This is a genomic window from Limnohabitans radicicola (assembly GCF_014837235.1).
Taxonomy (GTDB): Bacteria; Pseudomonadota; Gammaproteobacteria; order Burkholderiales; family Burkholderiaceae_C; genus Limnohabitans_A; species Limnohabitans_A radicicola.
Genome location: NZ_JACYFT010000003.1, coordinates 132142 through 188261, shown reverse-complemented (window position 1 = coordinate 188261; position 56120 = coordinate 132142). Strand labels below are relative to the sequence as shown.

Sequence of the window (56120 nt, the reverse complement as noted above, 5' to 3'; positions counted from 1 at the left end):
GCGGGCGAGCTGTTGGGCACCAGCATGATGCTGGGCGCATTGCCGACCTGGCCGATGGGCGTGAAGTCGCGCACCGCGTCGTAGGGCATGCGCGGGTTCAGATTCGGGCCAATCGAATGCGTGCTCGACGTGGCCAGCAGCAAGGTGTAGCCGTCGGCCACGCCTTTGGCCACCAGGTCCGAGCCCAGCGTGCCGCCCGCACCGGGCTTGTTGTCCACGACCAGCGAGACGCCGAGCTTTTCGCCGAGTTTTTGCGAGAGGCTGCGCGCAAACAAATCGGTCGCTCCACCTGCAGGGAAAGGCACGACCAAGCGGATGGCTTTGGTGGGGTAGCTCTGCGCCAGGGCAGCAGGGCCGAAAGCGCTCAGGGCCAGCGCGGTCAGCGTCCATTGGAGAAAGTGGCGTTTGGTCATGAATGGATTCTGTCAGACGGGGCAAGCCCCTGCAGCTTGTACGTGACACCAAGAAAAACGGCCTCACAAGGAGGCCGTTTGCATTCAGTGCGGAAGATCAATCTTCCACAAAAGCTTCTTCGCGCTTGGATTTCACCGCAGGCAAGAGCACGATGATCAACAAGACCGCCGCAGCTGCCAGCAGGCTGGCCGACAGTGGGCGCGTGACAAACACGCTCCAGTCACCACGCGAGAGCAGCATGGCGCGGCGCAGGTTCTCTTCCATCATCGGGCCGAGGATGAAGCCCAGCAGCAGCGGCGCAGGCTCCACACCCAGCTTGATGAAGGTGTAACCGATCACACCGAAGGCCGCCACCATCCAGATGTCGAAGGTGTTGTTGTTGGTCGAGTACACACCGATCGCACAGAACAGCACGATGGCAGGGAACAACCAGCGGTAAGGCACCGTCAGCAGTTTGATCCACATGCCGATCAAAGGCAGGTTCAGGATCACCAGCATCAGGTTACCGATCCACATCGAGGCGATCAGGCCCCAGAAGAGTTCGGGGTTGCTGGTCATCACCTGTGGACCAGGCTGGATGTTGTGGATCGTCATCGCGCCCACCATCAAGGCCATCACGGCGTTGGGCGGAATACCCAGGGTCAACAAGGGGATGAAGGAGGTTTGTGAACCGGCGTTGTTGGCCGACTCGGGCGCTGCCACACCACGGATGTTGCCTTGACCGAAAGGCACTTCACCGGGCTTGAGCTTGGTTTTCTTCTCGATCGTGTAGGCCGCAAACGCTGCCAGCAATGCGCCGCCACCGGGCAGGATACCCAACAGGGAGCCGATGGTCGTGCCACGCAACACCGCGGGGATCATGTTTTTGAAATCCGCGGCGGTCGGGAACAAGCCATTGACCTTGCCCGTGAAGACTTCGCGGTCTTCTTCTTTTTGCGACAGGTTGGCGATGATTTCGCCGTAACCGAACACACCCATGGCGATGACGATGAAGCCAATGCCGTCGGTCAGTTCAGGGATGTCGAAGGAGAAACGCGCCACACCCGAGTTCACGTCGGTACCGACCAGGCCCATCAACAGGCCCAGCACGATCATGGCCACGGCCTTGAGCAAGGAACCCGAAGCCAGCACCACGGCACCGATCAAGCCCAGGATCATGAGCGAGAAGTATTCGGCAGGGCCGAACTTGAACGCGACTTCGGTCAGGGGTGCAGCGAATGCAGCCAGGATCAAAGTGCCCACGCAACCGGCGAAGAAGGAGCCCAGGCCAGCCGCAGCCAGCGCGGGGCCTGCACGGCCTTTGCGGGCCATCTGGTAGCCGTCGATCACCGTGACCACAGACGAAGACTCGCCGGGCAGGTTGACCAAAATCGCAGTGGTCGAGCCACCGTATTGGGCGCCGTAATAAATGCCAGCCAGCATGATCAGCGCAGCCACGGGGGGCAGCGCGTAGGTGGCGGGCAACAGCATGGCGATGGTCGCGACCGGGCCGATGCCGGGCAACACACCGATCAGCGTGCCGAGCAGGCAGCCGATGAACGCGTAAATCAGGTTCTGGAAGGTGAACGCCACCCCAAAACCGAGAGCCAGGTTGTCAAACAGTTCCATTTTTTTGTTCTCCTTAGCCTGTGATGAATGTCGGCCACACGGGGAACTGCAGCTTCAGCAGCACCACGAATGCCAGATAACTGCCGATCGACAGCACGACCGACAGGATCAGCACTTCTTTCAGCCGGAAGTCTTCACCGGCCAGGCTGGCCACAAGGGTGATACCGAAGATGGCTGCGATCAGGCCCATGGGGGGCAGACCGATGCTGGGCAAGCCGCCGAGCAAAATGCCAAACAGCACGTTGGCTGAGATGATGAAAAACAAAGGCTTCCAGGCCCATTTGCCAATCTTGTCGCCATTGGGTGTCTCGACCACGAGGGCCTTGAACATGACGACAGCGCCCAGGATGGCCAGGATCACGCCCAGCAGCAAGGGGAAATAGCCAGGCCCCATGCGACCACCCGAGCCAATGCTGTAGCTGGTGGCACCGTAGGCGAATGCTGCACCGACCACGGTGAACATCAGGCCCGAGAAAAAGTCTTTTTGACTCTTGATTAACACGATCACGCTCCTCCAGAGTTTGGAATGGGCTGATTGTGTTGGAGGATTGACTCCGGGGCCATGTGGGTTCCACCTATGTCCCGGGGGCGACGCCACCCTATGGTTAACCCTAGATTGCAAGCGATTTGCGGGGTGTTTTTTGTCACTTCGTGTAGGGCTTGAAAACCCGCAACCACTTGGTGGCGGGCAAGCCCCAAACCGCTTCGATGCGCTCGGCCGCTTCCATCAGTTGTTCGCGCTTGGGGCGCTGGGGCGTGCGCTGTGCCAGCACGATGGTGTTGCCTTCGCGCGTGGGCTTGAAGGCCCAGACGGCATCGTCGCCAAAAGCGGCGCGGATTTTCTCCAGGCTCTCGTCAAAGCTCGACGAACGGCCAAACAAGTTGACCGTCATGCAGCCTTGCGGGGTCAGCAAGGCATGGCAGTCGCGGTAGAAGTCCAGGCTGTCGAGCACGGGGGCCGCGGCTTCGTGGTCGTACAGGTCCACTTGCAGTGCATCGACCACGCCGGTCCATTCGGGCGAGCGGATTTCTTCGGCGGCGTCGGCCAACACCACACGCAGGCGCTCGTCGTCGGGCGGCAAACGGAACCAGCCTCGGCAGGCATGCAGTACACCAGGGTTGAGCTCGATGGCGGTGCAGGTCATCTTCAGTTTTTTGTAGCAGAACTTGGTGATCGTGCCCGCCCCCAGGCCCAGCTGCATGGCGTGGGCACCCTTGACCTCGGCCAGCGGCATGAACAGCAGCCAGGCCATCATGCGTTGCACGTATTCGAGTTCGATGTCGTAGGGCTTGTCGATCAACATCGAGCCCTGGATCCATTCGGTGGCCAGATGCAGGTAGCGGATGTCGCCATCCTCTGAAAAGTTCACTTCGGGCAGTGGGGTGTTTTTTTGACGGCTCATGCCAGCAATCCATGTTCTTGCATCACCGCCTGCCAGGCGCTGAGCTTGTGTTCAAAAGTCCACGACGCGTTGGCCGGACTGGTCGATGGTAGGCGATGAAGCTGCACACGGCCTTGCAGCCCTGCCAGGGCCAAGGCTTTGTCGAGGGCCTGGGCATGGCGAAAACTCTCGCCCCCGTTGTGGGCAATGCCGCTCAACAGGGGACACTGCGCCAGCAACGCCGGGAAATCGTTGAGTTCGGCCGCCCGAATGGCGCTGTCCAGACTGCCTTCGCGCTCGCAGGCAGCGTAGACGTCCCAGAGGCCCACGCCACACTGCAGCAAACAGGCGCAACGCCCGGCGTAGTCCCGGTCTGTGGGCCAAGGGGCATTGGGCCACAGCGCCTGCATGATGCGCCAAAAGTGGTTTTGCGGGTGCGCATAGTACTGCTGGCTCTGCAACGAGCGCACCCCCGGAAAGCTGCCCAGCACCAGCACACGGATGGCGGGTGATGCCACAGGCGCGAGGCCTTGCAAACGCTGTGCGTGCGTCACAACTGCACCAGCCTGGGCAAGCAACGCCGGGCATTGCCGCTGGTGATGGCGGCCAGCACCGGGACAGGCAGCCCCCGGAGATCGGCCAGCACCTGGGCGATGCGCGGCAACTGCTCGGGCGCATTGCGCCCCTGGGGCTGGCCTGCAGCGCGTTGCTCGGCGGTCTGGTAAATCCAGTGCGGCGGGATGTCGGGCGCATCGGTTTCAAGCACCAGCGCCGACTCAGGCACGGCCGTGGCCAGCGCCCGCAACTGCGTGGCCCGCTCGTAGGTCATGGCACCGCCAAAGCCCAGTGCAAAGCCCAGATCCATGAAGGCCTGCGCCTGCTGCGCGCTGCCATTGAAGGCGTGGGCGATGCCACCCGACACCGCCACTTGGCGTAAGCCCTTGAGCAGCAGGTCAGCCGAGCGGCGCACATGCAGGATGACCGGCAAACCGTGCTTGCGCGCCAGCTTGAGCTGGGCGGTGTAAAACGCCCACTGCCGCTCGCGCATGGCCGGCTCGAACAGCGCAGGCACAAAAAAGTCCAGACCGATCTCGCCCACAGCCACCAACCGGGGGTCGCCCTGCGATGCGGTCAAGGCATCGTCGAGCGCCTGCAAGTCATCTTCATGCGCCTGGGGCACATACAACGGGTGGATGCCCAGCGCGTAGGCGTCGGCATGGCGATGTGCCAGTGCCTGCACCGCGCCCCAGTGAGCCCGTTCCACAGCGGGGATCACGCACAGCCCCACCCCTGCGTTGCGGGCCTGCTGGCGCACTGCGTCGCGGTCAGCCTCGAACTCAGGCGCGTCCAGGTGGCAATGGGTGTCGATCCACATGCGTGAACCGGTCAGGGCTGCAAAACGCCTTGCACCAGATGCAATTGGCGGTCGCAGCGGGCAGCCAGCGCCTGGTCGTGGGTGACCACCACAAAGGCGGTGCCCCGCTCACGGGCGAGCTGCAGCATCAGATCAAACACACCGTCGGCGGTGCTGCGGTCCAAATTGCCCGTGGGCTCGTCGGCCAGCACGCAGGCGGGCTCGGTGACCAGGGCACGGGCGATGGCCACACGCTGGCGCTCGCCCCCCGACAGCTCGGCCGGGCGGTGGTGCACGCGCCCGGACAAACCCACCTGGCCGAGCCAGCGGGCCGCCTGAGCCGAGGCCTCGGCGCGGTCCATGCGCCGCACCCACAAGGGCATGGCCACGTTGTCCAGCGCGCTGAATTCGGGCAACAGGTGGTGGAACTGGTACACAAAGCCCAGGTGGCGGTTGCGCATCTCGCCTTGCTGCGCCGCGCTCAGGGTGGACATCTGCTGGCCCATCAGCGTCACGCTGCCCGAGGTGGGGGCATCCAGCCCGCCCAGAAGGTGCAGCAAGGTGCTCTTGCCCGAGCCCGACGCACCGACCACGGCCAGTGTCTCGCCCGCATGGACCTGCAGGTCCACGCCTTGCAGCACGGTCACGTCGAGTCGCCCTTCGGTGAAACGTTTGGTCAGGCCCCGCGCCTGCAGCACCACGGCGTGTGTCGTGTCATTCATAGCGCAAGGCCTCCGCGGGATTGACGCGGCTGGCGCGCCAGCTCGGGTACAGCGTGGCCGCAAAAGCCAGCACCAGGGAAATCACCGCAATCGGCACGATGTCGCTGGCCATGGGCTCGCTGGGCATGCGGCTGATGAGGTAAATGTCTTGCGGCAAAAAAGTCGCACTGAACAAGCGCTCCAGCGCGGGCACGATCACATCGATGTTGAACGCCACCAGCAGGCCCAGCGCCAGACCGCCCAGGGTGCCCATCACACCCACGGCCGCGCCTTGCACCACAAAGATGCCCATGATGCTGCCCGGACTGGCGCCCAGCGTGCGCAAGATGGCGATGTCGGCCCGCTTGTCGGTGACGGTCATCACCAGGGTGCTGACCAGGTTGAACGCGGCCACGGCCACGATCAGGGTGAGGATGATGAACATCATGCGTTTTTCCACCTGCACCGCCGCAAACCAGGTGCGGTTTTGTTGCGTCCAGTCGCGCACATGAAAGCCCGCGCCCAGCTGCGCCTGCAGCTGCTGCGCCACCTCACGCGCCTGGTGCAGGTCGCGCAGCTTGACGCGCACGCCGCTCGGGCCTTCCAGGCGGAACATGCGCGCTGCGTCGTCGACATGCATGAGCGCCAGCGAGGAGTCGTATTCGTAGTGGCCGGACGAGAAGGTGCCCAGCACCGTCATCTGCTTCATGCGCGGCACCACCCCGGCGGGCGTGACCTGGCCGGAGGGCGAAACCAGCGTCACCAGCTCGCCGGGCATGGCGCCCAGGTTCTGGGCCAGGTCGCGCCCCAGCACCAGGCCAAACTGCCCCGGCTGCAAGCGGCTGAGCACCTGGGCCTGCATGTCGGACTGCAGGTCACTGACCTGGGGCTCCAGCGCCGGGTCAATGCCCCGCACCAACACGCCTTTCATGTCGTCGCCCCGCGCCACCAAAGCCTGCGCCGCCACAAAAGGGGCCGCCCCCACCACGGACGGGTTCGCCTTGACTTGGGCCAAAGTGGCCTGCCAGTCGGGCAACGCACCGCCGTCAAAGGCATACACCTCGATGTGGGACACCACACCCAGCATGCGGTCGCGCACCTCGCGCTGGAAACCGTTCATCACACTGAGCACGATGATGAGCGCCGCCACGCCCAGACCAATGCCCAGCATGGACACGCCTGAGATGAAGGAAATGAACCCGTTGCGCCGCGTGGCGCGGCCTGCACGCGTGTAGCGCCAGCCGAGCACCAGCTCGTAGGGGATGTTTTTGAAAAAGGCCATGGGCTCTATTGTGACGAATCAGACTCGCCGTTCATCCGGGCCTGCGACAATCGCAGGCCATGCACCTGATCATTCCCTATGCCGCCCTGACAGACGCCCCACCGGACGCCCTGCACAGCCTGGCACTGCCTCACCTGCGCCAGCTGCTGGCACAGATGACATGCACCCACCGGGACGACGAAGCGCGCGATGCCCAACCCTCGCCCCACATGCCGCATGAGCGGGTGTGGGCACGCAGTCTGGGTTGGCCTGTGGACGCCCCGCTGCCCTGGGCAGCGCTGGCGCACCCTCGGCATACCGGACCACAGGCCTGGATCACGCCTTGCCACTGGCAGATCGGCATGGACCAGGTGGTCATGCTGGACCCGGCCCACCTGCACCTGAGCGATGAAGAATCACAGCAGCTGCTGCAGGCCATGCAGGCGTTTTTGCAGGAAGACGGCCTGGACGTGCAATGGGACAGCGCGCTGCAATGGCACGCGCGTGGTGACGTCTTTGAGCACATGCGTCCCCCCTCTCTCGACCGGGTGATCGGTGCCAACGTCAAACCCTGGATCACCGACGGCCACCTGCCCGACTCGCTGCGACGCCTGCAAAGCGAAATGCAGATGCTGCTCTACAACCACCCGGTCAACGATGCCCGCATGGCCCAAGGACGGATCACCGTCAACTCGTTCTGGGTCCATGGTGCAGGACGGCTCCCAGCCGAGCCAGCAGCGCAAGCCGACGGCCAAGTCCTGGTGCTCGACCCTTTGCGGGGGCCTGCCCTGCGCGGTGACCTGCAGGCCTGGCAAGCGGCCTGGCGCGAGCTCGACGCCACGCACCTGGCCCCACTCGCCCACCAAGCCGGCCTGCGCCTGAGCCTGTGCAGCGAAACATCAGCGCACACCTACCAGCGGACCGAGCGCTCGTGGCTGCAGCGCATCGGCGCCGTTTTTCAGACCACCGACACTGGCCGGGCCTTGCAGGCCCTGATCCCGACATGAAACTCCTGACCCGAGATGTCCCGCCCCGCAGCGCCTGGGCGCTGGAGCAAGCGGGCATCCACCCCTTGCTGGCCCGCCTGTATGCAGCGCGAGGTGTGCAATCCAAAGACGAGCTTGATGACGGCCTGAACCTGCTGCTGCCCCCCAGCGGCTTGCTGGGCGCGCAAGCTGCCGCAACGCTGCTGGCCGATGCGATGACCGCAGGGCAACGCCTGTGCATCGTGGCCGACTACGACTGCGATGGCGCGACCGCCTGCGCCGTGGCCGTGCGCGGCCTGCGCATGCTGGGCGCGCAGCACGTGAGCTACCTGGTGCCTGACCGCGTGGTGGATGGCTACGGCCTGACAGCGCCGATCGCGCAGCGTGTGAAAGCGCTGGGGGCCGATGTGCTCATCACGGTGGACAACGGCATCGCCAGTGTCGAAGGCGTGGCCGAAGCCCAGCGTCTGGGCCTGAAGGTGCTGGTGACCGACCACCACCTGCCCGGCAGCACCCTGCCCACCGCCGAAGTGATCGTCAACCCCAACCAGCCAGGCTGCAGCTTCGCGAGCAAATCGATCGCCGGGGTCGGTGTGGTGTTTTACGTGCTGCTGGCCTTGCGCGCCGAACTGCGCCAGCGCGGTGTTTTTGACCAAAGCAGTCAACCCAAACTGGATGCCCTGCTGCCTTTGGTGGCGCTGGGCACCGTGGCCGACGTGGTCAGACTCGACGCCAACAACCGCCGCCTGGTGGCGCAAGGCCTCAAGCGCGTGCGCGCGGGTGCCCTGCCGCCGGGCATGGCCGCGCTGTTTCGCGCTGCGGCGCGCGAAGCGGCCAAGGCCACCACCTTCGATTTCGGTTTTGCCCTGGGCCCGCGCATCAACGCAGCAGGCCGTTTGTCGGACATGACGCTGGGCATCGAATGCCTGCTGAGCGATGACCCCATGCGGGCCGACGAACTGGCACGCCAACTGGACACCATCAACCGCGAGCGCCGTGTGATCGAAGGCGACATGCGCGAGATGGCGATGGAGATCGCCGAGTCCTTGTTCGACGAAGGCGACGAGCCGCCACCCGCCATTTGCGTGTTCGACCCGGACTTTCATGAAGGCGTGGTCGGCATCGTGGCCTCGCGCATCAAGGACAAGCTGCACCGACCGACCTTTGTGTTTGCCGCCAGCAACGCGCCGGGCAAAGAACACGAACTCAAGGGCTCGGGCCGCTCCATCCCCGGCTTTCATTTGCGCGATGCCCTGGACCTGGTGGCCAAGCGCGCACCGGGTGTGCTGCTGCGCTTTGGCGGTCATGCCATGGCCGCAGGTTGCACGGTGGCCGAAGAACACCTGGATGTGTTTGAAGAAACCCTGAACCAGGTGGCGGCCGAGTGGCTGGATGCGGCCACGCTGCAGCGACGCCTGGAGACCGACGGCCCCTTGCCGCCCGAGTACCTGCGCGTGGACATGGTCGAGATGCTGCACCGCGAGGTGTGGGGGCAGGGCTTTTCCGCGCCCGTGTTCAGCGAAGAAGTGGATGTGGTCTCGCAGCGGCTGGTGGGCGAAAAACACCTGGCGCTCAAGCTCAAGCACCAGGGCCAGGCCATCGACGGCATTTGGTTTGGTCGCACCGAGCCTTTGCCCAGCCGCGTCAAGCTCGCTTACCGGCTCGACGCCGATGAATGGCAGGGCCAAAAGCGCGTGCGCTTCATGGTCGAAGCCGCCGAAGTTTGAGGCAGGCCGCGTACCAGCGGCCGTGCGTCACTTGGCCGATAGCGCTGCGAGCACAGGGGCCGACACCAGACCTGACACGTCACCGCCGAGCTTGGAGATTTCACGCACCAGCGTGCTGCTGATGTGCTGAACCGCCGCGCTGGTGTGCAGAAACACCGTATCCACTTCAGGGGCCAGATGGCGGTTCATGCCCGACATCTGGGTTTCGTAGTCATAGTCGGTGGGTGAGCGGATGCCGCGCACAATGACCTGCGCGCCCTGCTCGCGCACAAAGTTGACGATCAAGCCCTCAAAAGGCAAGGCCTTGACGTTGGGGCAATCGGCCAGCGCCGCCTGCGCCTGCGCCAAACGCTCGTCAAGGCTGAAACGGGTCTGCTTGTGGTGCGCGCGGGCCACCGCCACGATCACTTGGTCGAACATCTTGGCCGCGCGGCGAACCACGTCTTCGTGCCCCAAGGTCAGCGGGTCGAAAGTACCGGAATAAACAGCAATCACAGGGCGGCTCATGGCTTGTCCTTGGGGCTCGGTCAGGATGGGCAAATTATGCAGTGCGCTGCAGCAGGTGGGCGTGCACCGCTCCGGCTTTGAGGTGGCGCTCGAGTGTCAGATGCAGCGGTGTGAGCGCCTCAGGTCCCCAAGCCACAGGCGCTTCCAGGTAGATCCAGCCGCCCACAGGCACCAACTTGGCTGCCGCTTGGAGGGCGGGCTCAAACCAGGGTCCGTCAAAAGGCGGGTCCAGAAACACCAGATCGAAGGTGCCAGCGGTCAAGCGCTGCATGGCGGCCACGGCGTCACCGCGCTGCACCTGCACCATGCTGGCTTTCAGGCGCTCGACCTGTTGCAGCAAGGCTTTGACCAGCTCCGGGTCCTGCTCCAGCACCACCACGTGCGAAGCACCGCGTGAAGCCGCTTCCAGGCCCAGCGCCCCTGTGCCTGCAAAGGCGTCCACACAGCGCCAGTCCGTCAAGTCCTGACCCAACCAGTTGAACAAGGTTTCACGCACACGGTCGGGGGTGGGGCGCAGACCCGGCTTGTCGAGCACCTTGAGCAAAGTGCGGCGCCACTGCCCGCCGATGATGCGGATTTCATGGCTGGACTGGCCGCGCGCGCGCGCAGCGGTCGCGGACGCACGCGCAGGTGCTGCGGTCTTTTTGGGGGGTAAGGAGGACTTGGGACGCATGGGCAACAAGTGTACGTGCAGCCTGCGGCGGCCTGCCCACAGCGCCCAATAAAACAGCCAGCGCCCGATGAGGGTTGGCTGGCTGTGGATCAGGTCGACCCGTGCCACTCAGGCACGAGCGACAGGTTCATGAACGCATCACTTTTGCACAGGGGCTGCTGGCGCGGTCTTGAGTGCCGCATGTTGCGCTTCGGTTTTGGCTTCGACTTTTTTCTCTGCCTTGGCCGCTTTGGCATCGGCTTTGGCTTTGGCTTTGGCTTTCAGTTTGGCCGCTTTCGCTTCAGCTTTGGCATCTGTCTTGGCATCCGCCTTGGCGGGAGCCACTGCAACAGCAGGCGTTGCGGCGGTTGCGGGTGCAACCGTTGCGGCAGGCGCTTGTGCAAAGGCACCCACAGCAAAGAAACCAGCGATCAGGATAGCGAGCAGTTTGTTCATGAGAGTGATTCCTTCATCTCGGTTTTCAGTCCAACACCTTGCTGGACTTGCATCTTCAACGCGAGCTGATCCGCAGCTGATGACGTCCAGCGGTGCCCAGTTGTAACGCTGTGTGTCACACCATCGCACATGACTTCAACAAGCCCCTCGTTGCGCTTGTGTGCTGCCCACCGTTTTGCAGGGCACATCCGTGCCGTGGGCAGGGCCGTGCCGGGTTTCATAAAATCAGGAACTCACACAAAGTCCAACATGTTCAGTTTCTTCCGCAAAAAGCCGCCTCAGACCACCCCACCCGCAGCGCCCACTGCGGTAGAGCCGCAAACCACTGCTCCCACTGCGACGCAGACAGCACCCGCGCCTTTGACCCCTGCTGCCCCGGCGCGCCAAAGCTGGATGGAGCGTCTGAAGTCCGGGCTGCGCAAAACCGGCTCGAGCATTGCGACCGTGTTCACCGGCACACGGATCGACGACGCGCTGTACGAAGAACTGGAAACTGCCCTCTTGATGGCCGACACGGGTGTCCAGGCCACCGAGCACCTGCTGCAAGACCTCAAGCGCCGCGTCAAAGACAGCAAGGCCACCGAACCCGCTCAGGTCAAGGGCTTGCTCATGGACGCCATTGCCGAGCTGCTGGCGCCACTGCAAAAGCCTTTGGTGATCGGCGCACAGCAGCCCACCGTGATCATGGTCGCTGGCGTCAACGGCGCAGGCAAAACCACCTCCATCGGCAAACTGACCAAACACCTGGCCGACAGCGGCGCGAGCGTGCTGCTGGCTGCCGCAGACACCTTCCGTGCCGCCGCCAAAGAGCAACTGGCCGTCTGGGCCGACCGCAACACGGTCGAAATCATCAGCCAGGAAGGCGGCGACCCCGCTGCCGTGAGCTTTGACGCCGTGAGCGCAGGCCGCGCACGCGGCAAGGATGTGGTGCTGGTGGACACGGCAGGCCGACTGCCTACCCAGCTGCACCTGATGGAAGAGCTCAAAAAGATCAAGCGTGTCGTGCAAAAGGCGGACAACACCGCCCCGCACGAGGTGCTGCTGGTGATTGACGGCAACACCGGGCAGAACGCCTTGGCCCAAGTCAAGTCGTTTGACGAAGCGCTGGGCCTCACGGGCCTGATCGTGACCAAGCTCGACGGCACGGCCAAGGGCGGCGTGTTGTGCGCCATCGCCCGCGAGAAAGCCATTCCGGTGTACTTCATCGGCGTCGGCGAAAAACTGGAAGACCTGGAAACCTTTGACGCCCGCGAATTCGCGCAGGCGCTGCTGAGCTGATCGAGACCCTTGCCATGACCACCACCAACGAACCCCGCCTGACCTCCCTCTCCCACGGCGGGGGCTGTGGATGCAAGATCGCCCCGGGCGTGCTGTCCGACATCCTCAAAAGCACCCACGCCTTGCCTGTGCCCCGGGAGTTGCTCGTCGGCATCGAAACCGCTGACGACGCCGCGGTGTACCAACTCAACGACGAGCAAGCGCTGATCGCCACCACCGATTTCTTCATGCCCATCGTCGACGACCCGTTTGACTTTGGCCGCATCGCTGCCACCAACGCCATCAGCGACGTGTACGCCATGGGCGGCACCCCCATCATGGCGCTGGCCCTGGTGGGCATGCCGGTCAATGTGCTGTCGGTGCAGACCATCGGCCGCATCCTCGAAGGCGGCGCCAGCGTCTGCCAGGCGGCGGGCATCCCGATCGCAGGCGGCCACACCATCGACTCGGTCGAGCCCATCTACGGCCTGGTGGCTCTGGGGCTGGTCCATCCCAAACGCATCAAGCGCAATGCCGACGCCCAACCGGGCGACGTGCTGGTGCTGGGCAAACCGCTGGGCGTGGGCGTGCTGTCGGCCGCCCTCAAGAAAAACGCCCTGCCCCCCGAAGGCTATGCCCAGATGATCGCCACCACCACGCGCCTGAACACGCCTGGCCCCGCTTTGGCGGCCCTGCCAGGTGTGCATGCGCTCACCGACGTGACCGGCTTCGGTCTGGCGGGCCACGCACTGGAGATGGCGCGCGGCTCGGCCTGTACCGTCGTATTGGACTGGTCGCAGGTGCCCCTGCTGGCTGGCGTGCGCGCGTTGGCCAGCCAGGGCATGGTGACGGGTGCCTCAGGGCGCAATTGGGCCGGCTACGGCCAGCAAGTGCGCCTGCCAGAGGGCTTTGCGGCCCCCGATCAGGCCTTGCTCAGCGACCCCCAGACCAGCGGCGGCCTTTTGGTGGCCTGCCGTCCGGACACCGTGGACGCTGTGCTGGACACTTTCAGACAGCATGGCTTTGACCATGCAGCGGTGGTTGGCGAAGTCCAGGCCGGTCCCGCCGAGCTGGTGGTTCAGGCCTGACAGGCTAACCGCTTGTAACAAATGCCCATGCAAGCCGTTTAGCACTCCTCCACCGAGAGTGCTAATATTGGGGTAATTCTGAAAGGAGTTCTGGAATGAACATTCAAACTGGATCCCCGGCCACTGCGGTGACGCTGAGCAACCCCTGGGCCGTGGTGCCCTCACTCGGTCACCTGGACGCTTACATCTCTGCGGTCAACCGCATGCCCATGCTCACCCTCGAGGAAGAGCAAGAGGCCGCCCGCCAGCTCAAGAACAACGACGATCTCGAAGCCGCCCGCAAGCTGGTGCTCTCGCACCTGCGTCTGGTGGTGTCCGTCTCGCGCCAGTACCTCGGCTATGGTCTGCCCCACGGTGACCTGATCCAGGAAGGCAACATCGGGCTGATGAAGGCCGTCAAACGCTTTGACCCCGAGCAAGGCGTGCGCCTGGTGAGCTATGCCCTGCACTGGATCAAGGCCGAAATCCACGAGTACATCCTGAAGAACTGGCGCATGGTCAAGGTGGCCACCACCAAGGCGCAACGCAAGCTTTTCTTCAACCTGCGCTCGATGAAACAAGCGTTCAAGGCGGACCTCGAAGAAGGCACGCACCGCGACACCCTGTCTGCGGCCGAAGTCGACAAGGTGGCCAGCCAGCTCCACGTCAAGCGTGAAGAAGTGCTGGAGATGGAAACCCGCATGTCTGGTGGCGATGTGCTGCTGGACCCCGCGCCCAGCGATGACGGCGAGCAGGCCTTTGGCCCCATCGCCTACCTGGCCGATGCCAACCACGAGCCCACCGCCATGATCGAGGCGCACCAGCGTGACCTGATGGCCAGCGATGGCCTGGTGAACGCGCTGGAGAGCCTGGACGAACGCAGCCGCCGCATCGTCGAAGAACGCTGGCTCAAGGTCAACGACAACGGCTCCGGTGGCATGACGCTGCACGAGCTGGCCGCCGAATACGGCGTGAGCGCCGAGCGCATCCGTCAGATCGAAGTGGCGGCCATGAAGAAAATGAAAAAAGCCCTGGTGGCGTACGCCTGAACACGGCTGCACCCCTGGCTTGGACATCGACCCGGTCTTGACCGGGTCTTTTTTTGCCTGGCCCGAAACAGGGAGGGTGCAGTGCCATGCACCGCCACTACTTTAAGATCGCATGCACATTGCCACCCGAGGTTTCCATGTTTTCTTTGCCCTTGCACTGCATCCTGACGGCCCTGGCCGGCTTGTTGTTGACCACCAGCAGCCCATGGGCCAATGCCAACGAATGGCCCACCCACACGCTGCGTCTGGTGGTGGGCTTTCCGGCGGGCTCCAGCCCCGACCTGACCGCCCGCGCTCTGGCCGAGCCTTTGGGCAGGGCCCTGGGGCAAACCGTGATTGTGGAGAACAAGGTGGGCGCAGGCGGCAACATCGCTGCCGATGCGGTGGCCAAGGCCACGGACGGCCACACCCTGGGGCTGATGATCAACGGCAACATGACGGTGGCCCGCATCCTCAACCCCAAATTGCCCTACGACCCCCTCAAGGACCTGGCCCCCGTGAGCCTGATCGGCACCGCGCCGCTGTTGCTGGCGGTGCCGCAATCGGCCCCAGGCCAAACCCCTGCGCAGTGGCTGGCCGAAGCCCGCCAGAGTGGGCAGCAGCTGAGCTACGGCTCCCCGGGGGTGGGCACAGTAGCCCACCTGGGCATGGAGCTGCTCAAGACCCGCACAGGGCTGAACCCGGTCCATGTGCCCTATCCGGGCAACCCACAAATCATCAACGCCATGATGGGGGGTCAGATCCAGCTGGCCCTGCTGCCCCCGGCCATGGCACTCACCCAAGTGCGTGCAGGCAAGCTCAAAGCCATCGGCATGACCAGCACAGGGCGCAGCACTCTGGCACCCGATGTGCCCAGCCTGTCGGAGTCAGGCGTCAAGAACTACCAGCTGGAAATCTGGAACGCGGTGGCCGCGCCTGCCGCGATGCCAGCTGCGCACATCCAGAAACTGTCGGCGGCCGTGAGCGACATCGTGCGCAGCCCGGACATGCGCCAGCGGCTCTTCACACAAGGCTGGCAAGTGGTGGGCTCCTCACCCGAAGGTCTGAAAAACCGGATTGAGGCCGACACCCAGAGTCTGGGTGACATCGTGCGCAAGCAGAACATCCAGATCAACTGACCCGAACCAGGCTGCCCGCTGTGCGTCGGCTCAGGCGCCCTTGAGCAGGATTTTCACGTCCTCTGCCAGCGCTGGCGCACCGCTGCCGTAGCGGTTGTACAGGCGCACACGCCCGTGCGTGTCGAAGGTGTAGCTGCCCGCCGAGTGGTCCATGGTGTAGCTGGTCGCGCTCTTGCCATCGACTTTTTTGTAATAAATCTTGAAGTCACGGGCCACTTGCGCCAGCTGCTCTGGCGTGGGGCGCAAGGCGATGAATGTGGGATCGAAATTGGCCATGTAGGCCTTGAGCAACTCGGCCGTGTCCCGCTCGGGGTCGATGGTGATGAACACCCCCTGCAATTTGTCGCCGTCAGGCCCCAGCAGCTGTTTGACCTGAGCCAGTTCCTGCATCGAGGTGGGGCACACATCCGGGCATTGGGTGTAGCCAAAAAACACGATCACGACCTTGCCCGCGAAATCCCCTAGCGTGCGCTCCTGGCCATGCTGATCGGTCAACTGCCAGCCCTTGGCGTAATCAGCTCCCGTGATGTCCACACTTTTGAAGGCGGGCTTGTCCTGACCGCAGGCCACGAGCATGGACAGCGCAGCCACCGCCACGGCAGCCAGAAATTGACGTTTGATCATGCCCACCTCAGAACAGGTAATGGTCCACCAGCAAAGCGGCAAACAGCACACTCAGGTGAATCAGTGAAAAACGGAACGTCTTGCGCGCCAGCTCATCCGAGTACTGGCGCCAAAGGGCCACGGCATAGCCGATGAAGCCGAGGTTGAGCACGACAGCAAAAAACAGATACAGCCAGCCACTCATCTGGGTCATGAAGGGCAACAAGCACGCCGCCAGCAGCACGATGGTGTAGAGCAGGATCTGCAAACGGGTGAAGGCGTTGCCGTGCGTGACCGGCAGCATGGGCAGACCCGATTTGCGGTAGTCCTCCACGCGGTAAAGGGCCAACGCCCAGAAGTGCGGCGGGGTCCACAAGAAAATGATGAGGAACAGAATCAGCGCCTGGTAGCCCACATCGCCGGTCATGGCGGCCCAGCCCAAAACGGGTGGCATGGCGCCACTGGCGCCGCCGATGACGATGTTCTGTGGCGTGAGCGGCTTGAGGATCACGGTGTAGATGATCGCGTAGCCCACAAAAGTGGCAAAGGTCAGCCACATGGTCAAGGGGTTGACCATCACGTACAACACGGCCGAGCCCACCAGGCACAAGGCAGCAGAAAACAGCAAGGCCTGGCGATCGCTCAGCTCACCCTTGGCAGTTGGACGCCAGGCGGTGCGCTTCATCTTGGCATCGATGGTTTTCTCCACCAGGCAGTTGAAAGCCGCCGCCGCCCCCGCCACCAGCCAGATGCCTGCGCAGGCCCACAAGCCCAGCAGCAGCTCGGCAGCGCTGGGCACCCCCGGCACCGCCAGCACCATGCCAATCAGGGCGCAAAAAACAATGAGTTGCACCACGCGGGGTTTGGTCAGCGCGTAATACTGGCGCCAGACGGACATCGCGGGAATCACAGCGGCAGAAGTCATGCGACAGGCCTTGAATCAATGAAAGTTGGTGAAGGCACAGCCGTTTTGCTGAGCGACAAAGCCCAGGTCAACGCCATGACCAAAGCAGCAGCGCCGCCCGTGTGGAGCACAGCCGCCACAAGGGGCCAGTCCAGCACCACGTTCGACAGGCCTGTGAAAAACTGGAGGGCCGACAAGGCCAGCAGCGCCCGAGCCGGACGCGCCAAGCCTGGCTGCTGCCGCAGCCGCCAGCCCACCAGCAGCAGCACACCGAGCACCAGCGCAGCCATGCAGCGGTGGATATGGTGGATGCTCGCCAGCGCCGCAAAGGGCAAAGGCTGGCCATCGGCGGCATGGCCCAGCTCACGCCAGAGGCTGAAGCCTTGCCAGTTCATCTCGGGCCACCACTGACCCTGACAGGTGGGAAAGTCGCTGCACGCCAACACCGCGTAATTGGTACTGACCCAGCCGCCCAGGGCGATTTGCAGCCACAACAGCACCAGTGCACCCGCCAGACCCCAGCGCAAGCCATGGGGAATGGACACACTCTGCCAGCCTTCGTAGCGCACCGCCTGCACCACCAGCAAGGCCAGCAGCCCCAAGGCCAGCAACAGGTGCAGCGTCACGATGGCCGGAAACAGCTTCATGGTCACCGTGAGCGCGCCAAACGCGCCCTGCAAACACACCCACAGCAGGGTGAGCAGTGGCCACATCGGGTGCACAGCCAGGCGGCGGTCATGCCGCCACTGCCGCCAGGTGAGCGCGAACAAAGTGATGATCAGGACACCGACCCCGGTGGCCATATAGCGGTGCACCATCTCGACCCAAGCCTTGCCATGAGTCACAGGACCTGTGGGCATGGCGGTCTGGGCCTGCGTGATTTCATGGTGCGCCCCCAGCGGGGTGGCGCTGCCGTAACAACCCGGCCAATCCGGGCACCCCAGGCCCGAATCCGTGAGGCGGGTGAACGCCCCCACGAGCACCAGCTCGAAGGTGAGCATCAGCGTGAGCACCGTCAAGGCCTTGAGCCGCTGTGCGGGCGCGGCCGTGCCGTGCCTGCGCCAGAACCACAGCAAGGGCAGTCCTGCCACCAGCAGGCCGACGCCCATGAGTTGCAAAGCCGGGCTGAGGTTGTACAAATCCACCTGCATGGTGTTCAGCGCCCCGCCTGGTCCCAGGACGATGATGCCCGCATCAGTCGCTCCAGATCGCGCTTGGCCTTGGAGGCCGCCGTCACGTCCATGTGGGCCGGGAAACGCATCATCCAGTTGCCCATGGGGTCGACCACGTACAAGTGGTCTTCCAGCTTCTGGCCTTCAGCAGGTTTCAACCAGGCCTGCAATGCCGCGGCATCGATGCGCAAAGCCTGGGCTTGATGCAGGGCGGGCAGCAGATCAGGCGCCACAGGCGCTTCATCGTTGATCAGCCACAGCCTGTCGAGGCGGTCTTTGTCCTTGCCCAACACCTCTCGAAGTTGGCGCTGAAAATACAAATTCTGCTGACAGGCCTGCGCGCATGCGCCTGCACCCACGGACACCAGCAACCACTGGCCCTTCAGTTCGGTCAGTGGGAAGGTGCGGCCTTGCGTGTCCCGGACCATGACTTGCGGCATGTCTTGGGGTGGCGTGACCAATTCACCGTAGTTGCGCCGCCCCTCGGGTCGAACCACATAGTAGGTGAAATACGAGGCGATGACGGGCGTTGCACAAACCAACATCACCAACAGCATCTTCCAACGCCCGGCCATGGTACGCCGCTCATCGGCCTGCGCGACTTCAACGGGCGCAGGCATGTCGTGCACGGTCATGGCCAGGGGCGCATCAACGGTGTTGTGTTTTTCTGCGGGATAAGACAATTTGGAACCAGACATAAAGAAGCGCGATCAAGGCACTGAGCCCGAACCACTGGAAAGCATAGCCGTGGTGCTTCTCAACACCACTGGCCACTGGGGGCCATTCACGCAGCAGGCCTTCAGAAGCCGGCCCCGATTGCATCACGCTCAACTCCAGCAAGGGCAAACCGGTTTGCTGACGGTATGCAGCAAAGTCGAGATTTTGCCGTATCGGCCCCTCCTCCACCGCGCCAAAGTCGTACACCCGTGAAGGCCATGGGGCCAAATGCCCTTGCAGCGTCACTTCACCTGAGGGCGTTTGCACCTCTGGCAAGGCCGTGCGGTCGGTGAAAGAGCGCGGCACCCAGCCGCGCTGCACCACCACCACTTGCCCACTGCCCGCCACCTGCAGCGGTGTCACCACATAAAAACCCGGGCGGGACTGCATCTGGCGGTTTTCAAGATACACCGTGTGCTGAGCCAGCCAGTGGCCTTTCAGGTGTACCGCGCGGTGCAACAAACCTTCCCGGTTGGCCGCGCTGTCACCGGGCTGGCCGAGGCTCGCCCCCTCCACAGGGGCCAGCGCTGCCTTGTCGGCCAGCGCCTGCGTCAAGGCCTGTTTTTGGGCCGCCCGACGCAACTGCCACTGCCCCAGCGATGCGGTGACCGATACGCCCAGCAATGCCGCGACCAGGATCAGGACGCGTCGCCAGCGAAGTGGTTTGGCGTTCATTGGATAATGCCTGTCATGAAAATCCTTGTTGCCATTGCATTCATCGCCATTTTGGGCAGTCTGGCCACTGCGCTTGTGTACATGATGCGGGGCGGTACCCCTCAGGCAGACGGCAGTCCACGCCCCAAGGGCAACATGGCCAAAGCGCTGGCCTTCCGGGTGGGATTTTCGATCCTCTTGTTCATCTGCGTGCTGATCGCCTGGAAAATGGGCTGGATTCAGCCTTCGGGCATCCCGGCTGGTGCCTGAAACCGCGCAAGCCCACACAAAAAAAGCGCCTTGACGGCGCTTTTTTGTGAAGCAACGCGGTCTTACAGCCAGTACACCAGGATGTACAGACCCAGCCAGACCACGTCCACAAAGTGCCAGTACCAGGCCGCGCCTTCGAAGCCGAAGTGACGCTCTGTGGTGAAGTGGCCTTTTTGCAGGCGCAAGGTGATGAACAGCAGCATCAGCATGCCCACAAACACGTGGAAGCCGTGAAAGCCCGTCAGCATGTAAAAGGTCGAACCGTAAACGCCAGAAGACAGCTTCAGGTTCATTTCGCTCCAGGCGTGGGCGTATTCGTATCCCTGCACGAACAGGAAGACAACACCCAGCAAGACGGTCAACCACATGAAACGGATGGTCTTGGCGCGGTCACCGTGCTGCAAAGCGTGGTGGGCAATGGTCAAGGTCACGCCCGAAGTCAGCAGCAAGCCGGTGTTGATCGTGGGCAACCAGAAAGGCGTCATGGTCTGGAAGGGCTCGATGATGCCGGCCGGAGAGGCCGTTGCACCAGCCGCCAGCGAAGGCCACACGGCTTTGAAGTCAGGCCAGATCAAGGCGTTGTCGAGGCTGCCCAATGCAGGCACCGAGTGCATGCGCGCCCACCAGAGGGCCGAGAAAAACGCCCCGAAGAACATCACTTCCGAAAAGATGAACCAGGTCATGCTCCAGCGGTAGGACAGGTCGATCTTGTGACCGTACATACCGCCTTCGCTCTCAGCGATAGCATCTTTGAACCATTGGTACAAAACCACCAGCCACCAGGCCAGGCCGAAGAACAAAGAGTACTTGCCCCAGTCTGAGCCATTGATCCACTGACCTGCGCCAAGAATCACAAAGAACAGGCCAGCGGCCGCCATCACAGGGTGACGTGACTCGTGTGGAACATAGTAATAAGGCGTTGTGCCGTGTGCGGTCGAACTCATGGGGACTCCTGCTCTCTTTTCTTGGAAACTCAATTTGGGGGTTAAAGACCGGTGGGCTGAACCACCACCCAATTCACCAGGGCGATCAGCCCCAGCACAAACAACAGTGCAATCAAAATGCCCACCACAATGATGTGGAAGGGGTTGAGGCTTTCGGTGTCTTTTTGGTATTCAGCACTTTTGCGAATACCCAAAAATGACCACAAAACCGCCTGGAACGTGCGCAACACCGAACTCATGAGCCTGCTCCATTCGCTGGCGCGAGCTGTGCAACCGGGGCTGCTGGGGTCTTGCCGCCCACCTCAAAGAAGGTGTAGGACAGCGTGATCGTCGTCACGTCTTTGGACAATTTGGGGTCAATGACAAACGAAACAGGCCACTGCTTTTTCTCACCCGCCTCAAGCGTGTACTGGTTGAAGCAGAAACACTCGAGCTTGTTGAAGTGGCTGGCGGCCTGGTGCGGTGCATAACTGGGAATGGCCTGAGCCGCCATGCGGCGGTTCTGGACATTCTGGAACTCGTACATCACGGTGGCCAACTCGCCAGGATGCACCTGGATCGAGCTTTTCTGGGGTTTGAAGTCCCAGGGACCACGGGCGTTGGCGTCAAACTCCACGGTGATGGTGCGCGTGGTGTCGACCTGGCTGTTGGCAGGCAGCTTCGCCGCTGCACCCACATTGCCATTACCGGGCACCATGCGCTCGGAGACCGACAGGATGTTGATCCCGGTGATCTCACAGATGTGCTTGTAGATGGGAATGAGCGCATACCCGAAGCAGAACATGCCCGCAGTGACCACTGCGAGCTTGCTCACCATCTTCAGGTTTTCAGAGCGCAAGTTCATTCCGCTTGGCCTCAATGACTCAGGATCACCATCTTGGCCATGAAACCGATGAAGAAAACCAGCGCCACCGAGGCCAGGATCAGGCCCAGGCGAACGTTGTTCTTCTTTTGTTCGGGTGTCATGCTCATGTCTGAAATCAGCCGATCACGCGGGTGGCGGATTCGTCGAGCTTGGGCGGATTCTCAAAGGTGTGGAAAGGCGCTGGCGAAGGCACTTCCCACTCCAGACCTTCGGCTGCTTCCCAGGGTTTCTGGGACGCTTTGGCACCCTGACCACGCATGGCAGGCACCACGATGAACAGGAAGAAATAAACCTGTGCAAAACCGAAGAAGAAGGCACCCACCGAAGCCACCATGTTGAAGTCGGTGAACTGCATGGGGTAGTCGGCATAGCGGCGTGGCATGCCGGCCAAGCCCAAGAAGTGCATCGGGAAGAAAGTCACGTTGAACGAAATCAGCGACCACCAGAAATGCAGCTTGCCACGGGTTTCGCTGTACATCACGCCAGTCCACTTGGGTGCCCAGTAGTAGAAACCGGCAAACAAGGCAAACAGGGAACCCGCCACCAGCACGTAGTGGAAGTGCGCCACCACGTAGTAGGTGTCTTGCATCTGAATGTCGATGGGGGCCATCGACAGGATCAAACCGGTGAAACCACCCATGGTGAACACGAAGATGAAGCCCACGGCAAACATCATTGGTGTCTCAAAGGTCATGGAGCCGCGCCACATGGTCGCGATCCAGTTGAAGATCTTCACAGCGGTCGGCACGGCAATCAGCATCGTGGCGTACATGAAGAACAACTGACCTGTCACAGGCATGCCGGTCGTGAACATGTGGTGCGCCCACACGATGAACGACAGGATCGCGATCGAGGAAGTGGCATAGACCATGGAGGCGTAGCCAAACAGTTTTTTGCGTGCAAAAGCAGGCACGATCTGGCTGATGATGCCGAAAGCCGGCAAGATCATGATGTACACCTCGGGGTGACCGAAGAACCAGAAAATGTGCTGGTACATGACGGGGTCACCACCACCAGCGGGGTTGAAGAAGCTGGTGCCAAAGTGGCGGTCGGTCAGCGTCATGGTGATCGCGCCAGCCAGCACAGGCATCACAGCGATCAGCAGGTAAGCGGTGATCAGCCAGGTCCAGGCGAACATGGGCATCTTCATCAGCGTCATGCCAGGGGCGCGCATGTTGAGGATGGTCACGATGATGTTGATTGAACCCATGATGGACGAAGCACCCAGGATGTGCATGGCAAAAATACCAGCGTCCATGGAAGGGCCCATTTGCAGGGTCAAAGGTGCATACAGTGTCCAGCCGGCAGCAGGTGCGCCACCGGGCATGAAGAACGAACCGGCCAGCATGATGGCCGCAGGAATCATCAGCCAGAAGCTGAAGTTGTTCATGCGGGCAAAGGCCATGTCAGAAGCGCCAATTTGCAAAGGCAGCATCCAGTTCGCAAAGCCCACGAAGGCCGGCATGATCGCTCCGAACACCATAATCAGACCGTGCATGGTCGTGAACTGGTTGAACAACTCGGGGTTGACGATTTGCAGACCCGGCTGGAACAGCTCGGCGCGGATCAGCAGGGCCAAAACGCCACCGATCATGAGCATGGCAAAGCTGAACAGCAGGTACAGGGTACCAATGTCTTTGTGGTTGGTCGCAAAGACCCAACGACGCCAGCCCGCAGGTGCGTGACCGTGGTCGTCGTGAGCGTGATCGTGATGATCTAGAACGGCACTCATCTTGATTTCCTCTTTACTTGATACGGTTCAGGCTTACTTGCGAGCAGCCAGCACTTCGGCCGGTTGCACGATCTGCCCGGTCTTGTTGGACCAGTTGTTCTTGGTGTAGGTGATCACAGCAGCGATCTCGGTGTCGGAGAGCTGCTTCCACGAAGGCATGGCGCCATTGTTCTGGCCATTGAGCAGCACGGCGACCTGTTTCATCTTGTCGGCATCCAGCACGACGGCAGAACCGTCAACCGGCTTGATCGGGCCAGCGCCCTTGCCGTTGGCCTGGTGGCAGGCAGCGCAGTTGGCGGCGTAAACCTTCTCGCCACGCTTGGCCAGATCGTCCAAGGTCCAGACTTTGGAAGGATCATCGGCTTTGGCGGCCTGCTTTTTCTTCTCGCCTTCCACCCACTTGGAGTAGTCCTCTGCGGACAACACCTTCACGTGGATGGGCATGTAAGCGTGCTCTTTACCGCACAGCTCTGCACATTGGCCATAGAAGTCACCGGTCTTTTCGGCGCGGAACCAGGTGTCACGCACAAAACCGGGGATCGCATCTTGCTTGATGCCGAAAGCAGGCACCATGAAGGCGTGGATCACGTCGTTGGCCGTGGTGATCACACGCACTTTTTTGCCCACAGGAACCACCAGAGGGTTGTCCACCTTGAGCAGGTAGTTGTCGCCCTCGGGCTTGCCCGCATTGGACATCGCACGCTGGGTCGAATCCAGGGTGGAGATGTAGCTCAGGCCTTCACCTTCGCCCTTGAGGTAGTCGTAACCCCATTTCCACTGGTAGCCGGTGGCTTTGACGGTCAGGTCCGCGTTGGTGGTGTCTTTCTGGGCGACCAGCACTTTCGTGGCAGGCAAAGCCATCAGGATCACGATCAGGAAGGGTGCAGCGGTCCACAAGATTTCGACCGTGACCGATTCGCTGAAGGTGGCAGGCTTGTGACCCACCGATTTACGGTGCTTCCAGATGGAATAGAACATCACCGAGAACACCGCGATGAAGATCACCGTGCAGATGATCAGCATCATCCAGTGCAACCAGTGCTGTTGCTCGGCGATTTTGGTCACCGGAGGTGCAAAGTTCAGCTGGTTGACTGCAGGGCCACCCGGCAGGTCATTGACGGCGTGGGCGGCTGTTGCCAGCATCACGCCCGTGAAGATGCCCACACGGGACAGCAGCGAAGCCAGTTTTCTGGAAATGTTCTTCATGGTTCTCACAAACTTCCAAGTCTCGGTTAGATCCCACACCTTTGGCCCGAACCGTTGCCAGTCTGGACCAGGCCCGCACAAAAACGCAGGGCCTTTCTTCGTGATTCGCCCCTGCCAGACCACAAAAATCTGCAGATAGACCGCTTGGGCTTTGTGCAAGCCCAAGAAGCGCCAGACGCACTGGACGGACGAAATAGCCGCGAATTTTACCCGACTTGAAGAAGGTTTTTGATCTTTCTCAAAGCTGACGAAATCCAGCCTTGCGGGCTTGGAGCATCTGGCGCATGTCCTGCAGGCCAATTTGGCTCTCCGACTGGACTTTGTGGCGCGGCACGGGCTTGAGCGCATGACCGTAGACGACCTCGAAAGTCAGGCAAAAGCGACCTTGCTCATCAGGACGGGCCAAGGCCTGCAAAGCCTGCAGCAATTGAGCCCGCCAGCGGCGCCCGCGCAAACCTGAAAACCTTTGCCCATGCAGGTTGCGACCCAATTCACGCAATTCGGCCAGAAGACGCTCCGGGGTTTCGTAGCTCAGGGTGATCCGCTCCATGTCCATGACGGGCTCAGCGAACCCAGCATGAACCAGCATGTCGCCCCAATCGTGCATGTCGGTGAATTCATGGGCAGGCTCTGGCCAACCCTTTTGGGCATAAATCTGGCGCAATTCGCGCAAAGTGTCTGGCCCCAGGCAGGAAAACATCAAAAAACCGTCCACTGCCAATGCCCGATGCCAGTCCGCGATCAGGGCCTGCGGATCGGCCGCGTGGTGCAGCAGCATGTTGGCCCACAGCATCTGCACCGCCCCCGCAGGCGGTGTGCTCAGCGCGGTGGCAGGCCCGGTCCAGCGCGACAACTGCCACCAGCGCCCACGACTGGCCTCCAGTGCCGCCCGGGCCTGGCTGGGCTGCCCGGCCACCAGCCAGACGGGGGCCTTGGGATAGCGTTGTAGCAGTTGACGGTGTGCCTCGATGCCGCCACGCAAAGGCTCCCAATGCGCCCATTGCTGGGGCTGCAACCGGATGAAATCCAGACGCTCGAGCATGCGGGAGGCGATTTCCTCGTGCAGCCAGGGCGACAAGCCCTGTCGCACGGGCAAAGCGGCCCAACGCGCAGCGGCGGCAGGATCAAGTGTGGGGGGACGTTCAGAGGAGGGCATGGGTTTGGCATCAGGCCTTGCGGGCCGCAACAGGCTGGCAGTATATTGATTTCATGGTTTTCCAATGGTTCAGAGGGCTGACTTCATCCCGCCCAGCAGGCAGCCTCGGGGGCTGGCTGCCCAGCCGCTGCGCCATTTGCCGAGGCTGGCCCTGCGCGCCTGTGTGCGATCACTGCATCGCTCATTACGCCCAGCCCACCAGCCGCTGCCAGCGCTGCGCCTTGCCCTTGCCAGGGGGCCGCATCTGCGGGGACTGTCTGAACAACCCGCCACCCCTGGATGTGTGCCTGAGTGCCACCGCTTACGCCTGGCCCTGGATCGATCTGGTGGCCAAACTCAAATTCCAGGCCCAACCCGGCTGGGCCCGCCCCCTGGCCACGCTGATGCTCAGCAGCCACGGCGTCGAAGACATGCTGGAGGCGGCCGACTGGGTGCTGCCCATACCGCTCTCGCGCGAGAGGCTGGCCGAGCGTGGCTACAACCAGTCCTGGCTGCTGGCACAGCACCTGTGCCCAGACAAAGCACAGCCAGATTTCTTGCTGCGGACACGCGACACACCTTCGCAGCGCACCCTGCCGCGCAGCGAACGCCTGGCCAACCTCGAAGGTGCATTTGCACTTGACCCTCTGCAAGCGCCTGCACTTCGGGACAAACGCGTGGTGTTGGTCGACGATGTCATGACCAGCGGCGCATCGCTGCACACCGCCGCCCGGGTGCTGCGCCAGGCCGGAGTCCAGCACATCAGCGCCGTGGTGCTGGCCCGTACCGAGGCGGCCACCGAGGCCGATCTGGACACCCTGCCCTTTTGACGACCTGACAGCCTGGCACCCGTTGCACGGCACAATACCGACCATGTTTCACATCGTCCTGGTCGAACCCGAAATCCCGCCCAACACGGGCAACGTCATCCGACTGGCGGCCAACACGGGCTGCACGCTGCACCTGATCGAGCCACTGGGTTTTTCGATGGACGACAAGCACATGCGCCGCGCCGGGCTCGACTACCACGAGTACGCGCAGCTGCGCCGCCATGCCAACTGGGACACATTTTTGGCAACAGAACGCCCCCCGGCCGAGCGCATGTTTGCACTCACCACACGCGGCAGTCGGCCCGTTCACAGCACCTCTTTTCAACCCGGAGACTGGCTGGTGTTTGGCGCCGAAACGCGTGGCCTCGCACCCGAGTTGCGCGAGCGCTTTCCCTCAGCTCAGCGCATCCGGCTGCCCATGCGCGCGGGCCAGCGCAGCCTGAACCTGTCCAACGCCGTGGCCGTGACTGTGTTTGAAGCCTGGCGGCAAAACGGTTTTGACGGTGCCAGCGCCCCGCCCCCCTGATCCGACAGCGATCAGACGTACATCCTGGCCAGCGACTCGGCCACGCAAACGGGCTTGTCCCCGCCTTCGCGCTCGATCGTCACATCCCACTGGATCTGCAGGCCATTGCCGTCGATGGGGGTGGCCGATTGCAGCTTCAGCTGCGCACGCAAACGGCTGCCCACAGGCACCGGCGCCATGAAGCGCACTTTGTTCAAACCGTAATTGACGCCCATGCGCACGCCCTTGACCTGCACGGTGTTGTCAAAGAACTGCGGCAGCAAGGACAAGGTCAAAAAGCCATGCGCAATCGGTGCGCCAAACGGACCGTTCTTGGCCCGCTCGACATCCACATGGATCCATTGGTGGTCCCCAGTGGCGTCCGCAAAGCGGTTGACCTGATCCTGGGTGATCAGGACCCAATCGCTGGTGGCGACGTGTTGGCCCACGCAAGCGGCCAGATCGGCCAGTGTTTCAAAGGTTTTCATGACCTCCACTGTAGGCAGCTCGGCAAGCAAAACATGTCCATGCCGCGACACTTTGAGGGCTAACCCCAAGTCTGCACGGCACCAAAAGCCTCACCGGACGGACATGCGGGCCAAGTCCGCACGCAAACGGGCCAGTTCGGCACGGTAATGCTCGGCGTCGCCGTAATCGGCAAAGCCGTGGTAATGCGGGTGGGCCTGCAAGACCTTGCGCGCGTGCTTGATCGGGCACCAGTACTGCTCCGTCAGCCCCACCACCTCGCGTGCATAAGCCATCAAACCATTGCCATACGAGCAATAGGCGCAGTTGATCTTTTCGAGCAGGTTCAGATACGCCAGGTGCGTGCGGTCAAACACAAAGAAGTCACTGCGTTGGACGCGCGGGATCCGGTACAGCGGAAAACACACCCACTGGTAGAGCGTGACAAACACATCGAGCAAGACCAGCGGCACGATCACCGGGTAAATGAACGGCACACTCAGCACGCTGCGCCATTCGGCACTGAGCAGATAACGCAGCAAGCCCATCTTGAAGCGCTTTTGTTGCGCGAGCACTTCCGACTCAAAGCGCACTTTGCGCGACTCGAAATCGGCCTGCCACTGCTGACGACGCGCCTGCGCTTCACGCTCGATGCGCGCTTCCAGCTCGCGGATGCGCTCAAGAAATTCAAGGATGTCCGAATTCATTTTTCATGCCCTGGGTGACCTTGCATGGGCCCAATGTACCCCCCTTGCAGTATGGACGGCAGCCCCATGAACCGGTATCAATGGGCATGCACACCGCCCAAGCCAAGCCGCCACAAGGCCTGACGCCCCAGCAAGCCGAGAGACAAATGCGCATCGACGGGCCCAACGAATTGCCTGCAGGTGTTCAACGCGGGCTGCTGTGGCGTGCCGCCGATCTGCTGCGCGAGCCCATGTTTGCCTTGCTGGTGCTGGCAGCGGTGCTCTACATCGTGCTGGGCGATCTGCTGGAAGGCCTCACGCTCACCGTGTTTGTGGTCGCCGTGCTGGCACTGACCTTTTACCAGGAGGGCCGATCCGAACGCGCCTTGGCAGCACTGCAGGCGTTGAGCCAACCCTTGGCCCATGTCATCCGTGCAGGCCAGCCCATGCAAATCCCCGCGCGCGAATTGGTGCAAGGCGACCTGATGCTGCTGTCCGAGGGCGACCGCGTCAGCGCCGATGGTGAGCTGCTGAGCGCCGACCATCTTCAAATCAACGAATCCCTGCTCACCGGTGAATCCCTGCCGGTCGACAAGCAAACGGGAGACGAGGCCCACGTGACCCGGCAGCCTGTGCAGTCCTCGTCAGCACACAAAGCCTGCGAACAGGTTTTTTCGGGCACCTTTGTGGTCCGTGGCCAGGGCCTGGCAAGGGTCATCGCCACGGGGCCGCGCAGCCAGATCGGACGCATCGGCGCTTCGCTTCTCCCCCTGCAAGCCAGCCCGACACCCTTGCAGGCGCAAACCGCCAAACTGGTGAAGGTGATCGCCGCCATCGCTGTGCTCCTGTGCTTGGGGCTGGTGCTGGTGCTGGGCTGGCGCGACGGCCAATGGATGCCAGCGCTGCTCTCGGGCATGGCGCTGGCCATGGCCATCGTGCCGGAAGAGTATTCGGTGGTGCTCACCGTGTTTCCGGCACTGGGCGCCCGACGCCTGGCCCGTGAAGGCGTGCTCACCCGGCGCATCACGGCCATCGAAACCCTGGGCGCCGTCAATGTGCTGTGCACCGACAAAACCGGCACCCTGACCCACAACCGCATGACCGTGACCGCACTGGCCGCAGGCCCATCCAATGCCAGCGAGGCCGCACAGTGGTCCGCGACCGAGCAGCCCTGGCTGACCGAAACGTTTCACCCCTTGCTGGAACACGCGATCCTGGCCAGCGCACCTTTGCCTTTTGACCCCATGGAAACCGCATTTCATGCCCTGGGGCAATCGCAACTGGCACATACCGAGCACCTGCACCGCCACTGGACACTGGTGAAAACCTATGCCCTGAGCCCCGCACTCAAGGCCATGTCACACGTCTGGCAAACAGACGACGGCCCAGACCGCGTGGTCTCGGTCAAAGGTGCACCAGAGGCCGTGATGGATCTGTGCCACCTCACAGTGCCGCAGCGGGCGCATTGGTCCAGCGAGGTCGAGCGCATGGCCGCTCAGGGGCTGCGCGTGCTGGCCGTGGCGAAAAGCCGCTTCAGCGGCGACAACTGGCCTGACAGCGCGCACGGCTTCGACTTCCAATGGCTGGGTCTGCTCGGGCTGACCGATCCCTTGCGTGCCGAGATCCCGCAGGCCGTGGCCGATTGCCACAGCGCCGGCATCCGCGTGATCTTGATCACCGGGGACTACCCGGCCACGGCGCGCGTGATCGCGCAACAAGCAGGCCTGGCGCCCGGCGACACCCTGACGGGGGACGAACTCGACAGGCTCAGTGATCAGGCGCTGAGCCAAACCATGCAGACCGTCAGCGTTTGCGCGCGCATCACACCACAGCAGAAGCTGCGCATCGTCCAGGCACTGCAGGCCCAGGGGCACGTGGTGGCCATGACGGGTGACGGCGTGAACGACGCACCTGCCCTGCGTGCTGCGCACGTGGGCATTGCCATGGGTGAGCGCGGCACCGACGTGGCCCGCGAAGCCGCCGCCATCGTGCTGATGGACGACAACTTCGCCTCCATCGTTCAGGGCATCCGCATGGGTCGACGCATCTACAGCAACCTGCAAAAGTCCATGCGCTACATCTTTGCGATCCACATCCCCATTGCAGGCATGGCCATGCTGCCCCTGCTGCTGGGCTCGCCCGCTTTGCTGCTGCCCGTGCACCTGGCCTTGCTGGAGCTGGTGATCGATCCGGCCTGCGCCATCGCTTTTGAGAACGAGCCCCCCGACCACGATGTCATGCAACGCCCTCCCCGCGATGTGCTGGCCCCCTTGTTTGGCCAGGCAGACATGCTGCTGGCCCTGGCTCAAGGCTTGTGCATTTTGACGGTTTTGGGCCTGGGTTATTTCTGGGCGCATGACGGGGCCCATGAACGCATGGACGAAGCCAGCACCCGTGCCTTGCTGTTCGCCACCCTGGTGGTGGCCAACGCAGGCCTGATCCTGAGCACACGCGTCCGTGCAAAAAACACACGCGGTGAGCCACTTCAGCACAACAGGGCCTTGCCCTGGATCCTGGGCCTGGACCTGGGGGTGCTGATCGTTGTGCTGCAGGTGCCCTGGGCCATGGAGGCATTGCATTTTGCAACCCTCAGCCCGGCGGCATGGGCAATGGTGATGGCTCTGGGAACACTCAGCTGGCTGACGACCACCGCCCTGCAAGGGCTGCGGCGCGCACACCCGGCGACTGCTTAGGCCGCGGGCAACAAACGGCTGACCGGGAAGCTCAGCATGAAGGTCGAGCCACGACCGGGCTCGCTCTCAATGCGCAATTGCCCACCATGCCGCTGCACCACATGCTTGGTGATGGCCAGACCCAAACCTGTCCCGCCCGTCTCGCGGGAGCGGCTGCGGTCCACACGGTAAAAGCGCTCTGACAAACGCGGCAAGTGTTCGGCTGCAATGCCCGGGCCCGTGTCCTGCACCGAAAAAACCACATGCTCATCGTCCGGCTGCGACCAGGCCATGCGGATCGTGCCGCCCGCCGGGGTGTAGCGCACCGCGTTGTTGACCAGGTTGGACATGGCGCTGAGCAACTCGTGGCGCGAACCCGCCAGGCACCATTCGGGCACAGGCGCCATCACCAGGGTGTGTACCGGTCCTGACGATTCGCTGCCCTGCAAGGCAGACAAAGCCAGGGCATCGTCGTGCACCTGCTGCGTCAAGGGGGCCAAGGCCACCGGCTCGCCCTTGCCCGGCGGCGGACTGCCCTCGAGCTGCGACAGGATCAGCAAATCGCTCACCAGCGTTTGCATGCGGCTGGCTTGCACCGCCATCAGGGCCAGGTAGTGTTGCTGCTCATCGTGACCCAAAGGCAAGTTCTGGAGGGTTTCCACAAAACCGCTGAGCACGGTCAGCGGCGTGCGGATCTCGTGCGATACATTGGCCACAAAATCGCGTCGCATGACTTCGGCCTGGAGCACCGAGGTGATGTCACGGGTGAGCAAAAGCTGCTGCCCGTCGCCATACGGGTGCAGCTGGACCGACAACTTGATGCTCTGGGTCAAACTCGGCGATCGCCCCTCAATGACCACCTCACCCTGATGCTGGTCTTGCGCAAAATAACGCGAGAACACCGGGTCGCGCACCATGTGCACCACATGCTGCAACTGGTCTCTTTGCGGATCGATCCCCAAATGCTGTGCGGCGGTGTCGTTGCACCACTCGATGCGGCCTTGACTGTCGAGCAAAGTCACACCATTGGGCGAGGCCTGGATAGCCTGCAGGAAAAACTGCAGTCTGTCCATGTGCAACTGCACCTGCTTGTCGCGCTGCTGCAGCAGCCGACGCATGCGGTCGCTCAGGTCGCGCCACAGGCCTTTCAGGGCTGGCGCATCTTCCACTTTGCCAGCACGCAACCAGCCCTCCAGACGGCGTGCCCGCCACAACTGCTGTGCGATCCAGAGCCAGCTGATCAGCGCCACAGCGGCGCAAGCGCCTGTCGCGCCGCCGTGCCACCAGGCAGTGACTGCAGCGACCAGGCTCAGGAAAATGAGCGAAAGCAGGTGCGTGGCCATGCAATCAGGCGGCCGGTGATGCGGTCAGGCGGTAACCTGCACCACGCACGGTTTCAACCATTCGGCCCGCATCTCCGAGCGATTCGCGCAGACGCTTGACATGCACATCCACCGTCCGCTCTTCGATGTAAACATGGTCACCCCACACCTTGTCGAGCAGCATGCCTCGGCTGTGCACCCGCTCGGGGTGACGCATCAGGTATTGCAGCAGCTTGAACTCGGTCGGCCCGACCTTGAGCGGCTGCCCGGACCAACTCACGCGGTGGGTGTCGGCATCCAGACTCAAGTCCCCAATGGTGACCACCCCGCCCGCTTGCTCTGGCGCGCGGCGGCGCAGCACCGCACGGATGCGCGCGAGCAACTCGCGTGGCGAAAAGGGTTTGACGATGTAGTCGTCCGCGCCCGCATCCAGGCCCGCCACGCGATCGGGCTCGTCACCACGTGCCGTGATCATCAGGATGGGCACGGCCTTGCTGCGCGACGATGCACGCCAGCGCTTGGCCAGGCTCAGGCCGCTCTCACCGGGCAGCATCCAGTCCAGCAAGATGACGTCGGGCAAAACCTCATCGAGCTCGCGCTGCGCCGATTCAGCGTCCATCGCGCACACGGGCTGAAAGCCGTTGTGGCGCAAGTTCACCGCGATCAGCTCGGCAATCGCCGGCTCGTCTTCGACGATCAGGATACGGGGCAGGGTTCTCATTTCACGGCAGATTCAATGTCGGCCAGGGCGGTGTGGCGCACATCGGCCCCTTTGACCACGTAAATCACGAATTCGGCGATGTTCTTGGCATGGTCCCCAATGCGCTCGATGGCTTTGGCCACGAACAACAGGTCCAGGCTGGCCGAGATCGTGCGAGGGTCTTCCATCATGTAGGTCACCAGCTTGCGCATGAACCCATTGAACTCGGCATCGATCAGGTCGTCCTCTTTGAGAATTTCAAGGGCGGTGTTCACGTCCAGACGGGCAAATGCATCAAGCGACTTGCGCAGCAAGGTCGACGCCAGATCGGAAGCCACACGCAACTCTGTGGATGGCAAATTGCGAGGATTGCCCTGCTCCAGAATTTGCTTGACCATGCGGGCAATGCGGTCGGCCTCGTCACCCACACGCTCCAGATTGCCTGTGATCTTGGAAATGGCCATCAACAAACGCAGGTCACGCGCCGTCGGCTGGCGACGGGCGATGATCGAAGCCAGCTCGGCGTCGATCTCCACCTCCAGCGTGTTGACCTGGCGCTCGGTCTCGATCACCTGAGCCGCCACTTCGGCACTGAACTGGGCGAGGGCATACACGGCATGGCGCGTTTGCGATTCAACCAGACCACCCAACTCCAGCACACGAGACGACACCCCTGTCAGGTCGGCATCGAATTGGCTTGAAATGTGTTTTTCCATGGTGCTTCTCCGGATCAGCCAAAACGGCCTGTGATGTAGTCTTCGGTTTCCTGGCGAGTGGGCTTCATGAAAATCTGATCGGTTTTGCCAAACTCGATCAACTCCCCCAGGTACATGTAGGCGGTGTAGTCGGACACGCGCGCCGCCTGCTGCATGTTGTGCGTGACGATGGCCACGGTGTAATCGTTCTTCAACTCATGAACCAGCTCTTCGACCTTGGCGGTCGAGATCGGATCCAGCGCAGAAGTAGGCTCGTCGAGCAGGATCACCGAGGGCTTGACCGCCACTGTGCGTGCAATGCACAGGCGTTGCTGCTGACCACCAGAAAGCGACAGACCGCTTTGACCCAATTTGTCCTTGACCTCGTTCCAGATCGCGGCTTTGGTCAGAGCCCATTCCACCCGCTCGTCCATTTCGGAGCGGCTGAGGTTTTCATACAGCTTGACCCCGAATGCGATGTTGTCGTAAATCGACATCGGGAACGGTGTGGGCTTCTGGAACACCATGCCCACACGGGCACGCAGCAGGTTCAAGTCCTGCTTGGGATCCAGAATGTTCTGGCCATGCAGGTTGATTTGCCCCTCGGCTCGCTGACCCGGGTAGAGGCTGTACATGCGGTTGAGCGTGCGCAGCAAGGTGGACTTGCCACAGCCCGATGGACCGATGAAGGCGGTGACCTGGCCCTCGGCGATGTCGAGATTGATGTTCTTCAGACCCTTGAAAGTGCCGTAGTAAAAGTCGAGGTTGCGAATCTCGATGGCATTGCGCACCGGAGTGTTGGAAGCAGGCATGTTCATTCCATTCTTCGAAATCAGTGTTGGGCTTTGTCGCGGAAAAACACGCGGGCCACAATGTTCAAAATCAGCACCGTGAGGGTGATCAGCAACGCGCCGCCCCATGCCAATCGCACCCAGTTCTCATACGGGCTCATCGCAAACTGAAAGATCACCACCGGCAAATTGGCCATGGGCGCATTCATGTTGGTCGAGAAAAACTGGTTGTTCAGGGCCGTGAACAGCAAGGGGGCGGTCTCACCACTGATGCGGGCCAAGGCCAGCAACAAACCGGTCATCACCCCCGATTTCGCAGCCCGAAGGGTGACGAAAGTCGCCACCTTCCAGCGTGGCGCGCCCAGGGCAAATGCCGCTTCGCGCAAGCTGCCCGGCACCAGACGCAGCATGTTCTCGGTGGTACGAACCACCACCGGAATGGCAATCAAGGACAAGGCGACCGTGCCCGCCCAGCCCGAGAAATGCTTGACCTGCGCCACCAGCACCGCATACACAAACAAACCCAGCACGATGGACGGCGCAGACAGCATGATGTCCGTCACAAAGCGCGTCAGGCTGGCCGTCTTGCTCTGGTCACCGTACTCGGCCAGGTACACCCCGGCCAGGATGCCGATGGGCGTGCTCACCAGTGCGGTGACGCCCACCATCAGCAAACTGCCCACAATGGCGTTCGCCAAGCCACCACCTTCGGAGCCGGGTGCGGGGGTGGACTGGGTGAACATGGCCCAGTCAAGCGCTGCAATCCCGTTGGAAAACAGCACATACAGGATCCAGAGCAACACAAACAGGCCCAGACCCATGGCCGACATCGACAGTGTCAGACCGATTCTGTTGGCCAACTGGCGGCGTTTGTAAATCGACAAATTCATGGTGTGGTTCCGGTGCGGGGCATCAAGTCTTGGTGCCTTTGGCTTTTTCTGCCCGGATCAGCATGATCTTGGCGACAGACAAAACCACGAAAGTGATCACGAACAGCAAAAAGCCCAGCGCAAACAGCGTGGACAAATGCAAATCATCGGCTTCGCCAAATTCATTGGCCAAGGTGGATGCGATGGTGGTGCCGGGGGCGAACAAGGACGCGCTCAAGCGCTGCGAGTTGCCGATCACGAAAGTCACGGCCATGGTCTCGCCCAGGGCGCGCCCCAAGCCCAGCATGACACCACCGATCACGCCTTTTTGGGTATAAGGCAACACAATGTGGCGCACCACTTCCCAGGTGGTGCAGCCCAGCCCATAGGCCGACTCCCGCAGGATGGGCGGCACGATTTCAAACACATCGCGCATCACCGAAGCGATGAAGGGCACGATCATGAACGCCAGCACGATGCCAGCGGCCAGAATGCCCACACCATTCATGGCGCCCCCAAAAAGGCTGCCCACCAAGGGCATCTTGCCAAGGGTCGATTGCAGGGCAGGTTGGCCATAGTCTGCGAACAGGGGGGCAAAAACAAACAAGCCAAACATGCCATAGATGATCGATGGCACGGCCGCCAGCAACTCGATGGCCGTACCCAAGGGCCGACGCAAGTAGACCGGGCAGGTTTCGGTCAGGAACAAGGCGATGCCAAACGACAGCGGCACAGCAATCAAAAGCGCGATCACGGCACTGACCAGGGTACCGAAAACCGCAATGGCCGCGCCAAACTCTTCATTGACGATGTCCCACTCGACACGCCAAACAAACTGCACGCCAAACTTGGACAAGGAAGGCCAGGCATTGATCAGCAGGGAAATGATGATGCCCATCAGGGCAAACAAGACCAACAGGGAAAATCCCAGCGTGAGCTTGTGGAAGATGAAGTCTTCAATGCCTTGCCGCCGGGCAACGGACACCATATTGGCCTCGGACTGCTTGTCCATCTTGTCCACCGAGTCCATCGAAGTTCCTTGTGACAACTGCATTGCAAATACCACTGCTTTAGAAAAAGCGCTCGCCCTGGTCGGCGAGCGCTTGGCAGGCCTGAAGGCTCAGACCTGCGACATGGGTTTCATCACTTGATTTCAGACCAGACCTTGGCACGGATCTGACTGGTCAGCGCGTCAGGCAAAGGCACATAGTCCAGATCGGCGGCCATTTTCTTGCCATTCTTGAATGCCCAATCAAAGAACTTGAGCACTTCGTCCGATGCAGCCTTGTCGCCAGGCTTTTTGTACATCAGGATGAACGACGCGGTGCTGATGGGCCAGCTGTCGTTGCCTTTGGCATTGACCATGGACACGCCCATGCCCGGCACACTGAACCAGTCAGCCCCGGCCGCTGCAGCAGCAAAAGTCAGATCGTCAGGAGCCACATATTTGCCTGCCGCATTTTGCAACAACAGGAAGTTCATGTTGTTTTTCTTGACGTAGGCGTATTCCACATAACCCACGGCACCTTTGACGCGGTTCACGTTGGCAGCAACGCCTTCGTTGCCCTTGCCACCGACAGAAGACTCGGCAGGCCACTTGACAGCAGCACCCTTGCCCACTTTGTCTGCCCAATCCTTGCTCACCGCACTCAGGTAGTCGGTGAAGTTGAACGTGGTGCCGGAACCGTCGGCACGGTGCACCACGGTGATGGACTGGTCGGGCAATTTCTTGCCGGGGTTCAAAGCCGCCAGCTTGGCATCGCTCCACTTGGTGATGGTGCCCATGTAAATCTCGGCCAGCACGGGGCCTGTGATGCGCAGCTCACCGGGCTTGAAACCTTCGAGGTTCACCACGGGCACGGTGCCCCCCACGATGGCGGGGAACTGCACCATGCCATCCTTGTCCAGATCCGCGCCGGGCAACGGTGCGTCTGTAGCGCCAAAAGTCACGGTCTTGGCACGGATTTGCTTGATGCCACCGGAAGAGCCAATGGACTGGTAGTTCAGGCCCACGCCGGTGGCGGCCTTGTAGGCTTCGGCCCATTTGGCGTACATCGGGTAAGGGAAGGTGGCGCCAGCACCGGTGATGTCGGCTGCCGTGGAGGCCAATGCCGCGACTGCCAGACCGGCAGCCACCAGGATCGATTTCATTTTCAACATGCAAACTCCGATTGAGGATAGTTGAGACTCTGAACCACTCGGCACACAGACAACGCTGCCCGAGACACTGCCACTTTATGACTTGATTGTGACAATTTCGTGTCAAAAATCCGGTATCAGGGCCTTGAAACGCCCTTCCAACCGGTTTTTTCTGCTGCCCAACGCTCAATCGAGCAAATCCGCGTATTCCTTTTGGCTGAAAGACGCCAAGCCCATCCAAGGCAGACTCTCCGGCATGGCCTCGCGGGTGACGACCATCTGACTGCTTTGGGTGCCTTGGGCATTGGCCGATTCAATGCGGCGGGGGTACTGGCCTTTTTCATCCCAGAGCAACATGACACGGTGGTCGCGGTTGCCGCCTGCGTACCAGCGCGTGCCCACGGGGGCCGAGCGGCTAGATACCTTCATGCGCTGCAGCTGCAGCGGATCGATCAGTTGGCTGGCAGTGCTCCAGCGACCATCAAAACCGATGTTGCCGTAGTCCGTCGGGGTCACATCCACCACCAATCTTTCGTGTGCACTGACAATGCGCACACGCAATTTGCCATCGGTGCCTCTGACCACCCAGCGCGAAGCCGCATTCACATCCATGTGCTTGTGGTTCTTGGCACCACTGGAATGCTCGGCATCTTCATGCGCTGCGGCGGGCATGATCCTAGAAAGCCAGCTCTGGTTGTCACGGCGCACAAGGCGCTCGCTGAACCGGGTGATGCGGGTCACGCCATCGGCGCTCAAGGAGGTCGACTCGTGCTCGATCTTCAATGCCAAATCCTGTGCCTGAGCCAGCACAGAGACGGTCAGCCAAAGCGCTGAAAAAATAGTGTGAAAAATGGGCTGCATCTTCAGAGTGTTCAAAATGAAAAGCCCGACCCCCAAGGGTCGGGCCAAAAATCAATTCACCGGCCGCAAGGCCGAGGAATTCCGGATCACAAACCCAATGCGGATTTGACGAGGCCAAAGACCTTGGTGTTGACCATCGTGCCTTTGAAACCGGCGCTGCCAGCACCACCGGACAGCAGCATCACGTCACCACCCCCATGGGTCTCGGAACCAGGCGCGCCCAAATTGACGCCCACCTCTTGCAAGTAATCATCGGCCTCGGTATTGACAGCACTCAGGTCGTCACGGGTGGACTTGCGAGCCCCCCCACCATTGCCAAACACCAGCGCCGTGTAGGGCAAACCGTCGGCTGCTTTGGCCAGCACCGGGACACCTTTGTTCAGAGTGGTGGGTTTGATGTCACTGACTTTGCCCAAAATCGGGTTGCCTTTGTGTGAATAACCATTGAAGGTCATGGTGTGGTCATGGTCTGCGGTCACGACAATCAAGGTGTTTTTCAGGTCCACCAGGCCCAGCGCACGCTTGATGGCATCGTCAAAGGCGATGGTGTCTTCCAGCGCACGCTTGGCATTGGTGCCGTGCAGGGCATGGTCAATGCGGCCACCTTCGACCATCAGGAAATAGCCTTTGCCGTTTTTCTGCAGCACCTTGATAGCCTTTTCGGTCATGTCGGCCAAGCTGGGTTCATCGATGTTGTTGGCGGCCTTGGCACGGTCGAGCTCGTAGTTCAGGTGGTCTTTGTTGAAAAGACCGACCAGCTTGCTGGTGCTGCTGGCGTCCACCGCCTTGAAGGCGGTGCCCGTGTTGACATAGGTGTAACCGGCTTTCTGCAGCAGCGCCGTCAGGTCCTGGCCATCGGTGCGCTTGCCACCTGCAGATGCAGGCACAAAGAACTTGCTGCCACCGCCTAACAAAACGTCGACACCAGAACCCAGTGCGGCATTGAATTTGCCGGACCCGGGGACGAATTGCGCCGCAATGTCATTTTCACCATCGCGGTGGCAGATGTGGGCATAGGTGGCCGCAGGTGTGGCATGCGTCACACGCGTGGTGGTAACTGCGCCCACCGCTTTGCCAGCCGCCTTGGACAACTCCAGCAGTGTCGCCACGGCTGTGCCATTGCCCGATGCGGGGCATGTGCTGTCGCCCGTGGACGCCACATAGGGAGTGCTGCCGTTGTAGGCCTTGGTGTCGGCGCTCATGGACAGCACCTCGTTGTTCATCTTCACACCGGTCATGTAGGCTGCCATCGAAGGGGCCGAATCGGTGGTCTGCGCATCGTTGGAGTAGGTGCGGATGCGCGCCGTGCGGGTCAGCGACTCCATGTTCAGCTTGCCGGCTTCACCGTATTTGTAGATGCGGCTGGCCGTGACCGTTGTCGGGCCCATGCCGTCACCCAGAAAGAAGATGACATTGGTGGCTTCACCGGCTGCAAAAGCCGAGGTGGCACTGGCCACAGACAAAGCCAGCAAAGCATTTTTGAACGTTGTTTTCATTTGGAATTCTCCTGACACTGTTTACAGACCGACCGATTTGCGAATCAAGGCAAACACATCGGTGTTGGTGATGATTCCGGTGAAGTTTTCTGCCCCCTGCCCGATGGCTCCCAAAAACACATCCGTGCCGCCATGGGTCTCACTGCCTGCAGCCATGGGAATGGCAGCCTCCTGGTGGTAAGTCTTGTCGGCCACTTGCGCATCGGTCAGGGCTGTACGTGTTGCCGGTCGGTTTTCACCGTTACCAAAGCCAATGATGGTGAAAGGATTGCCACCGCTGTCCAGACTCAATGCGTTGTTGACAAAGTTCTTGAGCAAACCCAAAACACCCGGGTTGCTGCCGCTGGTCTTGCCCGTGCGCGCGGCATAACCGTTGAGCACCAGGGTGTGGTCATGGTCGGCCGTCACCACAATCAGGGTGTTCTTCAAATCGGGGTCATTGACCTTCATCTTGTCGATGGCGGCCTTGATGGCTTCGTCAAACGCCACTGTGTCCTGCAGGGCTTTATGCGCTGTGGTTTCATGCAAGGCATGGTCGATGCGGCCACCCTCGACCATCAAGAAAAAGCCTTTTTGATTTTTCGACAGGATGTCAATCGCTTTGGTCGTCATTTCAGCCAGGCTGGGCTCCAGTGCCGGATCGCGGTCAATGTCATAGCTCATGTGGCTGCTGGTGAACAGACCCACCAATTTGCCCGACGACGCGGCCGCATCGAACTCGGTTTTGTTCTTGACATAGGTGTAACCCTTGGCCTTGAACTCGGCCGTCAGATCGCGTCCATCGGTGCGCTTGCCACCCGCTGCCGTGGGCAAGAAGAATTGGCGACCACCGCCCAACAGAACATCCAGGCCATCACCCAAGGCGGTGTTGAACTCCGGACCGCCCGGCACGGCCTGGGCAGCGATCGTGTTCTCGCCATCGCGATGGCAGATATGAGAGTAGGTGACTGCGGGGGTGGCATGCGTCACGCGCGTGGTGGTCACTGCGCCTGTGCCCATGCCGGCGGCCTTGGCGATCTCCAGCAGCGTGGGAACAGCCTTGCCGTTGCCCGTGGCAGGGCAGGTGCTGTCCGTGCCACTCAGGTAATCTTTGCCCGTGACCACATCGAAGGCCGAAGTTTCCGGGGACATCGAAATGACCTCGTTGTTCATCTTGACCCCGGTCATGTACGCAGCCATGGAGGGCGCACTGTCGGTCACTTGCGCATTGTTCGAATACGTCTTGATGAATGCCGTTTCTGGCAAGGTGTCCATGGTGAGCTCACCGTCCTCTCCCACCTTGTAGATGCGTGCGGCAGTCTGGGTCGTCATGCCCATGCCATCTCCCAGGAAAAAAATCACGTTCTTGGGTGTGGGCGCCGTTGAAGTGCTCCCACATCCCGCCATAGCCAAGGTGGCCATGGCACTTGCGATCAACCAGGTTTTCATTTTTTCTCCGATGATTCAAGACCACATGGTCTGTGTTCATCATTGATTTTTTTTGTGGCATCGTCATGACAACACATGGCCATGCTTTGATTTTTATCGGACCTGGATAACGGTCATTCTTTGTTTCCCGAATGCCGTGTGAGACACCGCTGTGTTTCTGATTTGTCATTCATCTGACAAATTGACGTCACATAATGCAATGCCTTCTTCCTCTTCAATTTCGCATGCTAGCCAAAAGCCTTTACGCAGCCGTCGACCTCGGGTCCAACAGTTTTCGGCTCGAAATCGGGCAATGGGATGCAGGCCGTCTGCGCAAAGTGGAGTACCTGAAGGAAACCGTGCGACAAGGCAGTGGCCTGGATGCCGATCGGAACTTGAGCGAAGACGCCATGCAGCGCGGTTGGGATTGCCTAGCCCGGTTTGGTGAACGGCTTGCTGGCTTTAGGCCGAGCCAAGTTCGCGCCGTGGCCACGCAAACTCTGCGAGAAGCACGCAACCGTGACGTCTTCCTGATTGAGGCCAAGAAAATCCTTGGATTCCCGATTGAGGTCATTGCTGGTCGCGAAGAGGCGCGCCTGATTTATCTGGGAGTCTCTCACTTACTGCCCCAGTCAGACGAACGTCGCCTGGTGGTCGACATCGGTGGCCGATCCACTGAAATGATTTTGGGGCAACACTGGCAAGCACAAACCCTGGAGTCCTACAGAGTCGGCAGTGTGGCCTGGTCGATGAAATACTTTCCCAATGGGCAATGGACGGCAGCTGCGTTTCGGGCCGCAGAGATTGCAGCCCAAGCCGTTCTGGACGAATCACTTCCCCGTTACCCACGCAACGGCTGGGACAAAGCCTATGGTTCGTCTGGCACCATTGGTGCGGTCGCCGACGTGCTGATGGCCGCAGGCTGGCCAGCAGGCATGATCACACGACAAGGGCTGGACTGGTTGCTTGAAAAACTGCTCAAAGCCCAACGGCCCGAGCAACTCAAACTGGAAGGCATCCGAGAAGACCGCCGCCCAGTCATTGGCGGTGGTCTGGCGGTCTTACGTGCGGTGTTTGATCTGCTGCAAATCGAAGAAATGCAAGCTGCGCAAGGCGCATTACGTCATGGCGCCTTGTTTGACCTGATCGACCGGGAGAGCCCAGATGCCGACGTGAGAACAAAGATGATTGGCTGGCTGACCCAGCGCTTTGGCGTGGATGCGGTGCAGGCCGAACGCGTGTCGCGCACCGCAAAGGCACTGCTGGCCCCCATGTTGGGCCAGGCCCATGGGGAGCGGCACTTGCGTAAATTGCACTGGGCAGCGCAATTGCATGAAGTGGGTATGCGCATCTCGCACAGCGATTACCACAAACACGGTGCCTACATTCTTGAAAACACCGATCTGCCAGGCTTTACCATCGACGAACTGCACCGCTTGGGGCTCTTGGTTCTGGGGCACCGAGGCAAGCTCAAAAAACTGGACAGCACTCTGGAAGACCCCCTGTTTGTGCTCCAGCTGATGGCCCTGCGTTTAGCCGTCATTTTTTGCCATGCGCGCCGAGACCCCGACATTGCCGACGTGCAGATTGAGCTGGACAGCAAGCGCCGAACGGTCCGTTTGGCATTGACCAACCAGTGGGCTCAGCTTTGGCCTCAATCTGCGCACTTGCTCAAGGAAGAAGTGCTGGCCTGGCAAAAGACAAACTGGAAATTGATGCTGGCTTGACTTTGCTTTTTGAGATCGGTATAAACGGTATATACGGTTTATAAAAGAGGAATCCATGACAAAGAAAGTCACTGCGCCAAACGCCAAATCGGCGGCTCCCGTCAAAAAACCTGCATCGACCTCAAAGTCCTTATCGGCCAATAAACCTGCCCCAATCAAAGCCCAAGGCGCGAATGTCGCCAAAGCATTGGCCGTGAAATCCCAAAACGCGGCTCCGTCCCAAAATGCCAAGCCAGTGGACCCTGCAAAAGCGAAAAAGGCGACCACAGGGCGTCAGGACCCAGCCCAAAAGAAAGCCCCAGAACCAGCTATCAAAGACAAAAAAGTCAAAGTGGTGCGTGACAGCTTTACCATTCCGAAAAACGAATTTGCTCAACTTGGCGATATGAAGAAAAAAGCATTGAGCCTGGGACTCGACATCAAGAAGAGTGAGCTGATTCGTGCTGGACTGATGCTGCTGAACGCTGCCTCGGATGTCGCCTTCAAAAAAGCCTTGGCCGCCGTTCCGACATTGAAAACGGGCCGTCCAGGCAAGAACTGAACCAGTCTCGGCAGAGCCGTTACAGTTTCTCCGGGGTGGTCACCGAAAAAATGACCGTTTGCTCCACCCCGTCGCGCTGTCGACTGCGCAGCCACCAGACAGCACCTTTGCGGATCGGGCAAGTGCCGTGAGCCATACCCAGAAGCTGAGCCGCTACCGCCCCCAATGAAGGCTGGTGTCCGACCAGGAGCACCGGAAATTTCGCATCCGGCCATTGGGCTGTTTCAAGCACATCTTGCACGCTTGCACCTGGTGACAGGGCATCGCGAACCTTGTATTTACGCTGCAAGGCGCGCACAGTTTGCTCCGCACGCACCGCTGGGCTGCAGAGGATACGGGTGCCCTCAGGCAGTTGCCTGTCCAGCCATTGGGCCATGCGGGCGGCATGCTTTTCTCCTTTGCTCGTCAAGGGGCGCAACATGTCGTCTTCCTGGCTTTCCAGATCGAGCGCCTCTGCATGTCTCCACAAGATCAAGTCCATGCCCACTCCACTGGTGTTCAGGTTTTAGCGTAACGCGCCATCAGGGCGGCTTGTGCGCCTGGTCCAGGGTGCAGAAGGGCCGCTCGCACGTATTGACCATCGGACTGCATGTCCCAGGCATCATGCTGGTCATGCATGTAGGCCAGCAAGCACTCGTCGATGATGCGCTGCCGCAAGACCGGGTCCAGCACAGGCCAAGCCACCTCGATGCGCCGCATCATGTTACGGTTCATCCAGTCGGCACTCGAGAGGTAAAGTGTCTCCTCCACACCAGCCCTGAAATATGACACTCGCGAATGTTCCAAAAACTGCCCGATGACCGAGCGCACCTTGATGTTGTCTGTTTTCCCTGGCAGTCCAGCTGGCAGCATGCAAGCGCCACGCACAATCAAATCGATCCGCACACCTGACTGACCGGCCTCCATCAAGGCTTCGATCAGGGGCGCATCGGTCAAGGCGTTCATCTTCAATACAATGCGGGAATCCTCTCCCCGCTCCGCAGCCTTTTTGACGTCGCCGATGGCACGCAGCATGCGTGCATGCAGGTTGAACGGCGCTACGCACAGACGGTGCATTCTCGGCAACGGATTTTGACTGGCCAGATGCACGAACAGCTGCTCCATGTCACCTGTGATTTTCGGATCCGCCGTCAAATAGCTGATGTCGGTGTACAGACGCGCGGTGCGCGGGTTGTAATTACCCGTCGACAGGTGGCCGTAGCGCCTCAAATGTCGCCCCTCCCGTCGGGTCACCAGCAGCATTTTGGCGTGGGTCTTGAGACCAACCACACCATAGACCACCTGCACACCAATGGATTCGAGTTGCTCGGCCCAATTGATGTTGGCCTCTTCGTCAAAGCGGGCCTTGAGTTCGACCACTGCCGTGACCTCTTTCCCGCGACGCACGGCCTCGCGCAGCAAGTTCATCATGGCTGGATCGCTGCCCGTGCGGTAAATGGTTTGCTGGATGGTCAGCACCTGCGGGTCATCGACGGCTTCACCAAGGAACGCGAGCACGCCATCAAAACTCTCAAAAGGCTGATGGATAAGCACATCGCCTTGCCGCATACGTGCCATGATGGCTCCTGACTTGGGCACATCGCGCGGAAAACTGGCCTGGTAAGGCGCAAACAGCAAGGCAGGCTTGGCACTCAAATCGATCAGTTGCATCAAACGCACCAGATTGACCGGGCCATTGACCCGGAACAATGCCTGGACGGGCAAGTCGAACTGCTGCAACAAGAAGTCCGACAGCTGTGGCGAGCAGTTGGAAGAAACTTCAAGACGAACAGCCTGTCCGTAATGGCGGTGTTGCAAGCCTTGGCGCAAGGCTGTGCGCAAATTGACAACTTCATCCTCGTCCACCGCCAGATCCGAGTGACGTGTGACCCGGAATTGCGAAAACTGATCCACCTCACGACCTGGAAACAATTCGAACAAATGCGCGCGAATCACACTCGACAGCAATACGAAGGCTGTGCCACCGTTGCTCAAGCGGTCAGGCATACGGATCAAACGGGGTAAAACGCGGGGAACCTTGACGATGGCGATTTCATTGCTACGGCCAAAGGCATCCTTGCCCTTGAGGTGAACAATGAAATTGAGCGACTTGTTGGCCACCTGGGGCATGGGGTGTGAAGGGTCGAGGCTGACGGGCATCAGCAAGGGTTTGACATCCTTGTTGAAATAAGTCTTGACCCAGCGCCTTTGAGCCACATTGCGCTCACCATGTGACAGGATACGGATGCCTTCTTTTTCAAACGCGGGCAGCAGTTCGTGGTTGTACAGGCGGTACTGCTCATCCACCATGGCACGCGCACGGGTCGTGATCGACTGCAGGCTTTGGATGCTCAAAGCCCCCTCATCAATGTGCTGCTGGGCTGCTGCCACGTGTGGCTCAGCCCGCACCTCAAAAAATTCATCCAGATTGGAAGACACAATGCACAAGTAACGCAAGCGCTCGAGCAGCGGCACATCGTGGCGTCTGGCACCATCCAACACCCGCTCATTGAATGCCAGGATGCTCAGATCACGATCCAGCAAGGGCGGGAGCGGCGGATTCGCCAAGTCTGCGGTGGTGGCCGATTCAGCCATATTGAGATTTCCAATCAAATCCGATCAACCATCGATTGTTCATGTCCTTGGTGACAGTACTGTGACAGCTGACAGCATGTGGCCTTGCCTGGCGTGCACAGACACCAGGTGATTGACAAAAAGTCGTGCCGCTGCGTCCCAGTCAAACGCCTCAGCACGCTGGCGGGCCTGCATCCGGGGCACGGTCAGCGCTCGCGCGACTGCGGTCTGCAGGTCGGCATCCAGCACACCCCCCTGAGGCTTGCCATGGTCTGCACCCAACACCTGCAAAGGGCCGTCGACCGGATAGGCGGCCACGGGCGTGCCTGTGGCCATGGCCTCGAGCATGACCAAACCAAAAGTTTCACTGCGCGATGGGAACACAAACACATCAGCGGCGGCGTACACCCTGGCCAGCTCTTCACGGGGCAATACCCCCATCCAGTGCACATCAGGGTATCTGCTTTTCAGACTGGTCTCCAGTGGGCCGACACCGCATACGATTTTGGTGCCTTGCACAGGCAGCTTCAGAAAGGCCTCGATGTTCTTTTCATAGGAAAGCCGGCCGACGAACAAACACAATGGCCGCGGCAAGTGCTCCAACCCCTCCAGCGCCAATGGCTGTGCGTGAAATCCAAACAAGTGTGTGTCCACGCCATGCGTCCAAGGCTTGAGCTGTCGAAATTGACGCTGCTGCAGCATGTCAAGCACGCCCTGCGTTGGCACCATGACCGCCGACGATGGCTTGTGGAAATGCCTGAACAGGGCGTACCCCCACGACAAAGGAATGCGCAGGGCGGAATTCAGAATTTCTGGAAATTTGGTGTGAAATGCCGTGCTGAAAGCCCAGTTTTTTTGGAGACAAATTTTTCGGCCAGCCCAGCCCAGCGGACCCTCGGTCGCCAGGTGGACTGCATCGGGCTGCAAGTTGTCCAGCAGCCGTGTCAGTCTTTTGGCTGGGCGCACCGCCAGATCGATGCCCGCATAGCCAGGACAGGGGCGGTGTTCAAACTGACCCGGGTGGATCACGTGGACTTGCACCCCCATGCCTTGCAAGGCGTTGACCAGCTCGTTGAGGGTGGTCACTACGCCATTGACCTGGGGATGCCAGGCGTCGGTGATGAGTGCGAGTTTCATGCGGTGATCCTTTGCGGCAAAGCCAAGCTGCTCACAGTCACCGGGCCCGAGCCCCAGTGGATGATCTCCAGCCGACCATCCATATGTTCCACGAGCGCGGTTCGGCTCTCTACCCAGTCGCCATCGTTGCAGTAAAGAACGCCATCGACATCGCGAATCTCGGCGTGGTGGATGTGACCACACACCACCCCGTCATAGCCACGGCGGCGGGCTTCATGCGCCACAGCCACCTCAAAATCAGAGATGAAATTCACAGCCTTCTTGACCTTGTGCTTGAGGTAAGCAGACAAAGACCAATACTCCAAACCGAGGCGACCACGCAATCGGTTGAGGTGACGGTTGATCTTGAGTGTCAGTTCGTAGAGCCAGTCCCCCACATAGGCCAGCCATTTGGCACACTGGATCACGCCGTCAAAGTGGTCACCGTGGATGACCCAAAGACGCTGGCCTCGTGCGGTGGTGTGAACCGTCTCATGCTGGATGTCCACGCCACCAAAGGCGTGCCCTGCAAAAGCCCGCGCAAATTCATCGTGATTGCCTGGCACATAAATGACGCGACAACCCTTGCGCGCACGCCGCAGCAGTTTCTGAACCACATCGTTGTGGCTTTGGGGCCAGAACCAGCGGCGACGCAGCTGCCAACCGTCCACGATGTCCCCCACCAGATACAGCGTGTCACTGGAGTGGGCCTTGAGAAATTCGAGCAGGGCATCCGCTTGAAAGCCTGGTGTTCCGATGTGCAAGTCTGAAATGAAAATCGCCCGCAGGCGTTGGCGACCAGCAGGCGATTCATCATCGGACACATCTGCAACGCGTACAGCGGGATGCTGCAGGTCACTGGACAAACCTGTCGGCATGGCTCGGGCCACCCACTGGGTTTGTGGCTTCATCAGGCAGCCCCCATGAAGTGCTTTCTGTAGCGGGCGGGCATGTCGACGATGCGCATCATCATGGGCAAGTCGGCGGTATTGAAGTCCGGGTCCCAAGCGGGTGCGCCCAGCACTTTGGCCCCCAGACGCAAGTAACCTTTGATCAAGGCTGGCGGTTCGGTGCGCAGGGTCTGATCGAGTTCGTCTACTGGCAATGGCAAGCGTGGCAGCACATGGCATTCGATCGGGGCCAGGTGGGTCTGCTTGAGTTGGTGCCAGATGCTGGCCGCCAGATCGCCGCTCACCACCCCGTTGTGCAACATGGGGATGCTGGCGCATCCGATCATCACATCCAGCTGGTTGCGCAGCATGAACTCTGTCAATGCCCCCCACAGAGCCATGATCACGCCGCCATGTCGATGGTCAGGGTGCACACAGCTGCGACCCAGCTCCACCATCCGCTCGCGCAGACCGCGCAGACGGGTCAAATCGAATTCGGTGTCGCTGTAGGTGCTGCCTGCACGCCTGGCCTGCGCAGGCGTCAAGACACGGTAGGTACCGATCACCTGCCCCGTGGCGGCATCGCGCACCAGCAGGTGTTCGCAGTAGTCATCGAAAAGGTCGACGTCGTGGCCCGCGATGCTGGTGTCCAGGCGCGCGCCCATCTCGCCAGCAAAGACATGGTGTCTCAGGCGTTGTGCTTCACGGACTTCATCGAGGTGACGGGCCCAGCTGACCTGGATGCCTGACGGGGCAGTGGCCACCACGAACGCTTGAGGTGACGCAGTTGATCCTGGATGAAGTGACCCCCGGGGCAGCTGGATGGGAGATAGGGCGAAAGTGGGGTTAGGCAACTCTTTCACAACAGGTCCTTCGTGCATGACATGAACCTGCATCTTCCATTTCACACATGACACTCACGTGTCAGATCGATGAAGTTTCTTTGACTTCACTGGGTTTCAAACAAGCTCTTCTGCTCCAACTCCGGCGAACGCAACGCCTCCGTCAAACGCGCCAGCGCCTGGGCGTCAAGAGTTTCCTGTTCCAACAACTCCCGCGCGCAACGCTCCAGCAAGGCGCGGTGCTGCTTGAGAATGGACAGGGCTTGCTCATAGCCCTGCATGACGATGCGGCGCACCGCCTCGTCGATGGTTTTTTGTGTCGACTCGGCCAAAGGTGCTCGCATACCCATGTCGTCCGGGACGCTGATCCAGGCGGGATGAGGGCTGTCGTAACTCACGCAGCCCAACGTTTCGTCCATCCCGTAACGCATGGACATGTCACGTGCGATTTGAGTGGCTTTGACCAAATCGTCGGCAGCCCCTGTCGACCAACTGTCCAGCACCAGTTTCTCGGCTGCACGTCCTCCCAGTAAGACACAGATTTTTTGTTGCAACTCCTCCATGGTCATCAGGTAGCGGTCTTCGGTTGGCCTTTGCAAGGTGTAGCCCAGCGAGCCAATGCCCCGCGGAATGATCGACACCTTGTGGACAGGATCGCTGCCCGGCAAAGCCAGTGCCACCAGCACATGGCCGATCTCATGGAAAGCGACGGCCCTGCGCTCTTGAGGATTGAGCAGGCGATTGCGCTTTTCAAGCCCGGCCACGATGCGCTCCACGGCCGCCGTGAAGTCGGCCAGCGTGACGCTGTCTGCCTTTCGCCGAGTGGCCACGATCGCCGCTTCATTGACCAGGTTCGCCAGATCGGCGCCACTGAATCCAGGTGTGATGGCAGCCACCTCCTCCAGCGCCAGGTCTGCCGCCAGCGTGACCTTGCGCGCATGAACGCGCAGGATGTCCAGCCGGCCTTTCTTGTCGGGTTTGTCCACCAAAACCTGACGGTCAAAGCGCCCGGCACGCAGGAGCGCCGGGTCCAGAATCTCGGGGCGGTTGCTGGCCGCCAGGATGATCACGCCTGCGGACGCATCAAAACCATCCATCTCGGCCAACAGCTGGTTGAGGGTCTGCTCCTTTTCATCGTGCCCGCCCAGACCCGGAAACGCCCCCCTGGCACGGCCCAGGGCATCGAGTTCGTCTATGAAGATGATGGCCGGGGCCTTGGCCCTGGCTTGCTCAAACAGGTCACGCACGCGCGATGCACCCACACCCACAAACAGTTCAACAAACTCGCTGCCCGACATCGAGAAAAATGGCACCCCTGCCTCACCGGCCACCGCCCGCGCCAGCAAGGTCTTGCCCGTCCCCGGCGGCCCGACCAGCAACACCCCTTTGGGGATGTGCGCCCCCAGGCGGCCGTAATCCATGGGGTGCTTGAGGAAATCCACCACCTCGACCAATTCCTGCTTGGCTTCATCGACCCCGGCCACATCGGCAAAGGTCACGCCGGTGTCGTGCATCACATACACCTTGGCCTGGCTCTGGCCGATGCGCATCAAGCTGCCCATGCCGCCTTGCTGCGACACCACACGGCGGATCACCAGCCACCAGAGGCCAAAGAAAACCAGGGATGGCAACACCCACGACAGAGCGTCGCGCCAAAATCCGCTCTCGGTGATTCGCCTGTAGGGCAGCTTGAAACCACCGAGCCAGGCCGCCAGCTCGGGCTCGATCCGCACGGTCGACAACTGGGTCTTGGTCCCTTCCGGGGTCTTGAGGCGGCCAAGCAAATGCTGGTCAGTGACGATCACCTCCTGGACCTTGCCTTCCACCAGGGCTTGCTCAAACTGGTTGTAAGGCACTGTCTCGGTCTGCTGAGCCCCCTGCCAAAAGGTTTGCACCCCCAGAACCAGCGCCAGCGCCAACAAGCCATAAAGCCAGGTCCACAGCTGCTTGCGGCTCATGGGCGTCTGCCTGCCTGCAAAGTCGAAGACACGCCACGTTCTGGTCTGGCTGGGCGAGCCTTGGTCATATGCCGTCTGGCATGCCTGCCGTCAATCGCCTCACAGGCTGCGCGGTAGGCTTTCAGTGTGGCCTGAACCCGTCCCAGCAAGGTGTTCGGCGCATACCCGTCCGCACCCAACTCCCCAAACGGCAAACCGCACAACAGCGTCATGCCGTCAGCGACACTGGCCACCGCATGGACATGAAAGCGCCCTTGCGCCACGGCTTGCACCACAGACGAAGACAGCATCAGGTGGCGCAGGTTGCGCGTGGGCATCAGCACACCTTGCTGACCGTTCAGGCCCAGCAACTCACAGCTGCGGAAATAGCCTTCGATTTTTTCGTTGATGCCCCCCACAGGCAAGACTTCGCCCCGCTGGTTCAAGGCGCCGGTCACCGCGATCGCCTGCGCCAGCGGCACATTGGCCAAACTCGACAACAAGGCGTACAACTCGGCGCACGAAGCAGAATCGCCCTCCACGCCGCTGTACTCCTGCTCAAAGACCACGGCGGCATTCATGGCCAACGGGGCCATGTGCGCAAACAGCGAGGACAGGTAGCTGTGCAAAATCAGCACCCCCTTGTCGTGGATGGGCCCCGACATCTCGACCTCGCGCTCCATGTTGAGCAAGCCCTCTTCGCCCGCATGGGTGCGCGCCGTCACGCGCACGGGCAGTCCAAAACTGTGGTCGCCGAGGTCCACCACCGTGAGCCCATTGATCTGCCCTGTGCATTGCCCGGCCACATCCAGCAGCCGGTCGCCTTCGGCAATCGCTTCTTGCAAGCGCTGCTCTGCATGGTCGTGCCGATGCCGATGAGAAAGCAGGGCCGCCTGCACATCCTGCGCCTGCACCAGCGTTGCACCGCGCTGCTGCGCCAGAGCAGCCCCCTCAATCACCCGGGCCTGTGAGCGGGCAAAGATGGCACTCTGCCGACTTTGGTCCCCGGCCTGACGGTGGGTATCCTCGATCAGCACGGCCACGGCCTGTGCGTCAAAATGCGGCAAGCCTTTCTCGCGGCAGGTGTGGGACACAAACACTGCCGTGGCCTGCAGCGATTCGGGGGTCGCGACAAAGCTGTCGACAAAATCCACTTTGCAACGGAACCTGCGGGCGAATTCAGGATCGGCTTCCTGGACCGCGTAGAACTCGTCGACCGATGCAATCAAAACGATCTTGACCTGCACATCCACTGGATCGGGCTCCAGGGACACGGCAGCAATGGGCGAATACATCGCGCCTGGCTCTTCAATCTGCAGACGACCACTGCGCAGGAATCGGTACAACTTTTCCCAGACCGGGGCGTCGGCCAGCAGATCGCGCAGATGCAGCATCAGAAATCCCCCATGTGCCTTGAGCAAACTGCCTGCACGGATGCGCGAAAAATCCGTGACCAGCATGTCCCCGCCCGAGTCATATTCAATGCTGCCAAACAGTTGGCGAAACAAAGGGTTGTCTTCCTGGATCACTGGCGCACCGACCAGGCCATGGTTATCCACCACCACATTCACGCCCAAACGAGACAAGACGCTTTCAAGCGCCTCCAGGCGGGCTTCTTCCTCGTCGCCCGGTTGGAACAACTCCAGGTTTTCCAGCACCTCTTGCTGCACACGTTCCAGATAAGCCGTCAGTTTGTCCGACTCCTTGATGGGCTTGCGCAAGGCATTGCGGATGGCTTGCAGTTCATGGTCGATCAAGGGTTTGATCACCTGCCTGCGCAAAGCCGCCAAACCCTCGTTCATCACATGCTCCATGGAGCGGGTTTTTTCCAGAAAGCGGCCGATCTCATCGCGCAAATCGGCTTCAGCGCTGTCGATCTCGGCACGCTGCTCGTGCGGGAGCGTCATGGCGCGCCCGGCCGTCATCGGCTCGCCTTTTTCATCGCGGTAGCTGAAAACCATGTGCCCCTGCTCTCGCATCAGGCTGAAGTGCCTGGACTCGGCATACGCGCTGATGGCAGCGTAGGCCATGTCTTCTTCGGTCTTGTAGGCTTTTTCGATCCGATCGCTCTCGGTCTTGAAGTCCGGCTCCAGCAGCCGTTTGGGAATGTCATTGCCCAGGCGTTTGACCCACTGTGCCATCAATTGGCGAAGCAAACGCCCATCGCCTGCGGGCAAGCGCAAGGCCCGGGGATGCTCGGGGGTCTCAAAGTTGTGCAGGTAACACAGATCCGGCGGCACAGGCCGCAGCACGGCTTCGGCTTGCATCATCTGACGCAGCAAAGTGGTGCGACCACTGCCCACCTCACCCAGCACAAACAGGTTGTAGCCCGGCTGGTCCAGCCTGAGGCCAAAGCGTGCGGCCGTTTCTGCTCGGGCCTGCCCGATCCAGGGCAAAGCCTGCTCCAGCAGTTCAGACGTGTCGCGAAAACCCAGTGCCGCCGGGTCCACCCGGCGGCGCAACTGGTCTGCGGAAAGGCGCACGCTCGTCATGGCCCACAACGCTTGGCAATCTGATCAGGGGCAGTCTGGGACATGCCTCGATTGTGGGAAAGCCACAAGGGTTTGCCGATACCCTGAAAACCTGAGCAGCGGGGTGGATGCGGTATACACCGCCCCCGCTGCAGCGCATCAATTCGGTGCGATGTCCACCACCACGTTGCCAATCGACTGCCCGGCTTCCACCGCCTGGTGGGCTTGCACCATTTGGTCGAGCGAAAAACGCGGGCCAATGCTGTGCTGCAAGGCCCCCTGCGCCAGCAAGGCCGTCAAGCGGGCCACCGCCAGTGCGCGGTCTGCCGGGCTCAACTCGTAGACCAGAAAGAACTTCACCCCCAGCGAATTGAACAGCCAGGGTCGGTACTCGAAGGTCTGCTGCAAGGCGTTGGAGCCATAGCACACCACCTGGCCATGCGGCTTCAAGGCCTCGGCTGCCCAACCTGCGGTGGACGAAAAATCCATGTCGATGATGACCGACACGCCTTGACCTCGGGTGAGTGCCTTGACGCGCTCGGGCACCGATTCGGTTTTGTAGAAGATCGCCTCCTGCATGCCCGCAGCGCGTGCGTGCGCAGCCTTGGCCTCTGAGCCCACCGTGCCGATCACGCGGCCACCCGCCAGTGTGACCAGTTGCGTGATGTAGTGGCCCACGGCCGACGACGCGCCTGTGACCAGCACCGACTGGCCGCGCAAGTCACCCGCCAGGCGCTCCGCCCAGGTCACCGCCTGAACAGCGGTGAAGGCCGGGATGCCCAAGCAGGCACCGGCCGCAAAGTCGGTCTGATCGGGCAGCCGTACCGCCTGCGCCTCTGGCAAGGCGATGTACTCGCAGGCCGTGCCCAGGGCGCGTTGCCATTGGCCATTCCACACCCAGACACGCTCACCCACACGCGAGGCGGGCACACCCGCGCCCACGCGGTCGATCACGCCTGCGCCATCGCTGTGGGGCACAACGAGCGGATCGGTGACCGGCTTGGCGCGGCGCGACTTCACATCCGACGGGTTCACGCCCGAGGTGAGCAGCCGCACCCGCACCTCACCCGGGCCGGGCTCGGGTGTGGGCAACTCGCCCACTTGCAACACGTCGTTCGCATCGCCATTGCGGCTGTACCAGCTGGCTTTCATGTCGGGTCTCCTCGGAGGGTTCGGGCTTGCAGATGGGGCATCTTAGTCAAGCGCACACCGCACCGCAGGCCCGGGCTGTCGCCCGCATTGCACCCTGAGGCGTCACAAAATCTTCATATATTTCAACTATCATCGAAATATGGAATCGCAAACCGTCATCCTCGCTTTGGCCGCGCTGGCACAAACCTCCCGGTTGGAGATTTTTCGCGCGCTGGTGCAAGCTGGCCCTGCTGGCCTGACCCCGGGCGTTTTGTCAGACCAGCTGAGCGTGGCCGCCAACACCTTGTCGTTTCACCTCAAGGAGCTGATGCATGCCGAACTGGTCACGCAAGAGCGGGCCGGACGCCACCTGATTTACCGGGCGCAGTTCGAGCAGATGAACGCCGTGCTCGCCTACCTGACCGACAACTGCTGCCAAGGCAGCTCTTGCCTGGAACCGAAAGCACTGGCCTGCGATTGCTGACACTCTCACACACTCTCTTTGCACCATGAACGTTCTCTTTCTCTGCACCCACAACTCGGCCCGCAGCATCCTGGCCGAAGCCCTGCTCAACCACATCGGCGCTGGCCGCTTCCAGGCCTACTCGGCCGGTAGCAGCCCACGCGACAACCAGCGCCCCAACCCGCTGGGCCTGCAGGTGCTGCAGCAAGCGGGCATCCCCACGGAGGGCCTGCGCAGCAAGAGCTGGGACGAGTTCGCCAAGCCAGATGCCCCCCACATGGACCTGATCATCACCGTCTGCGACAACGCCGCAGGCGAGGTCTGCCCGATCTGGCCCGGTCACCCGGCCACCGCCCACTGGGGCTACGCCGACCCTTCTGCGGGCGACGCGCCCGATGAGGTCAAGCTCAAGGCCTTTGCGCAGACACTCATCGCCATCCAGCAGCGGCTGCAACTGCTGGTCAACCTGCCGCCAGAGCAACTGCAGGCGCAAGCGCTGCAGACCACGGCCCGTGCACTGGCCCAGGCCTGAGGAGCGGTACATGTCTTCAAGCCACAGCACACCCGCCCCCATGAGCGTGTTCGAGCGTTACCTCACGGTCTGGGTTGGCCTGTGCATCGTCATCGGCATCGCGCTCGGTCAGTTTTTCCCTGGCGTGTTCCAGTCCATTGGCCAGATGGAAGTGGCCCAGGTCAACCTGCCCGTGGGCTTGCTGATCTGGGTGATGGTCATCCCCATGCTGATCAAGGTGGACTTCAGCGCCTTGGGCGAGGTGCGTCAGCACGTCAAAGGCATTGGCGTGACCTTGTTCGTCAACTGGCTGGTCAAGCCCTTTTCAATGGCCTTGCTGGGCTGGCTGTTCATCCGCCACCTGTTCGCTGCCTGGTTGCCTGCAGAACAACTGGACAGCTACATCGCCGGCCTGATTTTGCTGGCCGCCGCCCCCTGCACCGCCATGGTGTTTGTGTGGAGTCGCCTCACCCACGGCGACCCGCTGTTCACGCTCTCGCAAGTGGCGCTCAACGACAGCATCATGGTGGTGGCTTTTGCGCCGCTGGTGGGCTTTTTACTGGGGCTGTCGGCCATCACCGTGCCCTGGGACACGCTGCTGACCTCGGTGGTGCTGTACATCGTGATCCCGGTGGTGCTGGCCCAGGGCTTGCGAAAGGCGCTGCTGGCCCGGGGGGCTCAGGCTTTCGACGCCGCCATGGCCCGCACCGGCCCTTGGTCCATCGCGGCGCTGCTGCTGACCCTGGTGCTGCTGTTCGC

The 56120-nt window shown here is 61.2% G+C and carries 58 protein-coding genes (2 of these 58 only partly in view); 15 read left to right on the top strand and 43 right to left on the bottom strand.

What is annotated here, in order from left to right; genetic code table 11:
* The 8 genes from IC609_RS13535 to IC609_RS13500 form a co-directional block, all read right to left on the bottom strand.
* Positions 1–413, bottom strand: the beginning of a protein-coding gene (locus IC609_RS13535; protein WP_191820047.1) for a Bug family tripartite tricarboxylate transporter substrate binding protein. 562 nt of this gene lie to the left of the window's left edge; only the first 413 of its 975 coding nucleotides appear in the window; it begins with the start codon at positions 411–413; the stop codon falls past the left edge of the window.
* A 97-nt stretch (positions 414–510) separates the two neighbouring features.
* Complete coding sequence (locus tag IC609_RS13530; protein ID WP_191820046.1) at positions 511–2022, bottom strand: tripartite tricarboxylate transporter permease; 1512 nt, start codon at positions 2020–2022, stop codon at positions 511–513.
* Positions 2023–2035: 13 nt separating this feature from the next.
* A complete protein-coding gene (locus IC609_RS13525) occupies positions 2036–2524 on the bottom strand; it encodes a tripartite tricarboxylate transporter TctB family protein (protein ID WP_191820045.1) in 489 nt (162 codons plus the stop codon).
* 142 nt (positions 2525–2666) lie between these two features.
* Complete coding sequence (locus IC609_RS13520; protein WP_191820044.1) at positions 2667–3425, bottom strand: class I SAM-dependent methyltransferase; 759 nt, start codon at positions 3423–3425, stop codon at positions 2667–2669.
* Positions 3422–3958, bottom strand: coding sequence for a DNA-deoxyinosine glycosylase (locus IC609_RS13515; protein ID WP_333473710.1), 537 nt, complete (start codon positions 3956–3958; stop codon positions 3422–3424). The genes IC609_RS13520 and IC609_RS13515 overlap by 4 nt, the downstream gene beginning before the upstream one ends.
* Positions 3955–4779, bottom strand: a complete 825-nt coding sequence (locus IC609_RS13510) for a TatD family hydrolase (protein WP_191820042.1) — start codon at positions 4777–4779, stop codon at positions 3955–3957. Before IC609_RS13510 ends, IC609_RS13515 begins: the two co-directional genes overlap by 4 nt.
* Before the next feature lie 11 nt (positions 4780–4790).
* Complete coding sequence (lolD, locus tag IC609_RS13505) at positions 4791–5480, bottom strand: lipoprotein-releasing ABC transporter ATP-binding protein LolD (protein WP_191820041.1); 690 nt, start codon at positions 5478–5480, stop codon at positions 4791–4793.
* Positions 5473–6741, bottom strand: a complete 1269-nt coding sequence (locus tag IC609_RS13500) for a lipoprotein-releasing ABC transporter permease subunit (protein ID WP_191820040.1) — start codon at positions 6739–6741, stop codon at positions 5473–5475. The genes lolD and IC609_RS13500 overlap by 8 nt, the downstream gene beginning before the upstream one ends.
* A 59-nt stretch (positions 6742–6800) precedes the next feature.
* Here IC609_RS13500 and IC609_RS13495 point away from each other — a divergent pair, with 59 nt between their 5' ends.
* Together IC609_RS13495 and recJ are read left to right on the top strand one after the other, a co-directional pair.
* On the top strand, positions 6801–7727 hold the full coding sequence (locus IC609_RS13495) for a hypothetical protein (RefSeq protein ID WP_191820039.1): 927 nt from the start codon (positions 6801–6803) through the stop codon (positions 7725–7727).
* On the top strand, positions 7724–9433 hold the full coding sequence (gene recJ, locus IC609_RS13490) for a single-stranded-DNA-specific exonuclease RecJ (protein ID WP_191820038.1): 1710 nt from the start codon (positions 7724–7726) through the stop codon (positions 9431–9433). The genes IC609_RS13495 and recJ overlap by 4 nt, the downstream gene beginning before the upstream one ends.
* 27 nt (positions 9434–9460) lie before the next feature.
* On the opposite strand, the gene coaD is transcribed toward recJ, so the two are convergent.
* From coaD to IC609_RS13475, 3 genes are all read right to left on the bottom strand, one after another.
* On the bottom strand, positions 9461–9940 hold the full coding sequence (coaD, locus tag IC609_RS13485; RefSeq protein ID WP_191820037.1) for a pantetheine-phosphate adenylyltransferase: 480 nt from the start codon (positions 9938–9940) through the stop codon (positions 9461–9463).
* Between the two features lie 34 nt (positions 9941–9974).
* Positions 9975–10613: a 16S rRNA (guanine(966)-N(2))-methyltransferase RsmD gene (rsmD, locus tag IC609_RS13480; protein WP_191820036.1), complete on the bottom strand. Its 639-nt coding sequence runs from the start codon at positions 10611–10613 to the stop codon at positions 9975–9977.
* Between the two features lie 138 nt (positions 10614–10751).
* On the bottom strand, positions 10752–11048 hold the full coding sequence (locus tag IC609_RS13475; protein WP_191820035.1) for a cell envelope biogenesis protein TolA: 297 nt from the start codon (positions 11046–11048) through the stop codon (positions 10752–10754).
* Between the two features lie 249 nt (positions 11049–11297).
* Between IC609_RS13475 and ftsY the strand changes: the two genes are divergently transcribed.
* From ftsY to IC609_RS13455, 4 genes are all read left to right on the top strand, one after another.
* Entirely contained in the window at positions 11298–12326 is a 1029-nt protein-coding gene (ftsY, locus tag IC609_RS13470; RefSeq protein WP_191820034.1) for a signal recognition particle-docking protein FtsY, read from the top strand.
* Between the two features lie 14 nt (positions 12327–12340).
* Positions 12341–13393: a selenide, water dikinase SelD gene (gene selD, locus IC609_RS13465; protein WP_191820033.1), complete on the top strand. Its 1053-nt coding sequence runs from the start codon at positions 12341–12343 to the stop codon at positions 13391–13393.
* A 95-nt stretch (positions 13394–13488) separates the two neighbouring features.
* A complete protein-coding gene (gene rpoH / locus IC609_RS13460; RefSeq protein WP_191820032.1) occupies positions 13489–14421 on the top strand; it encodes an RNA polymerase sigma factor RpoH in 933 nt (310 codons plus the stop codon).
* A 137-nt stretch (positions 14422–14558) separates the two neighbouring features.
* The gene (locus IC609_RS13455) at positions 14559–15539 is read left to right on the top strand and encodes a Bug family tripartite tricarboxylate transporter substrate binding protein (protein ID WP_191820031.1); all 981 of its coding nucleotides are present in this window, start codon (positions 14559–14561) and stop codon (positions 15537–15539) included.
* Positions 15540–15569: 30 nt separating this feature from the next.
* Here the strand turns inward: IC609_RS13455 and IC609_RS13450 are convergent, their stop codons facing one another.
* Genes IC609_RS13450 through IC609_RS13430 form a run of 5 tightly spaced genes read right to left on the bottom strand, consistent with a single transcriptional unit; the run spans position 15570 to position 19610 of the window.
* A complete protein-coding gene (locus tag IC609_RS13450; RefSeq protein WP_191820030.1) occupies positions 15570–16163 on the bottom strand; it encodes an SCO family protein in 594 nt (197 codons plus the stop codon).
* 7 nt (positions 16164–16170) lie between these two features.
* Positions 16171–17067: a heme o synthase gene (gene cyoE, locus IC609_RS13445; RefSeq protein WP_191820029.1), complete on the bottom strand. Its 897-nt coding sequence runs from the start codon at positions 17065–17067 to the stop codon at positions 16171–16173.
* The gene (locus IC609_RS13440; RefSeq protein WP_191820028.1) at positions 17064–18197 is read right to left on the bottom strand and encodes a COX15/CtaA family protein; all 1134 of its coding nucleotides are present in this window, start codon (positions 18195–18197) and stop codon (positions 17064–17066) included. The genes cyoE and IC609_RS13440 overlap by 4 nt, the downstream gene beginning before the upstream one ends.
* 5 nt (positions 18198–18202) lie before the next feature.
* On the bottom strand, positions 18203–18916 hold the full coding sequence (locus tag IC609_RS13435; RefSeq protein WP_191820027.1) for an SCO family protein: 714 nt from the start codon (positions 18914–18916) through the stop codon (positions 18203–18205).
* Positions 18867–19610 (bottom strand): SURF1 family protein, encoded by a 744-nt coding sequence (locus IC609_RS13430; RefSeq protein ID WP_191820026.1) that lies wholly within the window; start codon positions 19608–19610, stop codon positions 18867–18869. Before IC609_RS13430 ends, IC609_RS13435 begins: the two co-directional genes overlap by 50 nt.
* Before the next feature lie 15 nt (positions 19611–19625).
* On the opposite strand from IC609_RS13430, the gene IC609_RS13425 reads away from it, so the two are divergent.
* On the top strand, positions 19626–19859 hold the full coding sequence (locus IC609_RS13425) for a twin transmembrane helix small protein (RefSeq protein ID WP_191820025.1): 234 nt from the start codon (positions 19626–19628) through the stop codon (positions 19857–19859).
* A 62-nt stretch (positions 19860–19921) separates the two neighbouring features.
* On the opposite strand, the gene IC609_RS13420 is transcribed toward IC609_RS13425, so the two are convergent.
* The 7 genes from IC609_RS13420 to IC609_RS13395 all read right to left on the bottom strand — a co-directional run bounded on the left by IC609_RS13420 (position 19922) and on the right by IC609_RS13395 (position 25762).
* Positions 19922–20803: a cytochrome c oxidase subunit 3 gene (locus IC609_RS13420; protein ID WP_191820024.1), complete on the bottom strand. Its 882-nt coding sequence runs from the start codon at positions 20801–20803 to the stop codon at positions 19922–19924.
* Positions 20804–20844: 41 nt separating this feature from the next.
* On the bottom strand, positions 20845–21042 hold the full coding sequence (locus tag IC609_RS13415) for a DUF2970 domain-containing protein (RefSeq protein WP_191820023.1): 198 nt from the start codon (positions 21040–21042) through the stop codon (positions 20845–20847).
* Positions 21039–21647 carry a cytochrome c oxidase assembly protein gene (locus tag IC609_RS13410; RefSeq protein ID WP_191820022.1) on the bottom strand — a complete coding sequence of 203 codons (609 nt, stop codon included), beginning with the start codon at positions 21645–21647 and terminating at the stop codon, positions 21039–21041. Before IC609_RS13410 ends, IC609_RS13415 begins: the two co-directional genes overlap by 4 nt.
* Before the next feature lie 11 nt (positions 21648–21658).
* Positions 21659–21769 (bottom strand): cytochrome oxidase small assembly protein, encoded by a 111-nt coding sequence (locus IC609_RS16125; RefSeq protein ID WP_225224192.1) that lies wholly within the window; start codon positions 21767–21769, stop codon positions 21659–21661.
* Between the two features lie 14 nt (positions 21770–21783).
* Entirely contained in the window at positions 21784–23400 is a 1617-nt protein-coding gene (gene ctaD, locus IC609_RS13405; protein ID WP_191820021.1) for a cytochrome c oxidase subunit I, read from the bottom strand.
* 33 nt (positions 23401–23433) lie between these two features.
* On the bottom strand, positions 23434–24606 hold the full coding sequence (coxB, locus tag IC609_RS13400; protein ID WP_191820020.1) for a cytochrome c oxidase subunit II: 1173 nt from the start codon (positions 24604–24606) through the stop codon (positions 23434–23436).
* Positions 24607–24844: 238 nt separating this feature from the next.
* On the bottom strand, positions 24845–25762 hold the full coding sequence (locus IC609_RS13395; RefSeq protein ID WP_191820019.1) for a class I SAM-dependent methyltransferase: 918 nt from the start codon (positions 25760–25762) through the stop codon (positions 24845–24847).
* Between the two features lie 53 nt (positions 25763–25815).
* On the opposite strand from IC609_RS13395, the gene IC609_RS13390 reads away from it, so the two are divergent.
* Complete coding sequence (locus IC609_RS13390) at positions 25816–26571, top strand: phosphoribosyltransferase family protein (protein ID WP_191820018.1); 756 nt, start codon at positions 25816–25818, stop codon at positions 26569–26571.
* A 43-nt stretch (positions 26572–26614) separates the two neighbouring features.
* Positions 26615–27097 carry a tRNA (uridine(34)/cytosine(34)/5-carboxymethylaminomethyluridine(34)-2'-O)-methyltransferase TrmL gene (gene trmL / locus IC609_RS13385; protein WP_191820017.1) on the top strand — a complete coding sequence of 161 codons (483 nt, stop codon included), beginning with the start codon at positions 26615–26617 and terminating at the stop codon, positions 27095–27097.
* Between the two features lie 11 nt (positions 27098–27108).
* Here the strand turns inward: trmL and IC609_RS13380 are convergent, their stop codons facing one another.
* Both IC609_RS13380 and IC609_RS13375 read right to left on the bottom strand, forming a co-directional pair.
* Complete coding sequence (locus IC609_RS13380; protein ID WP_191820016.1) at positions 27109–27564, bottom strand: MaoC family dehydratase; 456 nt, start codon at positions 27562–27564, stop codon at positions 27109–27111.
* A gap of 90 nt (positions 27565–27654) precedes the next feature.
* Positions 27655–28248, bottom strand: a complete 594-nt coding sequence (locus tag IC609_RS13375) for a hypothetical protein (protein ID WP_191820015.1) — start codon at positions 28246–28248, stop codon at positions 27655–27657.
* Positions 28249–28334: 86 nt separating this feature from the next.
* Between IC609_RS13375 and IC609_RS13370 the strand changes: the two genes are divergently transcribed.
* Positions 28335–30920: a cation-translocating P-type ATPase gene (locus IC609_RS13370; RefSeq protein WP_191820014.1), complete on the top strand. Its 2586-nt coding sequence runs from the start codon at positions 28335–28337 to the stop codon at positions 30918–30920.
* Here IC609_RS13370 and phoR read toward each other — a convergent pair.
* The 10 genes from phoR to IC609_RS13320 all read right to left on the bottom strand — a co-directional run bounded on the left by phoR (position 30917) and on the right by IC609_RS13320 (position 41200).
* Positions 30917–32242, bottom strand: a complete 1326-nt coding sequence (gene phoR / locus IC609_RS13365) for a phosphate regulon sensor histidine kinase PhoR (protein ID WP_191820013.1) — start codon at positions 32240–32242, stop codon at positions 30917–30919. The genes IC609_RS13370 and phoR overlap by 4 nt on opposite strands.
* 4 nt (positions 32243–32246) lie before the next feature.
* On the bottom strand, positions 32247–32942 hold the full coding sequence (gene phoB, locus IC609_RS13360) for a phosphate regulon transcriptional regulator PhoB (protein ID WP_191820012.1): 696 nt from the start codon (positions 32940–32942) through the stop codon (positions 32247–32249).
* Entirely contained in the window at positions 32939–33637 is a 699-nt protein-coding gene (gene phoU, locus IC609_RS13355) for a phosphate signaling complex protein PhoU (protein WP_191820011.1), read from the bottom strand. The genes phoB and phoU overlap by 4 nt, the downstream gene beginning before the upstream one ends.
* Positions 33638–33651: 14 nt before the next feature.
* Positions 33652–34434: a phosphate ABC transporter ATP-binding protein PstB gene (pstB, locus tag IC609_RS13350; RefSeq protein ID WP_191820010.1), complete on the bottom strand. Its 783-nt coding sequence runs from the start codon at positions 34432–34434 to the stop codon at positions 33652–33654.
* Positions 34435–34448: 14 nt separating this feature from the next.
* Entirely contained in the window at positions 34449–35297 is an 849-nt protein-coding gene (pstA, locus tag IC609_RS13345; protein ID WP_191820009.1) for a phosphate ABC transporter permease PstA, read from the bottom strand.
* Positions 35298–35319: 22 nt separating this feature from the next.
* Entirely contained in the window at positions 35320–36288 is a 969-nt protein-coding gene (gene pstC, locus IC609_RS13340; RefSeq protein WP_408611052.1) for a phosphate ABC transporter permease subunit PstC, read from the bottom strand.
* Between the two features lie 131 nt (positions 36289–36419).
* A complete protein-coding gene (pstS, locus tag IC609_RS13335; protein WP_191820007.1) occupies positions 36420–37436 on the bottom strand; it encodes a phosphate ABC transporter substrate-binding protein PstS in 1017 nt (338 codons plus the stop codon).
* Between the two features lie 165 nt (positions 37437–37601).
* Positions 37602–38276, bottom strand: a complete 675-nt coding sequence (locus IC609_RS13330) for a hypothetical protein (RefSeq protein WP_191820006.1) — start codon at positions 38274–38276, stop codon at positions 37602–37604.
* An 86-nt stretch (positions 38277–38362) separates the two neighbouring features.
* On the bottom strand, positions 38363–39772 hold the full coding sequence (locus tag IC609_RS13325; protein WP_191820005.1) for an alkaline phosphatase: 1410 nt from the start codon (positions 39770–39772) through the stop codon (positions 38363–38365).
* Between the two features lie 21 nt (positions 39773–39793).
* Positions 39794–41200 carry an alkaline phosphatase gene (locus IC609_RS13320; protein WP_191820004.1) on the bottom strand — a complete coding sequence of 469 codons (1407 nt, stop codon included), beginning with the start codon at positions 41198–41200 and terminating at the stop codon, positions 39794–39796.
* A gap of 224 nt (positions 41201–41424) precedes the next feature.
* On the opposite strand from IC609_RS13320, the gene ppx reads away from it, so the two are divergent.
* Both ppx and IC609_RS13310 read left to right on the top strand, forming a co-directional pair.
* Positions 41425–42906, top strand: coding sequence for an exopolyphosphatase (ppx, locus tag IC609_RS13315; RefSeq protein ID WP_191820003.1), 1482 nt, complete (start codon positions 41425–41427; stop codon positions 42904–42906).
* A gap of 55 nt (positions 42907–42961) precedes the next feature.
* On the top strand, positions 42962–43447 hold the full coding sequence (locus IC609_RS13310; protein ID WP_225224191.1) for a hypothetical protein: 486 nt from the start codon (positions 42962–42964) through the stop codon (positions 43445–43447).
* Between the two features lie 19 nt (positions 43448–43466).
* Here IC609_RS13310 and sixA read toward each other — a convergent pair whose 3' ends face one another.
* From sixA to IC609_RS13270, 8 genes are all read right to left on the bottom strand, one after another.
* Positions 43467–43928 carry a phosphohistidine phosphatase SixA gene (gene sixA, locus IC609_RS13305; RefSeq protein WP_191820002.1) on the bottom strand — a complete coding sequence of 154 codons (462 nt, stop codon included), beginning with the start codon at positions 43926–43928 and terminating at the stop codon, positions 43467–43469.
* Positions 43929–43945: 17 nt separating this feature from the next.
* Positions 43946–46021, bottom strand: a complete 2076-nt coding sequence (gene ppk1 / locus IC609_RS13300) for a polyphosphate kinase 1 (protein WP_191820001.1) — start codon at positions 46019–46021, stop codon at positions 43946–43948.
* Between the two features lie 39 nt (positions 46022–46060).
* Positions 46061–47137, bottom strand: a complete 1077-nt coding sequence (locus tag IC609_RS13295; RefSeq protein ID WP_191820000.1) for a glycosyltransferase family 4 protein — start codon at positions 47135–47137, stop codon at positions 46061–46063.
* Positions 47134–47994, bottom strand: coding sequence for a UDP-2,3-diacylglucosamine diphosphatase (locus tag IC609_RS13290; protein ID WP_191820232.1), 861 nt, complete (start codon positions 47992–47994; stop codon positions 47134–47136). Before IC609_RS13290 ends, IC609_RS13295 begins: the two co-directional genes overlap by 4 nt.
* Positions 47995–48026: 32 nt before the next feature.
* The gene (locus tag IC609_RS13285) at positions 48027–48869 is read right to left on the bottom strand and encodes a GNAT family N-acetyltransferase (RefSeq protein WP_191819999.1); all 843 of its coding nucleotides are present in this window, start codon (positions 48867–48869) and stop codon (positions 48027–48029) included.
* An 86-nt stretch (positions 48870–48955) separates the two neighbouring features.
* The gene (ftsH, locus tag IC609_RS13280; RefSeq protein WP_191819998.1) at positions 48956–50806 is read right to left on the bottom strand and encodes an ATP-dependent zinc metalloprotease FtsH; all 1851 of its coding nucleotides are present in this window, start codon (positions 50804–50806) and stop codon (positions 48956–48958) included.
* Positions 50803–53277 (bottom strand): Lon protease family protein, encoded by a 2475-nt coding sequence (locus IC609_RS13275; RefSeq protein ID WP_191819997.1) that lies wholly within the window; start codon positions 53275–53277, stop codon positions 50803–50805. Before IC609_RS13275 ends, ftsH begins: the two co-directional genes overlap by 4 nt.
* Positions 53278–53415: 138 nt before the next feature.
* Positions 53416–54408 carry an NADPH:quinone reductase gene (locus tag IC609_RS13270; RefSeq protein WP_191819996.1) on the bottom strand — a complete coding sequence of 331 codons (993 nt, stop codon included), beginning with the start codon at positions 54406–54408 and terminating at the stop codon, positions 53416–53418.
* Positions 54409–54547: 139 nt separating this feature from the next.
* On the opposite strand from IC609_RS13270, the gene IC609_RS13265 reads away from it, so the two are divergent.
* The 3 genes in view from IC609_RS13265 to arsB are tightly spaced (at most 25 nt apart) and all read left to right on the top strand, a layout consistent with a single transcriptional unit that may run on beyond the window.
* On the top strand, positions 54548–54871 hold the full coding sequence (locus IC609_RS13265; protein ID WP_191819995.1) for an ArsR/SmtB family transcription factor: 324 nt from the start codon (positions 54548–54550) through the stop codon (positions 54869–54871).
* 25 nt (positions 54872–54896) lie between these two features.
* Complete coding sequence (locus tag IC609_RS13260; protein ID WP_191819994.1) at positions 54897–55382, top strand: arsenate reductase ArsC; 486 nt, start codon at positions 54897–54899, stop codon at positions 55380–55382.
* Positions 55383–55392: 10 nt separating this feature from the next.
* Positions 55393–56120, top strand: partial view of an ACR3 family arsenite efflux transporter gene (arsB, locus tag IC609_RS13255; protein ID WP_225224189.1) — the 5' portion only. 337 nt of this gene lie beyond the right edge of the window; 728 of the gene's 1065 nt are visible here — the first part of the coding sequence; it begins with the start codon at positions 55393–55395; the stop codon falls past the right edge of the window.

Bases quoted from the DNA above. Each gene is read 5' to 3' on its own strand.
- IC609_RS13530 (WP_191820046.1), bottom strand. From the start codon at position 2,022: ATGGAACTGTTTGACAACCTGGCTCTCGGTTTTGGGGTGGCGTTCACC.
- IC609_RS13520 (WP_191820044.1), bottom strand. From the start codon at position 3,425: ATGAGCCGTCAAAAAAACACCCCACTGCCCGAAGTGAACTTTTCAGAG.
- IC609_RS13510 (WP_191820042.1), bottom strand. From the start codon at position 4,779: ATGTGGATCGACACCCATTGCCACCTGGACGCGCCTGAGTTCGAGGCT.
- lolD (WP_191820041.1), bottom strand. From the start codon at position 5,480: ATGAATGACACGACACACGCCGTGGTGCTGCAGGCGCGGGGCCTGACC.
- IC609_RS13500 (WP_191820040.1), bottom strand. From the start codon at position 6,741: ATGGCCTTTTTCAAAAACATCCCCTACGAGCTGGTGCTCGGCTGGCGC.
- IC609_RS13495 (WP_191820039.1), top strand. From the start codon at position 6,801: ATGCACCTGATCATTCCCTATGCCGCCCTGACAGACGCCCCACCGGAC.
- recJ (WP_191820038.1), top strand. From the start codon at position 7,724: ATGAAACTCCTGACCCGAGATGTCCCGCCCCGCAGCGCCTGGGCGCTG.
- coaD (WP_191820037.1), bottom strand. From the start codon at position 9,940: ATGAGCCGCCCTGTGATTGCTGTTTATTCCGGTACTTTCGACCCGCTG.
- rsmD (WP_191820036.1), bottom strand. From the start codon at position 10,613: ATGCGTCCCAAGTCCTCCTTACCCCCCAAAAAGACCGCAGCACCTGCG.
- IC609_RS13475 (WP_191820035.1), bottom strand. From the start codon at position 11,048: ATGAACAAACTGCTCGCTATCCTGATCGCTGGTTTCTTTGCTGTGGGT.
- ftsY (WP_191820034.1), top strand. From the start codon at position 11,298: ATGTTCAGTTTCTTCCGCAAAAAGCCGCCTCAGACCACCCCACCCGCA.
- selD (WP_191820033.1), top strand. From the start codon at position 12,341: ATGACCACCACCAACGAACCCCGCCTGACCTCCCTCTCCCACGGCGGG.
- rpoH (WP_191820032.1), top strand. From the start codon at position 13,489: ATGAACATTCAAACTGGATCCCCGGCCACTGCGGTGACGCTGAGCAAC.
- IC609_RS13455 (WP_191820031.1), top strand. From the start codon at position 14,559: ATGTTTTCTTTGCCCTTGCACTGCATCCTGACGGCCCTGGCCGGCTTG.
- IC609_RS13450 (WP_191820030.1), bottom strand. From the start codon at position 16,163: ATGATCAAACGTCAATTTCTGGCTGCCGTGGCGGTGGCTGCGCTGTCC.
- cyoE (WP_191820029.1), bottom strand. From the start codon at position 17,067: ATGACTTCTGCCGCTGTGATTCCCGCGATGTCCGTCTGGCGCCAGTAT.
- IC609_RS13440 (WP_191820028.1), bottom strand. From the start codon at position 18,197: ATGCAGGTGGATTTGTACAACCTCAGCCCGGCTTTGCAACTCATGGGC.
- IC609_RS13435 (WP_191820027.1), bottom strand. From the start codon at position 18,916: ATGTCTGGTTCCAAATTGTCTTATCCCGCAGAAAAACACAACACCGTT.
- IC609_RS13430 (WP_191820026.1), bottom strand. From the start codon at position 19,610: ATGAACGCCAAACCACTTCGCTGGCGACGCGTCCTGATCCTGGTCGCG.
- IC609_RS13425 (WP_191820025.1), top strand. From the start codon at position 19,626: ATGAAAATCCTTGTTGCCATTGCATTCATCGCCATTTTGGGCAGTCTG.
- IC609_RS13420 (WP_191820024.1), bottom strand. From the start codon at position 20,803: ATGAGTTCGACCGCACACGGCACAACGCCTTATTACTATGTTCCACAC.
- IC609_RS13415 (WP_191820023.1), bottom strand. From the start codon at position 21,042: ATGAGTTCGGTGTTGCGCACGTTCCAGGCGGTTTTGTGGTCATTTTTG.
- IC609_RS13410 (WP_191820022.1), bottom strand. From the start codon at position 21,647: ATGAACTTGCGCTCTGAAAACCTGAAGATGGTGAGCAAGCTCGCAGTG.
- IC609_RS16125 (WP_225224192.1), bottom strand. From the start codon at position 21,769: ATGACACCCGAACAAAAGAAGAACAACGTTCGCCTGGGCCTGATCCTG.
- ctaD (WP_191820021.1), bottom strand. From the start codon at position 23,400: ATGAGTGCCGTTCTAGATCATCACGATCACGCTCACGACGACCACGGT.
- coxB (WP_191820020.1), bottom strand. From the start codon at position 24,606: ATGAAGAACATTTCCAGAAAACTGGCTTCGCTGCTGTCCCGTGTGGGC.
- IC609_RS13395 (WP_191820019.1), bottom strand. From the start codon at position 25,762: ATGCCCTCCTCTGAACGTCCCCCCACACTTGATCCTGCCGCCGCTGCG.
- IC609_RS13390 (WP_191820018.1), top strand. From the start codon at position 25,816: ATGGTTTTCCAATGGTTCAGAGGGCTGACTTCATCCCGCCCAGCAGGC.
- trmL (WP_191820017.1), top strand. From the start codon at position 26,615: ATGTTTCACATCGTCCTGGTCGAACCCGAAATCCCGCCCAACACGGGC.
- IC609_RS13380 (WP_191820016.1), bottom strand. From the start codon at position 27,564: ATGAAAACCTTTGAAACACTGGCCGATCTGGCCGCTTGCGTGGGCCAA.
- IC609_RS13375 (WP_191820015.1), bottom strand. From the start codon at position 28,248: ATGAATTCGGACATCCTTGAATTTCTTGAGCGCATCCGCGAGCTGGAA.
- IC609_RS13370 (WP_191820014.1), top strand. From the start codon at position 28,335: ATGCACACCGCCCAAGCCAAGCCGCCACAAGGCCTGACGCCCCAGCAA.
- phoR (WP_191820013.1), bottom strand. From the start codon at position 32,242: ATGGCCACGCACCTGCTTTCGCTCATTTTCCTGAGCCTGGTCGCTGCA.
- phoB (WP_191820012.1), bottom strand. From the start codon at position 32,942: ATGAGAACCCTGCCCCGTATCCTGATCGTCGAAGACGAGCCGGCGATT.
- phoU (WP_191820011.1), bottom strand. From the start codon at position 33,637: ATGGAAAAACACATTTCAAGCCAATTCGATGCCGACCTGACAGGGGTG.
- pstB (WP_191820010.1), bottom strand. From the start codon at position 34,434: ATGAACATGCCTGCTTCCAACACTCCGGTGCGCAATGCCATCGAGATT.
- pstA (WP_191820009.1), bottom strand. From the start codon at position 35,297: ATGAATTTGTCGATTTACAAACGCCGCCAGTTGGCCAACAGAATCGGT.
- pstC (WP_408611052.1), bottom strand. From the start codon at position 36,288: ATGGACAAGCAGTCCGAGGCCAATATGGTGTCCGTTGCCCGGCGGCAA.
- pstS (WP_191820007.1), bottom strand. From the start codon at position 37,436: ATGTTGAAAATGAAATCGATCCTGGTGGCTGCCGGTCTGGCAGTCGCG.
- IC609_RS13330 (WP_191820006.1), bottom strand. From the start codon at position 38,276: ATGCAGCCCATTTTTCACACTATTTTTTCAGCGCTTTGGCTGACCGTC.
- IC609_RS13325 (WP_191820005.1), bottom strand. From the start codon at position 39,772: ATGAAAACAACGTTCAAAAATGCTTTGCTGGCTTTGTCTGTGGCCAGT.
- IC609_RS13320 (WP_191820004.1), bottom strand. From the start codon at position 41,200: ATGAAAACCTGGTTGATCGCAAGTGCCATGGCCACCTTGGCTATGGCG.
- ppx (WP_191820003.1), top strand. From the start codon at position 41,425: ATGCTAGCCAAAAGCCTTTACGCAGCCGTCGACCTCGGGTCCAACAGT.
- IC609_RS13310 (WP_225224191.1), top strand. From the start codon at position 42,962: ATGACAAAGAAAGTCACTGCGCCAAACGCCAAATCGGCGGCTCCCGTC.
- sixA (WP_191820002.1), bottom strand. From the start codon at position 43,928: ATGGACTTGATCTTGTGGAGACATGCAGAGGCGCTCGATCTGGAAAGC.
- ppk1 (WP_191820001.1), bottom strand. From the start codon at position 46,021: ATGGCTGAATCGGCCACCACCGCAGACTTGGCGAATCCGCCGCTCCCG.
- IC609_RS13295 (WP_191820000.1), bottom strand. From the start codon at position 47,137: ATGAAACTCGCACTCATCACCGACGCCTGGCATCCCCAGGTCAATGGC.
- IC609_RS13290 (WP_191820232.1), bottom strand. From the start codon at position 47,994: ATGCCGACAGGTTTGTCCAGTGACCTGCAGCATCCCGCTGTACGCGTT.
- ftsH (WP_191819998.1), bottom strand. From the start codon at position 50,806: ATGAGCCGCAAGCAGCTGTGGACCTGGCTTTATGGCTTGTTGGCGCTG.
- IC609_RS13275 (WP_191819997.1), bottom strand. From the start codon at position 53,277: ATGACGAGCGTGCGCCTTTCCGCAGACCAGTTGCGCCGCCGGGTGGAC.
- IC609_RS13270 (WP_191819996.1), bottom strand. From the start codon at position 54,408: ATGAAAGCCAGCTGGTACAGCCGCAATGGCGATGCGAACGACGTGTTG.
- IC609_RS13265 (WP_191819995.1), top strand. From the start codon at position 54,548: ATGGAATCGCAAACCGTCATCCTCGCTTTGGCCGCGCTGGCACAAACC.
- IC609_RS13260 (WP_191819994.1), top strand. From the start codon at position 54,897: ATGAACGTTCTCTTTCTCTGCACCCACAACTCGGCCCGCAGCATCCTG.